The organism is Arthrobacter sp. TS-15 (assembly GCF_006964045.1).
Taxonomy (GTDB): Bacteria; Actinomycetota; Actinomycetes; order Actinomycetales; family Micrococcaceae; genus Arthrobacter.
In genome coordinates, this window is the sequence record NZ_SDXQ01000022.1 from 56,813 (window position 1) to 99,683 (window position 42,871).

Here is a 42,871-nt window from a genome sequence, read left to right on the forward strand (position 1 = left end):
AAGGTTGCCGAGCTCAAGGCCCAGCTGAAAGACGCTGACGCGCTCTACCTCGCAACCGATGGGGACCGCGAAGGCGAAGCCATCGCGTGGCACCTCCTGGAGGTCCTCAAGCCCAAGGTTCCCGTCTATCGCATGACGTTCGGTGAAATCACCAAGGAAGCCATCCACCGCGCCATGGACAACCTCCGTGACGTCGACACCGCTTTGGTGGATGCCCAGGAGACGCGTCGTATTCTTGACCGCCTCTACGGCTACGAGATCTCCCCCGTGTTGTGGCGCAAGGTGGCCCGCGGGCTCTCGGCTGGCCGTGTGCAGTCCGTGGTGACCCGCATGGTGGTGGACCGCGAACGTGAACGCATGGCCTTCCGCGCAGCGTCCTACTGGGATCTGACGGGCCAGTTCGGTTCGGACTCGGGTTCGTTCAAGGCAAAGCTTGCCGCCGTGGATGGTTCCAAGGTAGCCAGCGGCCGGGACTTCAATGACAACGGGCAGCTGACGTCCTCCAACGTGGTGCACCTCAACCAGGAACTTGCCACCTCTTTGGCTGCCGGACTGGAAAAAGCTGATTTCCGTGTCCGCTCCGTAGATACCAAGCCCTACACCCGCCGCCCTGCCGCGCCGTTCACCACCTCCACCCTGCAGCAGGAAGCCGGCCGTAAGCTCCGCTTCTCCTCCAAGAGCACCATGCAGGTTGCCCAGCGCCTGTATGAAAACGGCTACATCACCTATATGCGTACGGACTCATCCGCCTTGAGCGATGAAGCACTCACCGCAGCCCGCCGCCAGGCTTCCGAGCTGTATGGTCCTGAGTACGTTCCCCAGAGCCCCCGCGTTTACGCGAACAAGGCTGCCAACGCACAGGAAGCTCACGAGGCCATTCGTCCCGCGGGTGACTCGTTCCGTACGCCGGCGCAGGTTGCCAAGCAGCTGAGCGGTGACGAGTTCCGCCTGTACGAGCTCATCTGGAAGCGCACCGTGGCCTCCCAGATGGCTGATGCCAAGGGTTCCACTGCCACCATCCGCCTCGGCGCAGTGGCCGCTGACGGCCGCGACGCCGAATTCTCGGCTTCCGGTACGGTCATCACCTTCCCGGGCTTCCTTGCAGCCTATGAAGAGGGCAAGGACGAGAGCCGCGGGGACGATGATTCCGACGAAGCCCGTCGCCTGCCGAACGTTTCCAAGGATGATTCCCTTACGGCTTCGGAGATCGTGGCTGTCGGCCACGAAACGTCCCCGCCTCCGCGTTACACGGAAGCATCGCTAACCGCTGAGTTGGAAAAGCGTGGCATCGGCCGCCCGTCCACCTACGCGTCCACCATTTCCACCATCCAGGACCGTGGCTACGTCCGTAAGCAGGGCTCCGCTTTGGTTCCCAGCTGGATCGCGTTCTCTGTGATCCGCTTGCTGGAACAGCACTTCACGGATTATGTGGACTACGAGTTCACCGCAGACATGGAAGGGGATCTGGATAAGATCGCCAACGGCCAGGCTGTGGGCGCTGCCTGGCTCAAGCACTTCTACTACGGTGAAGATGCAGACCCCGGCCTGCTGAGCATCGTCAACAACCTTGGCGAAATCGATGCGCGCGAGATCAATTCCGTGCCGATCGCCGAGGGCATCACGCTGCGTGTGGGCAAATTCGGCCCGTACTTGGAAAGCTCCATCCCCACCCTTGATGCGAAGACCGGCGAAGTGGTTGAGTCCGCGCGGGCCAACGTCCCCGAAGAACTCGCTCCGGACGAACTCACGGCCGACAAAGCCAAAGAGCTCATGGAGACGGCGGCCCCCGAGGAACGGGTTCTGGGAACGGACCCGCACACCGGCCACACCATCGTTGCCAAGAACGGCCGCTATGGCGCGTACGTCACTGAGATCATCCCGGAGATGACCGAGGAACAACTAGCCAACCAACCGGTGGAGTATTACAAGAACGGCAAGCCCAAGCCTCCCAAGAAGCCGGTGAAAGCCAAGCCGCGTACGGGTTCCCTGTTCAAGTCCATGACCGTGGATACGGTCACCTTGGATGAAGCGCTTGCCCTGATGAGCCTGCCCCGGGTCCTCGGTGAGGACGCGGACGGCAACCCCATCACGGTGCAGAATGGCAGATTCGGTCCGTACCTGAAGAAGGGCACGGACTCCCGCTCCATAGGTTCGGAAGAGGAGATCTTCACGATCACCCTGGAACAGGCCCTGGAGATCTACTCGCAGCCCAAGCAGCGTGGCGCCCGCGCGGCCGTCCCGCCGCTGGCTGAGTTTGGTCCGGACCCCGTGTCCGAGAAGAACATTGTGGTGAAGGAAGGCCGTTTCGGCCCTTACATCACTGACGGCGTCACCAACATCACCGTCCCGCGCTCAACCTCACTTGAGGAGTTGACTCGGGAACAAGCCGTTGAGCTGTTGGCGGAAAAGCGTGCCAAGGGACCGGTCAAGCGGACCACCACCCGCAAGGCGCCGGCCAAGAGGGCAACAGCCAAAAAGTAGCTTGAATGACGGCCGGGGCAGCACTCACGAATTGCGTCCCGGCCGGCATCGTGGTCGAGTAGAACCATGACTGAACAGACCGTTTCACCGGATAGTGAACCCTTGAACGACCTCGAGGCCAAGCTGGCCTCGGCCGAACAGCCGGACGCTAACCCGGTGGACGTCATCCTCGCTTTCCTGAACAACGAGGTTTACCTCGTCAGCTCGGAAGCTGTGGACGGCCCGGACTCATCGGTGGAGCCCTTGGTGCTCTCGAACGCCGACGGCCAGCCTGTTTTGGCCGTCTTCAGCCACCCGAGCCGCGTCGATGACCGCTTCCTCGAGGCAGCCCCGCACGTTCTGGGCACCATGGGCTCTGCCATCCTGGGCAACATCGGGGACGAACTGGGCATGGTCATCAACCCCGGGAGCGAATTCGGCTTCGAAATCGATCCCGAGGGCATTGCCAACATTCGCCGCGACTTCAAGCGCGCCGACGAAGCCGGGGAGCCCGCCGAATAGGGCCCGCCCAAGCTGTCGGGAACCAATCGACCGGCGAAACGTCTTGGCTAAGTTGCTTCGCAGGCTTCGAATCGGTGAATAATGGCAGAATGCGTCTTGGCGTTCTCGACATCGGGTCCAACACCGTCCACCTACTGCTGGTGGACGCTCACCCTGGCGCGCGTCCGGTAGCTTTCGCTTCCCACAAGCGCCCGCTTTCTCTGGTGCAGTACCTCGACGGTGACGGCAACATCAACGACGCCGGACAGCACGAGCTCATTGAATTCGTCCTGGAGGCCTGGGAGTTCGCGGCCAGGCATAAGGCCGAGGACCTCCTTGCGTTCTGTACCTCGGCCATTCGGGAAGCAACCAATGGCCCCGAGGTTCTGGCCCGGGTCAAGCACGAAACCACGGTGACCCTCCAGGAACTTACGGGCAGCGAAGAAGCCTCCATGACGTTCTTCGCCGTACGCCGTTGGTACGGATGGGGCGCAGGTCCCATTCTTGACCTGGACATCGGGGGCGGCTCGTTCGAAATGGCGTATGGAACGGACGAACTTCCTGAGCACGCCACGTCAGTTCCCCTTGGTGCCAGCCGTTTGACGCGGGACTGGCTCCACGACGATCCGCCTACTGCCAAGAGCGTCAAGGAACTGCGCCGGTATATCCGGTCCACGTTGAAGCCCGTGGTCCGGGACTTCCACGAGCTGGGCCGGGCCAACTTGGTGGCTGGCACGTCCAAAACGTTCCGGTCGTTGGCGCGCATCGCCGGTGCAGCCCCCAGCGGGGCAGGACCGTACGTTAAGCGCGAACTCCACGCAGCAGATCTGGGACTGTGGGCGCAACGGATTTCGGCCATGACAGTGGAGGACCGGTTGTACCTTCCCGGCGTTTCCGACGCCCGTGCCCGCCAATTACTGGCGGGAGCCTTGGTGGCTGAAGCGGCGCTGGAACTCTTCGAATTCCCCAAGATGGAAATTTGCCCCTGGGCCCTCCGCGAGGGCCTGATCCTGCGCCGCCTGGACCAGTTGGTCTTTGAGGAAGCATTGGACCCGGCGCCGCACGTGGGGAAGCGTAAGAAGGATAAGTCAAAGAAGAAGGCAGCAAAGGAAGCCGGCAAGGCTCCTGAAAAAGATGAAGAACCCCACCCGGGGTTCAAAGAATTCCCGGTCCCTGTCAACACACCGTCCCCAACACCGGTCCCAGCCCCTGTGGCAGGCGGGCTGGCCTCCTGAGATGAGCAACGACGTCGAACCTGAAGTGAATGCCCGCCAAATCCCCGTGGCGCTGTCCAGCGCGTCCGTGTATCCCCTGAGCGTCCATGACGCCTTCGCCGTGGCGCAGGATCTGGGCTACGAGGGCGTTGAGGTGATGGTCACCAACAATGCGGTGAGCCAGAACCCCGATGCCCTGATCCAGCTGAGCCACCGGTACCACCAGGAGATCGTCTCCATCCACGCGCCTACTTTGCTGTTGACGCAGCAGGTTTGGGGCACGGCGTGGAACAAGATCGAAAAGTCCTGCCAAATGGCCGCGGATGTCGGCTGCGACACCGTGGTGGTTCACCCGCCGTTCCGGTGGCAGTCCAATTACGCGGAGAACTTCGTAGAAGGCGTGCGTGAAATCGCTGCGAGGTACCGCGTTCGGATCGCCGTGGAGAACATGTACCCGTGGCGGGTCCGTGGGCGTGAGGCGGTGGCCTACCTACCGCACTGGGACCCGTTGGGCCAGGATTACGACGACGTCACGTGGGACTTCTCGCACGCTGCCACTGCCGGGGCCAACAGTTTGGAAGCCATCAAAGCGCTCGGGAACAAGCTCCGGCACGTCCATCTCACCGATGGCTCGGGTTCGGGCAAGGACGAGCATCTGGTGCCTGGCACTGGAACGCAACAATGCGCCGATGCCTTGCAGCACCTGGCCGCCACCGGTTTTGACGGCGTAGTAGTAGCGGAGATTTCCACCCGCAAGGCCAAGGTTGCGGGGGAACGTGAGGAAATGCTGGCTGAAACGTTGCGTTTCGCCCGGCAGCACCTCAGCGTGCCGTCGCTGCGCAGCGTAGACAAGTAGCCGGCGTCGAAGCGCTTGTTCGCCTGTCCCGCCGTTAATTGGTGTGCCAGGCGAACAAGCGTGGGTTTTGTGCCGCCCGCGCTCGTTAAAGCCGCCCGCGCTCGTTAAAAGCGAAAGCACCGGCGGCCGAATCGGGAAATGGGGGAAAACCCGCCCGGCCACCGGTGCTGCTGGCGGACATCCCCATGCCCGCCTTCATCACTCGCACCCTCAATGAGGTAACTACTAAGTTACGGACCAAGCATGAGTGCTGCCTGCAATAACCTTGGGAGCAAGCTGGGAATCCGGCATTCGTTAGACCCCGTCCACGGCCAACTGCAATGATGGAGCCATGAGCAACCGAATCGCATTCCTTGGCTGTGGATCCATGAACGAGGCAATTCTGGGAGGCCTTGTCGCCGCCGGGACGGACCCTTCGGACATCGTCGCTACCGTGCGCCGTGCAGAACGCGCCGATGAATTGGCCCAGCGCCACGGGGTCATGGCCATTGCAGGCGAGGAAGAGCCGGACAACAACAAGCTGGCCACCAAGGGCTCGGGCATGGTCATCTTGGGCGTCAAGCCGGTGGGCATCCTTGACCTGGCCCGGGAGATCGGCCCCGCGCTGGCGAAGGACACGATCGTTGTCAGCGTCGCGGCTGCCGTCTCCATCGAACAGCTTGAAGCGGCATTGCCGGATGGGCAGCCGGTGATCCGCACCATGCCCAACACCCCCGCACGGCTGGGTCGTGGGGTCATCTCCGTCTCCCCAGGTACCCATTGCACATCTGAGCAGCTCGAAAGGGCCAAGACGGCGTTCGCCGGGGCGGGAACAGTGGTGGAGATTCCTGAAGAGCAAGTGGATGCGCTCTCTGCTATCAGCGGCTCCGGGCCGGCCTACGCTTTCTACCTGGCCGAGGCCATGGCTGCTGCCGGCGTGGAACTTGGCCTGGACCAGGAACTGTCCGTGATGCTCGCCCGTGAAACGGTGGCAGGCGCGGGTTTCATGTTGGCTGAGCCGGGAGCGGACCCCACACAGCTGAGGGTCGCCGTCACCAGCCCCAACGGCACCACCGAGCGCGCCATTGCGGCCTTCGACGACGGCGGCATCCCCAAGATCATCGCTGACGGTGCACGCGCGGCAGCGGCCCGTGCAGCTGAAATCACCAAGCAGCTCGGCTGATTTTTTGTACAGATAACGCCCCTAAAAGAGCGTCTAAAGGGCGTTAGCTGTACAAAAACTCCAGCTGGATTATGGCCGTGCTGCGAAGCGCTCCAGCAAGTCCACGTGTCCGGACACGATCAACATGTCGTGGCCGGACACCTTGGTTTCCGGGCGGGCGTAGGTGAAGTCCTCGCCCGGGGTTTTTACACCTACGATCGTCACGCCGTACTTCGAGCGGACTTTGGATTCTTCCAAGGTGAAGCCCACGGTCTCCTTGGGCGGGTACATCTTGACGATTGCGTAGTCGTCGTCAAACTCGATGAAGTCCAGCATGCGGCCGGACACCAGGTGTGCTGCACGGACACCGGCGTCGGCCTCCGGGTAGATCACGTGGTTGGCGCCGATCCGGGTGAGGATCTTGCCGTGCGAGGGCGTGATGGCCTTGACCCACAGGTGTTGAATGCCCAGGTCCACCAAGTTCACGGTGATGAGCACCGAGGACTCGATGGACGTACCAACACCCACCACCGCCGAACTGAATTCCTGGGCGCCCAACTGGCGCAGCGCATCGATGTTGGTGGCGTCGGCTTCCACCACGTGAGTGAGGACAGGGGCCCACTTCTGGACGAGGGTGCGGTCACGCTCAATAGCCAGGACTTCACGGCCCTGCTTGACCAGTTGCTCTGCGGTGGCGGAGCCGAAACGGCCGAGGCCAATGACCAGCACTGGTGAGTTGTGGGCGGGGCGGTTTGCTGCCCCTGTGCTACTAGCCAATGATTGGCCTCTCTTCCGGGTAGTGGTACAGCTGGCTGCGTTGGCGAAGGGCCAACCCGGCCGCCAGGGTTACGGTGCCTACGCGTCCTGCGAACATGAGGGCGGTCAGGACATAAACGCCCGACGGCGGCAGCTCGGCACTGAGGTTAGTGCTCAGTCCCACGGTGGCGAAGGCGGAAATGGATTCGAAGAGCACCCTGTCCAGGGAGGCGCCGCTGATGGAGAGCAACAGGAAAGCGGCAACTGAGACCAGGGTGGCTCCGGCCACGATTACGGAGATCGCGACGCGCATGGTTCCTTGGGGAATGGTGCGTCCGTAGACCTTGACGTCGGCGTCGCCGCGCGCTTCAGCCATGATGGCCAGGAACATCACCGCGATGGTTGTCACCTTGATGCCGCCTGCGGTGGACGCGGATCCGCCACCGGCAAACATGAGGGCATCGGTGAGGAGCATGGTGGTGGACTCCATGTGGTTTTGATCCACCAGGTTGAAGCCGCCGGAACGGGTCATCACGGAGGCGAACAAGGAATGGATCACTTTGTCGCCCATGCTCATATGGCCGATGGTCCGTACGTTGTCCCACTCCATCAACGCCCACAGGACCGTGCCTGCCGCGAGCAGGATGAAGGAGACCTGGATGGTGAGCTTGGTGTGGAGGTTCCACTTCTTCCAGTTGAGCCCGTTCTGCTGCAGCACCATCACCACAGGGAAGCCAAGGCTGCCGAGGAAGACGCCCAGCATCAGCGGAATGAGGATCCAGAGATCTGTCTCGTAAGGGACGATGCCATCGGAGTGCGGCGTGAATCCAGCGTTGTTGAACGCGGAAATCGAGTAAAAAACGCCGTGCCACACCGATTGCCAGAAGCTCTCGCCAAGCACCATGAAACGGGGGATCAGCACGATGGCCAGAACGGCCTCAATCACCACTGACGTTACGATGACGATCCGGAGCAGGGTACCCACCTCGCCGAGCCTGCCCGCGTTGTTCATGGCTTCCTGGGCGATGAGCTTGCCGCGCACGCCCAGCCGTTTGCTGACCATGAGGGCAAGCAGTGAGGCCAGCGTCAGGGTGCCGAGGCCACCGACGAAGATGCCGATCAGGATGACCAGCTGACCGAAGAAGGTCCAGTGAGTGGCGGTTGAAACTACAGTGAGCCCGGTGACGCAGACAGCGGAAACCGCCGTGAACATGGACTGGTGCAGAGGCGTGACCGTGCCGGCCGCTGAAGCGGCGGGCAAGGACAACAACCCGGTGAAAACCAGGATCACCACGGCAAAGACGGTCAACGCCAAACGCGCGGGCGAGGTGTTGGCAATGTTGTCGACGAAGTCGCGCACGCGCGTGAAGATCCAGAGACCTTCCCGCTCCTGCTGGTTGGGTTGCCAGTTGGTCGGGCTCGTGGACCGCGACTGGCTTTGAGACATGGCGCTCTTCCTCGGTTGAACAAGCTTTCCTGAGTAGTAAACCACTATTCCCGCGGCGTAACCGGGCGGAAGGGTACTCCGGGCTCAGGTAGCCTGTTCTGGATGAACTCAAGGCTTGGAACAACAGCTTCCAGCATTACGCGCTCCGCACTGCCAACGACGGTGGTGTGGGATGCAGCCATGACTGCCTACAACTTTGGTCCGGGTCATCCCATGGCGCCGCAGCGGCTTGAGCTGACAGCGCGGCTCGCCGAATCACTGGGCCTGTTCAACCACAACCATGTGGCCGTTCAGGCACCCAAGGTGGCCACCGACGTCGAACTTTTTTCTGTCCATAGCCGCGAATATGTGGAGGCTGTACGCCGGGTCAGTGCTGATCCCCTCGCTCCTGAGGAGGATCGCGGACTGGGAACGGAGGACGATCCCGCGTTCGCCGGCATGCACGAGGCCAGTGCCCGCCTCGCGGGCGGTTCACTGGTAGCGGCTGAGGCCATCCTTAGCGGCCAGGCCGTGCGCGCTGTGAACTTCAGCGGCGGAATGCACCACGCAGCGCGCGAGCGGGCCAGTGGCTTTTGTGTTTACAACGACGTCGCGCTGGCCATCCAACGGCTGCTCGACGGCGGCGTGCAGCGGGTGGTGAGCATCGACGTCGACGCCCACCACGGCGACGGCACGCAGAGCATTTTCTGGAACGACCCCCGCGTGATGACCATCAGCCTGCACGAAACCGGGCTCACCCTTTTCCCCGGGACCGGCTTTGCCAATGAAACCGGAGGCCCAAATGCCCCTGGGACAGCGGTCAACGTGGCACTTCCCGCCTTCACCGGCGACGCTGCCTGGCTCCGGGCTTTCCATGCGGTGGTGCCCCAGCTTGTTGGGGCGTTCCAACCAGAAGTCATCGTCAGCCAGCACGGCTGCGATTCCCACCGGGACGACCCCCTGACGCACCTCAACCTCAGCGTTGATGGGCAGCGTGAGGCGGCCTCCGCCGTCGCCGGACTTGCCGCCCGCTATTGCGACAACCGCTGGATCGCTACCGGCGGGGGCGGCTACGACGTCACCGGTGTTGTGCCCCGATCCTGGAGCCATCTGATCGGCATGGTGACCCAACGGCCGGTGCCGCTGAAAACACCCGTGCCGGAAGCGTGGCGGAATTACGTGAAGGAAACGTACGGCGTGTGGGCTCCGGAGTCGATGGGCGATGACGTGGACGTCTGGTGGCGCTCCTGGGAAGTTGGGTACGATCCCGCGGATGAGGTTGACCGGACCGTTATTGCCACGCGCAAGGAGATCTTCCCCCTCTACGGCCTGGATCCCTGGTTCGACTGAGCGGTGCCGGTCTGGCTAGGGCCTGTAGCGCCCCGAAACAGGGATGCCAATTGGCGTATATGTCGCTAGGGTGTAAGGCATGGTGACTGACGACGTATTTGCCGTCATAGCTGAGGCAACCAGGCGCGACATCCTGGTCTCCCTCCGCTCTGGGGATAAAGCTGTAGGCGAATTGGTGGAAGAACTGGCTGCGAGCCAGCCCACCATTTCCAAGCATTTGAAAGTGCTCCGTGAGGCAGATCTCGTCAGCATGCGCGCGCAGGGCCAGAAGCGTTTCTATGCCCTGAATCCCAAGCCGCTGGCCGGCGTCGCCAGCTGGCTGGAAACGTTCGACGTCGGCACCCCGGCGCCCGCCGTCGTCGCACCTTCGGAGGTGCCGGCCGCAGCTGTGCCGGCCGCAGCAGTGCCGGCCGTAGCGGTGCCGGCCTCTGAGCCTTCCGCCGAGCCGGCAGCCGCTGAGCCTTCAGCCGTTGGTGCCCCCGCTCCGGAGGTCCCGCCTACCCGAGCGGACGCCGTAGGCCAAGCTGTCAAGGTTCACGCGAGCGGAACGCCGGTCACGTTGGATCCGTCCTCGGACGATACTGTGCCCCAACAGATCGGCCGAACCGTTGGCCGCGCTGCCACTAAGGCCGCTGATCTTTTGGCGAATCTTCCGAACCTGCCCAACCTTCCCAAGTTCGGCCGTAAGCGATAGTTGAACCCGACTTAACGTGATACTTATCACATTGTGAGTTTTTGTTAATCTAATGTTTCCTTGAGTTTTCAACGATTTTCTACAGTTGTGTTAACTCCGCGATCCGGGTCACATTGCCTCCGGGTGGAGATCCCACCTCCCTCGGTGCAACCATGAGCGGGACTGATCGTCTCGCCGCTGGCCGGCCCACTGAGGATAGGAAGACGCATGGATTCAAGGCTCGAAGCTGTCCGCGACACTGTGTTGGCGCGGAACCCGGGGGAGAAGGAATTCCACCAGGCCGTCACTGAGGTCTTTGAAAGCCTCGGCCCTGTGCACGATCGTCACCCTGAGTTCCTTGAAGGTGCCGTTCTGGAACGCCTGTGCGAACCGGAGCGCCAGATCATCTTCCGTGTGCCCTGGACCGATGATGCCGGCCGCGTCCACGTAAACCGCGGGTTCCGTGTGGAGTTCAACTCCGCCCTCGGCCCGTACAAGGGTGGGCTCCGGTTCCATCCCTCGGTGTACCTGGGAATTGTGAAGTTCCTCGGCTTCGAGCAGATTTTCAAGAACGCGCTCACCGGCATGCCCATCGGCGGTGGCAAGGGTGGCTCGGACTTCGATCCCCGCGGGCGTTCCGACGCTGAGATCATGCGGTTCTGCCAGTCCTTCATGACCGAGCTGTACCGTCACATCGGCGAGTACACCGACGTCCCGGCCGGCGATATCGGTGTGGGTGGGCGCGAAATCGGCTACCTCTTCGGCCAGTACAAGCGCATCACCAACCGCTATGAATCCGGCGTCCTCACGGGCAAAGGCATCTCATGGGGCGGTTCCCTGGTGCGTCCCGAAGCCACCGGCTACGGTACGGTGATTTTCGCCCAGGAGATGCTCAAAACCCGTGGACAGTCCTTCGACGGACAGCGCGTTGTGGTGTCTGGCTCGGGCAATGTGGCCATCCATGCAATCGCCAAGGCGCAATCCCTTGGTGCCAATGTGGTGGCGTGTTCGGACTCCGCTGGCTACATCGTGGACGAAGCCGGGATCGACGTCGCGCTTCTAAGCCAGATCAAGGAAGTGGAGCGTGGTCGCCTCACGGACTACGCCGCACGCCGGCCGGGCGCCAGTCATGTTGCCGGTGGTTCTGTGTGGGACGTGAACGGCACCGTGGCCTTGCCCTGCGCAACGCAGAACGAACTCGACGGCGACGCTGCGGCCAAGTTGGTGAGCAACGGACTGATCGCCGTGGCTGAGGGTGCCAACATGCCGTCCACACGTTCTGCCGTCTCCGTGTTCCAGGACGCCGGGATCCTGTTCGGTCCGGGCAAGGCAGCCAATGCCGGTGGTGTGGCTACATCTGCCTTGGAAATGCAGCAGAATGCCAGCCGTGACTCCTGGTCCTTTGAGCACACGGAGCAGCGGCTCACGGAGATCATGGTGGGCATCCATGATCGCTGCGCCCAAACCGCGGACGAATACGGTGCGCCCGGAAACTATGTGGTGGGCGCCAACATCGGTGGCTTCGTCAAGGTAGCCGACGCGATGCTCGCCCAAGGTCTGATCTAACACTTTTACCCAACTGGGTAGCAGCAGAGCGCGTCTTGAGCCCCCCTCAAAACGCGCTCTGCTGCTACTTACATGGGTGACGGTCAGCGCTGGAGTAGCCGCACGTGGTCCGGGTTCAGGTCCGCCACCTTGCTGACGCCCAGCAGCGCCATGGTGCGGGTCATGTCCTTCTCCAGGATCTGGATGGTGCGGTCCACGCCCTCACGTCCACCGGCCATCAGGCCGTAGAGGTAGGCGCGGCCGATCAGTGCGAAGTCGGCGCCCAGTGCCAGGGCTGCCACAATGTCTGCTCCGCTCATGATGCCCGTATCCAGCATGACCGCGGCCTTGCTGTTGTCCGCCTTCAGGGCTGCGGTAACGTCCGGGAGCAGGTGGAACGGAATGGGGGCGCGGTCCAGTTGGCGTCCGCCGTGGTTGGACAGGATGATGCCGTCGGCACCGTGATCCACAACCTTGCGGGCGTCCTCCACGGTCTGAATGCCCTTGACCACCAGCTTGCCCTTCCACGTTTCGCGGAGCCAGTCCAGGTCCTCGTAGGTCAGGGTGGGGTCGAACATGGAGTTGATGAGGTCAGCAACGGTGCCCGTGTACCGGGAGAGCGAGGCGAATGTCAGTGGCTCGTGGGTGAGGAAGTTGAACCACCAGGCCGGGCGGTACGAGGCGTCCAGCACGGTCTTGATGGTCAGTGCCGGCGGGATGGTCATGCCGTTGCGGACATCGCGGAGACGGGCGCCGGCAACGGCGGTGTCCGCGGTGACCATGAGGGTGTCATTGCCGGCCTTGGCGGCGCGCTCGATCAGTTCCAGGGAACGGGCGCGGTCCGTCCACAGGTACAACTGGAACCAGTTCCGGCCGTTGGGGGCAGCGGTGGCCACGTCTTCAATGGACGCCGTGCCCATGGTGGACAGGGTGTATGGAATTCCGGCGGCTTCTGCTGCCTGGGAGCCTGCATATTCGCCTTCGGACTGCATCATGCGCGTGAACCCCGTGGGTGCGATGCCGAACGGAAGGCGTGATTCTTTGCCCAGGATGTCCGTACGGAGATCAATCTTCGAGACGTCGCGGAGGATGCCGGGCCGGAACTCTATGTCCTGGAACGCCTGGCGTGCACGGCGGAGAGTGATTTCTTCTTCGGCAGCACCGTCGGTGTAATCGAAAGGCGCTTGCGGTGTCCGGCGCTTGGCGATCTCGCGCAGTTCCCAGATGGTGCTGGCACGCTTCAGGCGGGCGGTCTTGCTGAACTCGGGCTTCTTGAACTGCATCAACGGCGCCAGATCGGAGACCTTGGGAACGCGGCGCTTCAGTGCCGGTGGAAGCGCGACGGCGGGTCGCGGCTGTGCGGGACGGGTCACGGTTTCGTCGCTACCGGCATTGGCTGGCGCAGCCGTGATCTTGGGGTCGAGGGTGTCGGTCATGCGGTTCTCCCTTGAATTCTGTGGTCCTACCACTGTGGTCTAACCACACTGTAATCCATGTGGTTGGACCACATCAACTAGTATTCCGGTATGCGTACCCACGAGTTGGTCCTGCAATGGATCGAGAAGCAGCTGTCTGACGGAGACCTCGCCCTGGGGGGACGGCTGCCGGGTGAGCGCGCCATGGCCGAACAACTGCAGGTTTCCCGGACCTCGGTGCGAGAAGCTGTCAGGATCCTTGAGGCAATGGGCGTGGTCCGTGCCGGTGTGGGGTCGGGTAAGGACGCCGGCACGGTGGTGATCGCCGAGCCGGGGTCGGCTCTGGGGTCCACGCTAAGGCTTCATGTTGCTACGCGCCATCTCCCGGTAGCGGACATTGTGGAGACCCGCGTCCTGCTTGAATCCTGGGCTGCGGAACGGGCTAAGGTGGGCGTGCCGGAGCTGGAGGAAGCTGCGGCGCTCCTGGATCAGATGGATACGGCGCCTGACATCGACACTTTTCTGGCCCTTGATGCCCGGTTCCATGTGGCCTTGGCTCAGGCCGCGGGAAACTCGGTGGTCAGTGCGATGATGGCCTCGCTCCGGGGTGCGATTGAGAACTATGCAAGTGAGCTCACGGGACACCTCCCGGACTGGGACACAACCTGCGCAAGGCTTCGCTCCGAACACCGTGCCATCCTCGCCGCCGTGAACATTCACGACGGCGGCAAGGCGGCTGAGCTTGTTGCGGCGCACATCCAGGGCTTCTACAAAGAGGCGGGAGTGGGCTCCAACCCATCGCCGAAGTAGAGTGCCCCGCGTTGTTTTAGGGGGCGGGCGTAAGGGCGGGGGCGGCCGTGCTCTTGCGGATCTCCACCCGGGGTGAGAACTCATCCTGCGCCTGGGTGGCAGTTTCGCCCGCCTGTTGTATCTGTTCGCGCATCCTTCGCCAGGCCAGGCTTCCGAGCTCGTTGATGGGCACAGCTGCCGTGGTCAACGGGGGTGTGGTGTATTTGGCGAACGGGATGTCATCGAAGCCGGTCACGGAAATGTCCTCCGGCACGCGCACTCCGCGCTCGTGCAGGCCACTGAGTAGCCCCATGGCCACCAGGTCGTTGAAGGCCAGGATTCCGGTGGCGCCGCTGGCGATGATGGCCTCGGTGGATTCGTGGCCGGAGTCGAAGTTGGAGCCACCATAGAGCATCTGCAGCTCGATTTCCGGGTGTTCTGTCCGGAATTGGTCCAGGCCAACAAGGCGTTGGCGGTTGGATGCGCTGTGCTCCGGGCCGGAGAGGAACACCAGGCGGCGGTGCCCGAGTGATACCAGGTGGTGGGCCAGTTCCTGGATGCCTTGCCCGTAGTCCACGCTCAGGCTCGGCGTGTTGGTGGCAATGGTGGTGCGGTTGATCAGCACCAGCGGGTGCAGGGTAGGCGCCAGCTCCTCCAGTTCGGCATCGCTCATGCGGGGAGCGCAGAGCACCACGCCATCGCAGCGGCGTCGGGCCTCGCCCGCAAGGATGGCTTCTTCGCTGGTAACTTCCGAGGAATCAGCAATGAGGACGCGGTACCCGTCCTGGGCCGCGGCGATGCTGAGTCCACGGAGGATTGCCTGGAACGTGGGGTTGGCCAGGTCCGGAACTACGATCCCAATGGTGTCTGTCTTTCCGAGGGCCAGGCTGCGCCCCACCGGATTGGGCTGGTACTTCAATTCAACAGCGGCGGCCCTAACCCGTGCGGCAATGCCGGGGTCCACGGCGGCGTTACCGTTCATGACGCGTGACACGGTGGCGTGCGAGACGCCCGCCTTCTCTGCGACATCGGCAATGCCAACGCGCCTGTTGGTGTTCCTGCGTGCCATGTGGCCCCTTCCCATTGGTCGCCTCCCGCATGCTCCGTCGTTGGAGCAGTGGTTGACGTGACCACCAGAGTCTTGATACAAAGCTTATAACGCTCTGAGAAAACGCTTTCTCATGATTCTTCCCATACGAAGCCGGGCCGTCAAGCGGTTCACTCCTGCCTTTTGAAAGGGGCATTCAATATGGTCAACGTCGACTCAGCCGAGACCCAGACCGCATCTGCCGCACCCGCAGCCCAGACTGAAGGCCCCCACCGAACCCGGATAGCGCTCATTGGGACCGGCGGCCGCTCAGAGATGTACATCCGGGCCATCTACGGACAGCACTCGGACGTCGCTGAACTTATTGCGCTTTCCGACGTCAACCAAGGCCGGGTGGACTTCTACCAGGACCTCATCAAGGAACTGGGCGGAACGGAGCCGGTGGCATCCTTCGAACCTGGCCAACTCACCAGCTTCATCCGGGCAAACGGCATTGAGCGGGTGATCGTCACTACGCCCGACTACACCCACGCGGACTACATCGTGGAGGCACTTGAGGCGGGTGCCGACGTCGTGGTGGAAAAGCCGCTCACCATCGACGTTGAGGGCTGCCGCCGGATCACCGACGCAGTGGCCAAGACGGGCCGCAACGTGGTGGTCACGTTCAACTACCGCTACTCGCCGCGCAACAGTGCGTTGAAGGAAGTTATCCAGAACGGCGTGATCGGTAAGGTTACGTCCGTCGACTTCAGCTGGGTGCTGGATACCGTTCACGGCGCTGACTACTTCCGCCGCTGGCACCGCGAGAAGAAGAACTCCGGCGGCCTGCTCATCCACAAGGCTTCGCACCACTTCGACCTGGTCAACTGGTGGATCAACGATGTTCCGGAGCGCGTCTTTGCCTCCGGTGGCCTGCGCTTCTACGGCGACAAGAATGCAGCCGAACGTGGCCTGGGAGCCCGTCCGGAGCGCGGCACCGTTGATGGCCTTGAGCACGATCCCTTCCGCCTGGACATGCGCGACGACGAGCGCCTGAAGGCCCTGTACTACGACAACGAAAAGTTTGACGGCTACATCCGTGACCAGGACGTCTTCACCGAGGGCATCACCATCGAGGACAACCTCGCCCTGGTGGTTGACTACCAGGGCGGCCCGACGCTGAGCTACTCCCTGAACGCCCACAGCCCGTGGGAAGGTTACCGCGTCACCGTCAACGGCACCGAAGGCCGGGCTGAGCTCGAAGTGGTGGAACGTGCCGCCGTCGAATCCAGCACCGATAAAAAGACCGTCGTGGACCCCAGCGCCACTCCCATCGAGGAAGAGGACGCCGTACGCCGCATCGGTGAACGCCTGGTAGTCCAGCGCCACTGGGAAGCAGCCTACGAAGTCCCCATTATCAACGGCGAAGGTGGCCATGGTGGCGGCGACAACCTGCTGCTCTCGGACCTCTTCAACGGTCCCGGCATTGACCCGCTGGGCCGCCCGTCCGGCTACATCGATGGGCTCCGGTCCGTGTCGGTGGGCATCGCCGGCAACAAGTCCCTGGACACCGACCTTCCCGTCCGCATCAGCGAACTTGGCCTCGGCGCCGACCTCAGCCGCGGCCAGGACTGACCAGCCAACAGAAACCAGGAAACGCACATGAGCAGGATTTTTGTCACCGGCGGTTCCGGCCGGTTGGGCCGCAGCGTGGTGGCCGGACTGGCCCAGGCCGGCCACACCGTGATTTCGGTTGACCGGGATGCCATTCCGGCAGAGCACTTGCCGCCCGGAGCCGAGCAATACACCGCAGATCTGCTGGCGCCGGGGGAGGCGGAGCGGCTCATCCGCGAAACAGCGCCCGACGCCGTCATCCACCTCGCTGCTATTGCGGTACCTTTCAGCGCGCCTGAGGATGTCATTTTCAGCACGAACACCCGGCTCGCCTTTGCGGTTGTCAGTGCGGCCACTGACGCCGGTGTCCCGAAGATCGTGACGGCGTCCAGCCCCACCGCCCTGGGCTACGGTTCACCGGCCGGGTGGCTGCCGCCGTCGTTCCCCTTGGACGAGCAGACGCCGCCCAAGCCGTGGAACGCCTATGCGCTGTCCAAACTGATCGCCGAGCAAACCGTGCAGATGTTCGCGGCCGCGCAGGGCGAGAAGATCCGTTATGCGGCATTCCGCCCGTGCTACGTCATCTCGCCGGAGGAATGGGAAGGTGCGCTGACGCAGCAGGGACACACTGTCCGCGAGCGCCTGGATGATCCTGCGCTGTCCGCTCCGGCCCAGTTCAACTATGTTGACGCCCGGGACGTAGCCGATTTCCTGGATGTGCTCCTGGACAAGATGGACTCGATCCCCAACGGCGAGGTGTTCTTCGTTGGCGCGAAGGATGCCTTGGCCACGGCTCCGCTGGCAGAGCTCTTCCCGCGGTTTTTGCCGGGTAGCGGTCCCATCACCGGGCATCTTTCCGGCACCAGTCCGGCGTTTTCCATTAGTAAGGCCCGGGAATTGCTGGGGTGGGAGCCCAAGCGCTCGTGGCGCAGCGAACTCACGCCTCCCTACCAAGGCGCCGACACCGCGTCTGACCAAGAGAACCAACAAGCAGCACTCAATGACGAGAATCCCGCGCGCCTGGTGGCAGCGGGAGCAACAAAGGAGACCCCATGAACTTCGACGGCGTACTGTTCTTCCCCGTCACCCCCTTCGCCGAGGACGGCAGCGTGGACGTTGCCCTGTTGAAGGAGCACATCACTTCCCGGCTTCCGTTCGGCCCGGGCGGCGTGTTCCCTGCTTGCGGCACCGGTGAATTCCATGCGCTCTCCCTGGATGAGATCCGCACGGTGGTGACCGCCGCCGTCGAGGCCGTTGCGGGAGCGGTGCCGGTGGTTTCCGGTGCGGGTGGTCCGCTGGGTCACGCGATCGCTGCAGCCAAGGTTGCTGAGGAAGCCGGTGCGGACGCCCTTCTGGTGCTCCCGCCGTATCTGGTGACCGGGCCTACCGATGGCGTGGTGGCTTACGTCGAAGCCATCGCGGCCGCGAGTAGCCTGCCGGTGATCGTGTACCACCGTGGGACTGCCAAGTTTACCGCCGAGGCCATCACCCGCCTGACGGCCAACCCCAAGGTTGTTGGATTTAAGGACGGGATCGGCGATGTGGGCCTGGCCCAGGAAATCGTGTCGGCCATCAACGCCAGCGGTCGCACCGACTTCGCACTCTTCAACGGCCTCCTCACGGCGGAACTGACCCAGGGCGCCTACCGCGGCCTCGGCATCCCGCTGTATTCCTCGGCTGCTTTCGCCATGGCCCCCGAAATCGCCAAGGCGTACTACGACGCCTATGTGTCCGGTGACGAGGAGCGCCGCCACGCGCTCCTTGAAGGTTTCTACGCGCCGCTGGTCCGGCTCCGCGACCAGACTCCGGGCTTCGGCGTCTCATTGATCAAGGCTGGCTTGCGCCTCGCCGGGCTTCCTGTTGGTTCGGTCCGCCCGCCGCTGGTGGATCCCAACGAGGAACAGCTCTTGGAGCTCAAGTCCATCCTGGCCAAGGGCCACGAGTTGGCCGGCCGCTGATGCCCGCCCGCATCACGGGCCTCTCCACCCGGCTGATCACGGTCCCGCTGCTGCGCAGCTGGGGCGTGGAGGCGCCGGAGAACCATGTGATTGTCACCGAGCTGACCACGGACGACGGCGGCGCGGGCCGCGGCTTCTCGTGGACACCCACCATTGGTCCCCATGCGGTGAAGGCCCTGCTGGATCACGACATCGCCCCGTTCATCCTGGGGTTGGAAGCGAATCCGGAGATCGTGTGGGACCAGCTCTGGAAGAGGCTTCACGAGGCTGGCGGGGGAGGACTGACCACCATCGCGATGGCCGGCGTGGACCTGGCGCTGTGGGACCTGAAGGCGCGGCAGGCCGGGACATCCGTCACGGGGCTTTTGGGCCAGCGCCAGGAATCCGTGGAGGTGTACGGCTCCGGAGTGAACCTGCATTACACCTTGGAGCAGCTGGTGGAGCAGGCGCAGCGCTGGGTTGCTGCGGGACACAACGCGGTGAAGATCAAAGTGGGCAAGCCCGAGCTTCGGGAAGACGCCGAGCGCGTTGCTGCCGTCCGCCAGGTGATCGGCCCGGACCGGCTGCTCATGATCGACGCCAACCAGCGCTGGGACCTGGCCCACACGTTCCGTGCATTGGATATCTTGGGGGAGTACGGACTGGAGTGGTTGGAGGAGCCGATCCGTGCCGATGACCTGTGGGCCTACCGCCGCCTGCGCAAGCACTCCCCGGTGCCCATTGCCCTGGGCGAGAACGTCCACACCATCTACCGCTTCCGCGACTTCATCGAGGCCGAAGCGGTGGACATCATCCAGCCCAACATCGTCCGGGTGGGTGGTATTACTCCCTTCCGGAGAATTGTTGAACTGGCACGGGCCAACAGCATCCGGGTTGCTCCGCACCTTCTTCCGGAACTCTCCGGACAGTTGGCCCTCACCCTGGCTGAGGCCGTGAGCGTTGAAGACGTGGAGGATGCCTCGTTCCAGCAGCTGGGCATCCTGGCAGGACCTTCTCCGATCCGGATCCACAACAGCCGGCTCACCTCGTCCGGCCTTCGCGGGCTTGGCTTCGACTTCAGCTCTACGCCGCACACAGCAGGGCCGCACGCACCTGAGGCGGCAGCCCCAGAGCATTCCGCCCCTGAGAGTAAAGGAAACCGCATTGAGTACAGCAACTCTTGACCTGACCGCCGTTACAGCGGCAGCTACCGAGGCGGCAAAGGTGACCGCAGCGGCCTCCGACGCCGAGCGCGCCGCTTGGCTGACCGCCGTCGCCGACGCTTTGGACGCCAACGTCACCGAACTGGTGGCCATTGCCGATTCCGAGACGAGCCTTGGCACAGTCCGGCTCACAGGTGAGGTGGCGAGGACCAGCGGGCAGCTGCGGTTGTTCGCCAACGTGATCACTGAGGGCTCGTACCTCGAAGCCGTCATCGATCACGCCGACCCGACGGCAACTCCGCCCAAGCCCGACCTTCGCCGCATCCTGCGTCCGATTGGCCCGGTGGCCGTGTTCTCGGCGTCGAACTTCCCGTTTGCGTTTTCCGTGGCCGGCGGCGACACCGCGTCCGCGTTGGCCGTTGGCTGCCCGGTGATCGTCAAGGCACACTCGGGTCACCTCCGCCTGTCCCAGCGGACCGCCGAGATCGTCACCGAAGCGCTGGCAAAGGCCGGAGCCCCGGACGGAATCTTTGCCCTGGTCAGTGGCCGGGAGGCCGGCACGGCACTGGTCCAGGATCCTGCCATCAAGGCCGTCGGCTTCACCGGCTCCATCCCGGGCGGGCGCGCGTTGTTCGATCTCGCGTCCTCCCGGCCGGAGCCCATTCCTTTCTACGGCGAGCTGGGCAGCCTCAACCCCGTAGTCATCACTGCGGACGCCCTCGCGGAACGAGGACAGCAACTCGCCGCCGGTCTGGCTGGGTCCTTCACCCAGGGCGCCGGCCAGTTCTGCACCAAGCCCGGGCTGGTCTTCATCCCCGAAGGCACGGACTTTGCTTCACACCTGGCCGAGGCCAGCAAGGACAAGCCCACCGCTGCCATGTTGACCGAGCGGATCGCAGAGGCCTACCCGGACGGGCTCCGTAACGTCGCAGACCAGCCGGGTGTCGCCGTCGTCAGTGGCACCGTCCAGCAGGACAGCCTGGCCGACGGCGCCGCGCCCGTAGTGTTCTCCACCAGCGCCGCCAACGTCCTGGAGCGCCCCGAGGAGCTGCTGGAGGAGTGCTTTGGCCCCACCACGCTGCTCATTGAGTACGCCAACCAGGAAGAACTCTCCGCGGCCCTCGCCAAGGTTCCAGGCAGCCTCACCGGAACGGTGCACGCACAGCCCGGCGAGGACGTTGCAGCACTGGTGGAGCAGCTCAGCGGTTTGGCTGGCAGGGTTCTGTTTGATGGCTGGCCCACCGGCGTGGCCGTGAACTGGGCCCAGCAGCACGGCGGCCCGTACCCGGCTACGACGTCCCTGTTCACCTCGGTGGGCGCTACTGCTGTGCGCCGCTTCCAGCGTCCGGTGGCTTACCAGGACGCCCCGGAAAGCGTGCTGCACCCTGCCTTGCATGACGCCAACCCGCTGGGCATCCCGCGGCGCGTGGACGGCGTACTGACGCTGGGCTAGCGCACCCGTAGGGCACACGAAAGGGGCGGGGTCACCAACACGGTGACCCCGCCCCTTTCGGGTTGCTTACGGGCGAAGCGTCAGCGGACGACGGCGGCCGTCAACTGGGGTGGTCGGCCACCGTTCGTCGACGGTCAGGACGCGCACGCCGGATTCAGTGAGCAGCACCGTGTCCTCGATCTTCACACCGGGGCCGGACGGGTTCCACGTGAAAGGCTGGTTGAGCACCACGGTATCTGTAACGTCTGCGGTGACCCGGGGATCGCGCCCCGCATAGCCGGCCGGGCCGCCCTGGTGGTGAAGCGTCCACTGGTCTTCGCCAAAGCCGTGCCGGAGGTATGCCAGTTTGATCTCGGCGAAGATCTCATTGAGGCGGGCGCCGGGAACCGTCGCCCGGAGAATGTCCGCCTCAACTGCGGCGATGCGGGCCTCGGCATCGAGCTCCTGGGGAGTGCCGGCGTCGAATGCTACCCAACGGGTGACGTTGGCAACCAGTCCGTTCCGACGGGCGCAGACCACAGCCATGGCGCGGCGTCCGATGGGGGAGTGCGTGGCCAAGGGGTGGCGGAAGTCGCTGCGGGACGCTCCGTTGCAAAGGAGGACCAGCGGCTCGGCTCCCACCGAAACAATCCGCGCGGCCAGCTCCGAGACGAGCTGGAATTCCGTGGTTTCCGGCGTCGCAGCAGCAAGGACATCGGTCATGGCGGCGGCTGCGTCGGCGGAAAGTTCGGCGTAGCGGGCCGTCTCGCCGGGAAGCAGTTGCTGCCGGGCCGCACGCAGTTCAGCGGTCACAGCCGCTTCCAGCAACGGGTCGCCGTCAAGGGCCAGCCCGGCCGCGAAGGCCTGCAACTGGCCATGCCAGGGAACCGTGTCAAGGCTGACGTCCTCGGGCAATTCTTCAGCTGCGATCCGGCCGGCCTCATTGTTGAACGTGACCAGGTGATCACCGGTGCGGTCCACCAAGAGGGCGGCAATGGGGTCGCCGGCCAGGCTGATGTGCACGCGACTGCCGTCCAGGTACCACGTAAGGGCTGTGTTGGATGTCAGCAGCAGCGAGTCGCGACCCGCTGCGTCCATGATGTCCAACACCCGCCGGCGCTTCACTGCACGGTCGGCGACGTTGCCGGGCGCAGTCAGAGGGCCGGGTGCAGTGGGCTGGCTTCGCGCAGAGACTGCCGTCAGAGCTGGCGTGAATTGAGTAGGCGTGGTCATGCCGGTTCCCCCAAAGTTGTGATGAGTTGTTCAATGTCTTGTGTGGCCAGGAAGCCGTCCGTGATGAGGACGGTGACGGTTCTGTGGACAGGTTTTCCCGGTTCGGCGGTCACCGGGGTGTCCCAGGCCAAGGACAGCCCAACCCCGGGGTACCCCGAGTGCCGCACGAACCACGGATCCGGTGCCTGCGGTGAGGCAAGGAACACGAGGGTTGCCGGGCGTCCCAGCCCGGGGACGCCGGTGACGGGCGTAGCGGTGGCTGTGCCGGCGTCGAACGTTCCGGACCAAGCCAGCCATGGCGCCACGGTGCCATGTACGGCGTCCTCGCCCCGCGCGTCCGGTGTCCAAATAGTCGCGTCGCCAACCTTGGGGAGCCGCCAGAAGAAGCCGCCGTAACCACCTTGCGGCCGCCCGTTGGAGCCCGGGCTGCCCAGCAGCACCGGACGTCCTGTGGCTGAGTCCAGTGTGAAGTCCAGCGTCAGTTTCCACGTTGAATGTCCGACGGCGGACCAGCGCCACTCGCGCTGTTCGCGGAGTACGGGTGTGCCGTCCGGGCCGATCCAGCTCAGCTGTTCGCGCCTGTGTCCTTCACTGTGCTCCGCGGACTCTGTGACGATCCTGCCGTGATCCTTACGCCAAACGTACGCTCCGGCGTCGCGGGTGTAGGTCCGGCCGCCCCAGAAGTTGATGCCGTCCACGTCCTGGAGGGCCACTCCCGCCCCGAGGTGCCACACATGGTCCTCTGGCACGTGGTCCGTGACCACGGTTCCCGCCAGCGTCCGCACCGGGTGGAGGTAGGGGCGGGGGGAGGACGTGGGACGGACCGCTGAACCGTCCTGGACTGTTGCCACCGGCACGCCGTCCACCGTGAAAGCGGGCTTGGGGGAAGCGGCCCACGGCGTTTCCAACTCCGCGAACGTGGCCTGCCCCAGGGCTGCCCGGCGGATCAGCGATTCGATGCCATGGACCACGGGGTGGGCGGCGTCGCCCTCACCTTCCCAGGTGATGAATTCCGGGTGGATCAGCCGGGGAGCATCTGCTGTGCGGATGGCCTCCAAGACAGAAACGTAGGCACCCGATCCGGACAGCGGGCTGAGCAGATCCTGTTCCGTGCGGGCGGCCAGCAGGTTTTCCAGCAGGTCGGTCCGCCCAAAGGTCTCCGTCCGGGTGCCTTGGGGGGTGGTAACCTCCACGCGGTCCTCCGTGTAGAAGAGGGTGAGCTGACCGAGAGTCCCGTCAATGGTGACCGACGGCGCGGACTGCACGGGCGCGCACAGGGTCAGGGCGCACGTCAGCACAGTACTTCCCGTAATCCGGACCCGCACCACGGACGTGTCGTCGCTTTCGGTGTGGTTGGCGCGGTACAAGTCCGTCTCCACGGAATCAACGTCCGCCACAGTCCGCGCACCAGCTAGCCGGAGACCGGTAGCCACAGCATGTGCCAAGGCATTGGTGGCCACTCCGTCCACCACGTCGGTCCCGTTGAGGCCCCGCTTGCCGGCCCATCGTGACCGCTTGAAGTACGCCTTGTTCCGCAGCCACAGTCCGGTAGCGCTGATGCCTCGGACATCGCCGATCTCGCCGGATGCCACCACGGCCTCGATTTCGGGCAAAGCCTCCGAGCCCAGGCTCTGAAAACCCACCTGCACCAGACGGCCGGCGCTCGCAGCCGCCTCCATGAGCTCCTCGAATTGGGCCATGGAAGCCACCGGCGGTTTTTCCAAGTACACGTTGGCACCTGCGTTGAGGGCGGCGAGGGCAAGAGGTGCGTGGGTTTGGATGGGGGTAGAGACGATGACCACGTCCGCTTTGGTACCTGCAGCCAGGAGCTCGTCAAGGGAAGCGAAGACCTTCACCTCCGGGCCCAGCGTTCCGTCCGCCGGGGGCAGGGGATCGGCGACGGCCACCAACTCCAAGACGCCGTTGGCACTCAGCCTGCCGAGGTTGTCCAAGTGCCGTTCGCCGAAACCGTGCACGCCCACCAGCGCGATGCGCGGGAGCCGGGCAATGCGCTCGGTGGTGGCGGTCAGGGGTTGTGTCATGAGGCTGTCCTAGCGGGGTCAGGTGCGTGGGTAGCGGTGGTGGGGCGGGGCTGCAATGCGGAGGTGAGGAACGCGGCGGCCTCGTCCTGCATGGCCCGGGTGAAGACGTGTGGTTCCTGCCAGAAACTTCCGGTGTAGCGGGCGGGCATGCCCTCCACTAGATGCTGGTGCGCGTCGCGCATACCCCGTTCCGGGAACAGGGGGTCATCCAGGGCGTATTGGACCAGCACTTTTTCGGCAGTGGAACGGATGGCCAGGTCCGGCCAGTCACCCAGCCCGGCCAGGCCCGGAGAGTGCAGTAACCAGGAATGCGCGTCCAAGTATGAGGGCAGGAGTGACTCGAAGGTGGTCATCATGCACGTGACCACGTAGCTGCGGATCAGCGGGCTCAGGGCACCGAGTACCATCGCCCGTCCGCCGCCGCCGGAGAATCCCAGGCAACCGAGCCGATCCCTATCCACGCCCGGCAGGGACGCGAGGACACCCAGGGCCGCGAGGTCGTCATGCGCAACGGTCCCGGCCACGGTGGTCCCGATCAGCGTTGCGGCTTTCGCCACGGTTTCCTCGTGGGAAGCCGCCGCGGCGTCGTAATGTTCCGCTACGGAAAGTTCGACGCCGGCCTCCCGCCATAGTGCCTTCCGGCCGTTGACGGCGTTGGCAGTCCGCCACGGAAGGGGATCGAGTTCGAAGCGTCGGCTGCCCCACATGAAGGCATCGTGCGCAAGGACGGCAAAGCCCTGCCGGGCCAACCACGTGGCGAGTGCCCGGCCGCCGTAGAGCTTTGCCCTGACGTCCAGGGGCGGCAACGCAAGCGACGAAAAACCGGAGCCGACCGCCGCGGAGGTGCCGCCGTCGTTGCCTTCCGGGTTGTGTTCGAACCGCACCAGCCGCTCAGCGCCGTATGCCTTGATTCCGGCGTGGCAGTGAAGGGCGAGCAGTCCGGGCAGCGGACCGGTTGCCCCGGCGGGTCGGACGAACCAGGCGGATGTGGCAGGGCCGAAACCCAACTGCCACTGCAGATGCGAGGTGATGACGCCGTCGTGCTCCGATTCGGCAAGCACTGTGTACTCAATGTCTGGTATTACGGCGGGCACGCCAAGGGTGTCGGCAAGTTGTCTGGCTTCTGGTGGGCCGGCGGTGAGCTCGGCAGCGAATCGGTGCTTGGCTGCATAGGCCGGCCAATCCTCGTAACCAGCAAGTGCACTGGGTCGGGTGGGGGATGCTGCCATGTCAACGGTGGTCATGGCAGGCGGAGTCGGTGGGGAACAATAGTGTCCTGCCTTATCGATGCGGAAGGTGTGCTCCAGCGCACGCCGGGCTTCGTCAGCGTGGAAAAACAAGTTTTGGCGGCTTCGCAAGAAAACGCTTTCTCAAAAATTAGCAAAAGGCTGTACAAGGGTCAAGAAAACGTTTACTTTGATACGGAGCCGCTGAAACCCGGGACCTCGATCCTGGCACCTCAGGAGGGAACGCCGGAAGGTCGGCGTCCCGGAAGGCAAGTACCAACCAGACTCGATGTCCGTGGATGGCCACGATGACCAAAGGAGACCACATGGCCGCTGTACTACGCATGGGGACGCCGCGAAGCGTCCGCGGGCCTGTGAGGGGGAAGCGATGAGCGCTATTGGCGAACTCTCCACGATGACCCGCCGTAAGGGCCCTGCTACCAAGGAAGAGAAGAAGGCGAACGGCCGGGATAACAAGGCTGCGTATATCTTCCTCTTGCCGTGGTTGGTGGGGTTGGTGGCTATTACCATCGGTCCGATGCTGATGTCGTTGTATCTGTCGTTCACGGATTACAACCTGTTGCAGCCCCCGGAATGGGTGGGCCTGGATAACTTCGTCCGGATGTTCGGTGATGCGCGCCTGCATAACTCGCTCGGCGTGACGTTCACGTATGTGCTGGTGGGTGTGCCGTTGCAGTTGGCGGTGGCGTTGTTGATCGCATTGGTCCTGGACAAGGGGCTGCGTGGCCTTCCGTTCTACCGTTCAGTGTTCTACTTGCCCTCACTGTTGGGCGGTTCAGTAGCGATCGCTATCTTGTGGAAGCAGATCTTCGGCACCACGGGCTTGGTGAACCAGGTCCTGGCGATGGTGGGCATCCAGGGGCCCGGCTGGATCTCCGATCCCGGGACCGCGCTGGGTTCGATCATCCTGCTGCACGTGTGGACGTTCGGTGCCCCGATGATCATCTTCCTTGCCGGTCTTCGGCAGATCCCGGTGATGTACTACGAGGCCGCCAAGGTGGATGGTGCCACCACGTTGCAGCAGTTCTGGCGGATCACGCTTCCGATGCTGAGCCCCATCATTTTCTTCAACCTGGTGTTGCAGATCATCGGTTCGTTCCAGTCGTTCACCCAGGCGTTCATCGTCTCCGGCGGTAACGGCGGCCCGTCCGACTCCACCATGTTCTTCACCCTGTACCTGTACCAAAAGGGCTTCGGCCAGTTCGATATGGGTTACGCCTCAGCGATGGCCTGGTTCCTGCTGGTCATCATCGGTGTCTTCACTGCCATCAACTTCATCGCTTCAAAGTATTGGGTGTTCTACGATGACTAAACTCCAGACCCTCCCCGCAGCTTCTTCCTCCGACGCCAAAGCCGGCAAGGCAGGCAAGAGCCCGCGCCGCCGCGAATCCCGGGGGAACCTGGCCTTCAGCCGCTCCGCCCGCACCAAGGGCCTCATCAAACACGCCATCCTGATCCTTGTAGGCGGCGTGATGATCTACCCGCTGCTGTGGATGGTGGTCTCCTCGCTGCGGCCCAACGACCTCATCTTCCGCGAACCCGGCCTGTGGCTGGAAAACCTGGAGATGAGTAACTACACCGATGGCTGGTCCGCGCTGACCCACCCGTTCGGGCACTATATGATTAACTCCGCGATCGTGGTCCTGGGCTCGATTGTTGGCAACCTGGTTTCCTGCTCCATGGCCGCCTACGCCTTCGCCCGCCTGCAGTTCAGCGGTAAGAAACTCTTCTTCGGCATCATGCTCCTGACCATCATGCTGCCCTTCCATGTAGTGATCGTGCCGCAGTACATCCTGTTCTCCCAGATCGGCTGGGTGAACACCTTCTGGCCGCTGATCGTGCCCAAGCTCCTGGCCACGGACGCGTTCTTCGTCTTCCTCATGGTCCAGTTCATCCGCGGCATCCCCAAGGACCTCGACGAAGCCGCCCGCATCGACGGCGCCGGCCACCCCAGGATCTTCCTGCGCGTGATTCTGCCTCTGATGGTCCCGGCCCTGGCTACCACCACCATCTTCACGTTCATCTGGACCTGGAATGACTTCTTCGGCGCGCTGATTTACCTCACGGACCCGGACATGTTCACTGTTCCCGTGGCCCTGCGCGCCTTCGTTGACTCGCAGTCGGCAACCAGCTGGGGCTCGCTCTTCGCAATGTCCATCGTGTCCCTGCTCCCCGTGTTCCTGGTGTTCCTCTTCGGCCAGCGGTTCCTCATCAAGGGCATCGCCACCACCGGCATCAAATAAGCCGCCGGCTTATCGGAAGGGGGCGGCGGGTGCCGCTCCCTTCTGCTGGGTACCGCTGTAGGGCGTGCCCGTCGACGCCGGTGCGTGCCGCCTGCATGGCTGCGTGCCGCCGTCGACAATCCAACAACTAAGACAAGTTGATAGCTTGTAATACAAGACTGTGACTTGTATCATAATATTCAGTAAGAAAACGCTTTCCCAATCGCATCAGGATCAATGAAGATCGGAGACAACAGTGCCGGTACATCCCAAGGGTGAAGCAGTCGCCCCCGCAGAAGAGTCGGGAACCGCAGCCCTCAAGGCCCGGGCCCCCAAAGCACGGCGTAGAGTTCGTGCCTCAGCCCTGGTGGCAGCAACAGCTGCTGCAGTTCTTGCCCTCACCGCTTGCGGCGGTGGGGGTTCCGAGGCCAAGAGTGCTGACGGCAAGGTGGAGTTGCGCTTCTCCTGGTGGGGCAGCGACAAGCGCGCCCAGGTGACCCAGGCTGCCATCGCCGCCTTCGAGGCCGAGAATCCAAACATCAAGATCAAGCCGGAGTATGGCGACTGGAGTGGCTACTGGGACAAACTGGCTACGCAGGTGGCAGCCAATGACGCTCCGGACATCATACAGATGGACGAGAAGTACATCACCGAATACTCCACCCGCGGTGCCTTGCTGGACCTCTCCAAATACCAGATCGATACCTCGAAGCTCGACAAGGCCGCGCTGGAAGCCGGACAGGGCGAGGACGGCCTGACCGGTATCGCTGCCGGCATCAACGCCGCCACCATCCTGGCCAACCCGGCAGTGTTCGAGGCTGCCGGAGTCGCTATCCCCGATGACAAGACCTGGACGTGGGAAGACTTCGAGCGCGTCGCCGCCGAGATCACGGCCAAGTCGCCCAAGGGCACCTACGGCGCAGCCGCTTATGGTACGGATGAAGCTTCCCTCGGGGTGTGGCTCCGCCAGAACGGCAAGTCCCTCTACACCGAGGACGGCAAGCTTGGCTTCGAGCCCTCGGACATCGCCCAGTGGTGGGGTTTCCTGAAGGAACTCAGCGAGAAGAAGGCTGTTCCCTCAGCGTCCGAGGTTGTTGAAGCCGAGGCAGCCCCGCTGGACCAGAGTGGCCTGGCTACGGGTAAGAACGGACTGGCCTTCTGGTGGTCCAACCAGCTTCCGGCCTTGGAGAAGGCGGCAGGCGGAGAACTGCAGATCATGCGCTTCCCGTCCAAGACGGGCAAGGCTGAGGACTCCAAGCTCTGGTACAAGGCTTCGCAGTTCTGGTCCGCATCATCACGCACCAAGCACCCTGAAGAGACGGCCAAGTTCATCAACTTCCTGGCCAACGACGTCAAGGCTGGCGAGGCACTTCTGGCCGACCGCGGCGTGTACCCCAACTCGGAGGTCCGCGAGGCCATCGCTCCCAAGCTGGCCAAAGCCGACGTCAAGGTTGTCAGCTTCATTGACGCGATCAAGGACGAACTTGGAGAGGCTCCGGCAGCACCGCCGAAGGGCGCAGGGGCCATCCAGGAAATCATCAAGCGCTACACCTCGGAGGTCCTGTTCAACAGGCTTTCCACCGAAGAAGCCGGCAAGAAGGCAGTGGATGAAATGAAGTCCGCCATCAGCTAGCTTTCGCGCCGTAAACCGCGCCCCGGGCGAATCATTCGTGATCCGTCCGGGGCGCGGTTTTTGCGTGTGCTGTCCCTTCTTGGGTCAGTCTTCCGCGATGACGGCCACGGCTCCGGCGGGTACCACCCCAGTGAAGCGTTCGCCGCTGAGCAGTTCGCCGCCGTCGGCCTTCACTGTGACGTCTTCCCGGCTGTGGTTGATGGCAAACAGGAAGGTGCGGCCGTTCGCGGCGCGCCGTCGGACAAGTTCGACGCCGGAAGAAACCTCAGCAACGGGTGTCACCCCTGCTTCGTCCATCAACCGGGCGGTAAGGGCGTCGATGCCTTCGGGGTCGGGGAGGGTTGCGAGGTACCAGGCTGAACCGGTGCCCACACTTCGCCGTGTCAGGGCCGGGACATCGGTGAGCGGGTAGTCGGCGAAGGCTGCCAGAACTTCCGTATCCCCGGCGGCACGCACGTTCTCGCTCCACACGGATCCCACTGTTCCGGAGGCAAATACCGTGCCGTCGCTCAACGTGACCGAGGTACCGGGGAAGAGCGGGTGGAATTCTTCACCCCGAACGCCCAAAAGTTCACGGAAAGCGCCCGGGTAGCCGCCCAATCGAACGTGGTCCCGTTCATCAACAATGCCGCTGAAGTAGCTGATCAGCACGGTGGCGCCACCCTCCGCGGCTGCCGCGATGGAGGCGGCCGCTGAATCCGTGACGGCGTACAACGTGCACACCAGGATGAGGTCATATCCGGAGATGTCCGATGACGGGTGCACGAAGTCCGCGGTGATCCCGCGCTTATAGAGGGAACGGTGGAACGCCCGCATGGTGTCCAAATACTTCAGTGAATTGCTCGGGTGTGAGTCCAGCTCGGAGGCCCACCAGGCTTCGTAGTCGAACACGATCGCGACCCGCGAGTCCACGCGGGAGCCTTTGACAGGTTCCAGCCTGGACAGCGCCTCGCCGAGGTCCACCACGTTACGCCACACCTGCGTGTCGCGGCCGCCGTGGGGGACCATGGCGGAGTGGAACTTCTCCGAGCCGGCCTTGCTTTGGCGCCACTGGAAGAACATGACGGCATCGGCGCCGCGGGCCACATGCGTCAGGGAATTCCGGAGCATTTCGCCGGGCATCTTGGGCTGGTTGTGCGGCTGCCAGTTAACCGCCGACGTCGAGTGTTCCATGAGGATCCACGGCTCACCGCCGGCTACACCGCGGGTCAGGTCCGCGCTGAACGCGAGTTCGATTTCCCGCTCCGGGTCAGCGGCCACGAGGTAGTGATCGTTGGCGATCACGTCCATGTCTTTGGACCAATCGAAGTAGTCCAGGGCCTTGGTGGCGCTGGAGACCATGAAGTTGGTGGTCGCCGGAACGTTGGGGGTGACGTCACGGATCACGGCCAGCAGCTCGCGGTAGTAGTCGATGAAGGCCCAGGAGTTGAAGCGCGCGAAGTCCAGCTGTTGCCCAGGGTTCAATGTAGTGGGAGCTGCGCCCGGCGGGATGATCTCGTCAAACGATGCGTAATGCTGGGACCAGAACGCCGTACCCCAGGCATCGTTGAGGGCCTCGATGGAACCGTAGCGCCGTTCCAGCCAAGCGCGGAAAGCGGTTGCGTCTTCCTCGCCATGGAACTCGCCAACGTGGCAGCCAAGCTCGTTGTCCACGTGCCAGAGTGCCAGGGCCGGGTGGTTTTTGTAGCGTTCGGCGATGACCCGCGTCATGGCGGTGGCGTACCTGCGGTACACGGATGACGACGGCGTGTAGTGGCGTCGCGAGCCCCGTTCCAGCCTGACTCCTTCCGCAGTGACGGGCAGGATCTCGGGATATTTGCGGGCCAGCCAGGCAGGGGGAGAGGCTGTGGCGGTTGCCAGGGCCACCTTAATTCCGGCTCCGTGGAGGTTGTCCATGACATCGTCCAACCAGCCGAAGTCGTAGTTCCCTTCAGTGGGCTCCAGGAGCCCCCAGGAGAAGATGCCGACGCTGAGGAAGTTGACCCCGGCTTCCTTCATGAGCTCAATGTCCTCAAGCCGGATGTCCTCCGGCCACTGCTCGGGGTTGTAGTCGCCGCCGTAAGCGAGTCCGTCGATGCTGTTCCAGACGGATGGACTGCGTGGGATTTCGGGGGAAGTCAAGGGGACTCCTTCGTCAGGTGGGCCGTGCTGGTACTGGAGGTACTGAAGGTATGAATGCAGCGTACCGGTCAAATTGCGATCTTTGGAAAACGCTTGCCCAGATCCGCCATTAGGGATATTGTATCGATTCAGAAGGAGTGTAAGCGAAGTCACTACCACGTTGTAGAGAACTCGGAAGCTTGCACCAACTGAGCAAGGAGGCTCTTATGTTCGATAGAAGGAAATTCCTCACCACGGTGGCTCTGGGCACCGCATCTGCCGCGTTCCTGTCCGCTTGTGGCCAATCCTCAACGGCAGGACAGACGGGTTCCGCGGAGAACCCCGTCACCATCACCTACACCTGGTGGGGCAACGATGACCGAGCTGAGCGCACCCGCAAAGCCATTGCGCTCTTCGAGTCCAAGAATCCGGACATCAAGGTCAACGGCAACTTCTCCGACTTCGCAGGCTACTGGCAGAAGCGTGCCACCGAAGCCGCCGGTGGTGGCCTGCCGGACGTGATGCAGTGGGACCTCTCCTACCTGCGTGACTACGGTCAGCGGAACCAGCTCCTGGACCTTGGCACCGTCAAGATCAACACGGACGCATTCGACAAGTCGCTCCTTCCCTCGGGCCAGATCCGCGGCAAGACCTACGGCATCCCCACCAGCACCAACGCCTTCGCGGTCTACTACGATCCCGCCAAACTCGCTTCCTTGGGAATCGCAGAGCCCGATGGCACCTGGAACTACAAAGAATTCAACACCTTCCTGGCCGAGGTTGGCGCCAAGGGCAACGGCACGTTGTTCGGTGGCACCGACTACACCGGCATTTGGTGGAACTTCAACATCTGGCTGCGTCAGAACAACATCCAGGCCTTCACCGAGGACGGCAAGCTTGGGTTCTCCAAGGACGATCTGAAGAAGTGGTGGAACCTTACCGCGGACCTGCGCGGTACCGGGGCAATTGTTGGCGAAGACAAGGCCACCCAGTTGCTGCCCAAGTCCCCGTTCGGATCCAATGTCACTGCCACGGAAGTTACGTGGGACAACTTCATGGCCGGCTACCTCGCTGACAGCGGTGCCAAGGAACTCAAGCTGGTTCCTGTCCCGTCGGATGACCCGGACAACCTGGGCCTGTTCCTCAAGCCGTCCATGCTCATGGTGGCCAGCGCCAAGACCAAGTACAAGGATGCTGCCGCCCGCTTCATTGACTTCATGGTCAACGATCCCGAGGTGGGCCAGATCTTCAAGACCTCCCGCGGTGTTCCTGCGTCCAAGACCCAACGCGACGGCACCACGTTCGAAGGCACGGACAAGCTCGTGGTGGATTACGAGAAGTCCATCGAGAAGTACCTCAAGGACGCCCCCGAGCCGCCCATCGTCGGTTTCGGCACCCTGGAGTCCACGTTCAAGCGCGTCACCCAGGACCTCAACTACGGCAAGCTCACCGTGGACGGCGCAGTTGATGCGTGGTTCAAGGAAGCCGAAGACCTTATCAAGCAGAACGCCTGATCCAGACACTCTGTGTCTGATCCGAGCTTCATAACTGACGGACTGATCCTGTGACTCAAAGCCCAACCCTGAGCAGGCGTTCCGCTTCCGCTCCCACGCCGCCGCGTAAATCGCGCCGGCGTGGGGCGGATGCCCGCGCCGGCTACACGTTCCTGTTGCCCTGGCTGCTGGGATTCATCGCCCTGACCGTAGGCCCGATGATTTCCTCGCTGTACCTTTCCTTCACCAACTACAACCTCTTCGATGCCCCCAAGTGGATCGGCTTCGACAACTACGTCAGCCTCTTCCAGGACGAACGGTTCCTGCAGTCGGTGGGCGTGACCATGCAGTACGTGGTCTTCGGTACTCCGCTGAAGCTCGCGGCGGCGTTGGCGATCGCGATGCTGCTCAACAGCAAACGCAAAGGCCAGGGCTTCTACCGGTCCTCGTTCTACGCCCCGTCCCTGATCGGCGCGTCGGTGTCCATCGCGATCGTCTGGAAAGCCATGTTCGGCGATTCCGGCCCCGTAGACCAAGGCCTGTCCTTCTTCGGGATCAACCTCGGCGGTTGGGTGGGCAACCCCAACATGACCATGGGCATGATGATCCTGTTGACCGTGTGGCAGTTCGGCGCCCCGATGGTGATCTTCCTGGCCGGCCTGAAGCAGATCCCGGCGGACCTGTACGAGGCTGCCTCGATGGACGGTGCCGGCCCGGTGCGGAAGTTCATGAACATCACCTGGCCCATGCTCTCCCCGGTGATCTTCTTCAACCTGCTGATGGAAACCATCCACGCCTTCCAGATCTTCGCCTCGGCCTACATCATCTCCAACGGTGAAGGCGGCCCGGCAGGATCCACCCTCTTCTACACCCTCTACCTGTACTTGCGCGGTTTCTCCGATTTCCGGATGGGCTACGCTTCGGCGATGGCCTGGCTCCTGGTGATCGTGGTCGGCATCATCACGCTGATCTTCTTCAAGACCTCCAAGTCCTGGGTCCACTACAGCGGTGATGCAAAGTGACAACCATGGCAACCCCCACCCAGCCCGCTCCCACCAAGACCTCAACGGCGCCGGTCTATAACCCGAAATCCGAATCCACCACGGTCAAACGGATCAAGAGCACCATCTTCCACATCGTGGCCCTGGGCTTGGTGGCGATGGTCCTCTACCCGGCCCTGTGGATGATCTCCGCGGCGTTCAAGCCGAACTCGGAGATCGGCGGCGCCAACAACGCGCTGTGGTCCAACAATTTCAGCTTCGATAACTTTGCAACGGCCATGGAAGGCATCGGCGGGGTCTCCACCCTGACGTTCTTTACCAACTCGCTGATCCTGGCCGTCGGAGCTGTCGTCGGTACTGTGCTCTCGGCGTCCATCTCGGCCTATGCGTTCGCCCGGATCAATTTCCCGGGCCGTGGACTGTTCTTCGGCATGATGATCGCCACATTGCTGTTGCCCTTCCACGTGGTGATCATCCCGCAGTACATCGTGTTTCAGCAGCTTGGCCTGGTGGACACCTACGTGCCGTTGCTGATCGGCAAGTTCCTGGCCGCGGATGCGTTCTTCGTGTTCCTCATGGTCCAGTTCATGCGCGGCCTCCCGGCCGAACTGGACGAAGCCGCCCGCATCGACGGCGCCGGGCACGTCCGGATCTTCGGATCGATCATGCTGCCCCTGATGAAACCGGCCCTGATCTCCACCTCCATCTTTTCCTTCATCTGGAGCTGGAACGACTTCCTGGGCCCGCTGCTCTACCTGAACACTCCGGACAAATACCCGCTACCCCTGGCGCTGCGGCTCTTCGTGGACCAGACCCAGAGCTCGGACTACGGAGCCATGATCGCCATGTCCGTCCTGGCGCTCCTGCCCGTGCTGGTCTTCTTCCTGGTCTTCCAGCGCTACATCGTCGAAGGCGTCTCAACCCAGGGTCTCAAGGGTTAAGGAGTAGCAGAGAATGAGCACTATGAACGCCACAGGAAAGTCCTCGGGGAACCCCGGGATTCCGGTCAACCGTTTTGCCCTCTTCGCCGAGACCATCCTGGCCGGAGTCATCGTGCTCCTCCTTTCCGTGCCGTTGGTGACGGCGCCGGCTGCCTACGCGGCCGGCGTCGCGCACCTGGAAAGGCACCTCAGCGGCAGGGACGATTCCCTGCGAAGCCTGTGGGGCAATTTCCGCCGTGCGCTGCCCGGCAGTTGGAAGATCGGCATCACGACGGCGGCAGCCGCCGTCGTGATTGTCCTGAACCTGTTGCTCGCCCTGGTGGGTCAACTGCCCGGCCGGGCAGCGATCCTGCCCGCCACGCTGATCCTCGCCGCTGCAGGTGCCGTGCTGTTCCTGCGTATCGCCGCCAACTGGAGCGGGAGCGTGACCTGGAGCGGCGACGCCGGCCAACAATCCGCCGACGTTCCCGGCCCGCAGCGCTGGGCTGCCGCGTATGCCAATGCCAAGGCCGACTCGCTGCGCGACTGGACCGGATCCCTGCTGCTGCTCGCGGCCGTGTTCATGACGGTGGTCTTCGTGTGGATGCTGCAGGCCCTGTTCGTCATCGTCCCCGGGACCCTGATCCTGGCCGCTGCCGCCATCAAAATCCGCGCCAATCGCTGAGTTTTTGTACAGCTAATGCCCTTTAGGAGCGCCCTTAAGGGCATCAGCTGTACAAAAACTCCACAAGAATCCGTCCCAGCCCGCTGAATCGAGCAGAACACTCCGTGTCGCCGCGCCCGTTCCCACTGCGCCCCAAATCCACCGCCCCGCGTGCCCGATCCACGGAAAGCTGGCATTACCCGCTGAGGCATCACAACTACCGGATCTTCGTCACTCTCTCCCTTGTAGGAAGTGGCGGGGTGTGGATGCAACGCCTCGCCCAGGACTGGCTGGTGCTGCAGCTCACGGGGAGTCCGGCCGCCGTAGGTGTCGCCGTTGCACTCCAGTTCCTGCCCATGCTGGTGGTGGGTCCAATCAGCGGAGTGCTGGTGGACCTGTTCCCTAAACGCCGCATCCTTCTGGTTTGCCAGTCCGTCGCCGCGTTGCTGGCCGCAGCTTTGGCTGTGTGGAACGCGACGGGCGGCACGGACGTCTGGGTGGTCTATGCGTCCTGCATAGCCCTGGGAATCACCAGTGCGATCGATGGACCGGCACGGCAGGTCTTTGTCAACGAGGTAGTGGGCGACGCCGGACTGCCCGCCGCAATCGGCCTCAACAGCGCAATAGGGCAGTTGGGGGCCATGGCAGGCCCCGCTCTGGCAGGGGTAGTCATTGCCCAGGCCGGTTCAGCAGCGGCTTTCGCGGCCAACGCTTTGATAGGGGTGTCGGTCCTGGTGATGATCGCCTCCATCAGGCCCGGCGAACTGCACCATTCTCACGAGTCCACTGAGCCGGGTGCCCGGCGCGGCCAGATCCTGGCCGGTTTCCGCTTCGTCATCGCTCGTCCGCCCCTGCTGCTGACCATGCTGCTTGCGGGCTTACTGGGTGCCTTTGGCATGAACGGGCCCGTAGTCCTCGCCGCGTTCGCTGACGGAGTGTGGCATAGCGGTCCCGCAGGCTTTGGGCTCTTCAATACCGTCAGCGCCTTGGGCGCACTGGCAGGTGCGCTGGTGGCCACGCGCATCAAACGCTTTGGACGAAAAGGGATTGTGGCCAGCGCCGGGCTTTTCGGCTTGACGCAAGCCCTCGCTGCCGTGATGCCCACCCAGGAGTGGTTTGTGGTGATGCTCATTGTGGTGGGTTTCATGACCCTGGTGTTCCTCACGAGCGCGGCAACGGCGGTGCAGCTCGAGGCCGGCGCCAGCGTGCGTGGCAGGGTTCTGGCCCTGTATTTCCCGCTCCTGCTGGGTGGCCATGCTTTGGGCGGTTTGCTGGCCGGCTGGCTTACAGAAGACTTTGGGGTCCGCACGGGACTGGTTGTCACGGGCGCACTGGGCATGGTGTCGGCGGCAGTGATTGGCTTGCTGCTGTGGCTCTACTCGGCTCGCCGGCGCGCCTAGCCACCCCCCACAAGCCGGCTTTTGTCCGTCCTCCCTGTTGATGAAAAGTGACGAGGACGGACAAACGCGCTACATCCTGACGCTGCCCACCAGGTCCTCGATCTCCGCTGCGTCCAACGTTCCGTCGCTGATCCACACCGTGTTGGTCCGGGTGATCGAGTCACCTGCAGCCAGTTCTACGGCGGTGTCCCACGCCAGCGCCGAACCCACTGCGGGGTAGCCGCTGCACCGAACGAACCACGGGTCCGCCGACTCCAAAGGTGCGCCGAACACCAAAGTGGCAGGGCCGCCGTCGAACTCTCCCGCCCAAGCGAGCCACGGCGCCACCGAGCCGTGCACGGACGGCTCACCCTCGGCTGTGGAGGAGAAGACGCGCGGGGCGGTACAGACTGGAAGCCGCCAGAAGAATCCGCCGTAGCCGCTGCCGGCAGCCCCATGCGAACCGGGACTGCCCAGCGAAACATCCACGACGGCGGTAAGGCGGGTCTGAATGTCGAGTCGCCATGTGCGGGCGTCCAGGGGCGTGCGGCTCAGGGAACGGCTTTCCTTCAGGACCAGTTCACCGTCTGCTGCGAGCCAGCTGAGGTCAAGCGTGGTGTGGTCTTTTTCCCGGGAGATGCTCGCCGTTTCGATCCTGCCGTGGTCCTTCAAGTCCACGTACCTGCCCGTTGTTCTGCGGTAGCTGCGACCGCCCCAGAAGTTGCTGCCGTTGACGTCCTGCAGGGCAAATCCTGCGCCGAGGTGCCATACGTGGTCTGAGGGCAAGTGATCCGTAACCACCACGCCGGCTTGTGTGGTCACCGGGTGCAAGTAGGGCCTCGGGGAGAGATCCGGCTCGAGGGTGCTTCCGGAGCGGAGGACGGCGGCGCGGTTGTTGGAGGCGTCAGCGTTAGCGTCAGGGGAGAAGAGTACCTCGGCACCAGCGGTGACCGGCCGAGCCCAAGGAAGTCCCAACTCGGAGAAGGTAGCGTGGGCGCGGGTGGCGCGTTCCAGGATGTCCTCAATGTTCGGAATCACTGCGTGGGCTTGCTCGCCCGTACCCACCCATTTCACGCATTCCGTGGGAATCAGCGCAGGTGCCTCTGCTGTTCGGATGGCTTCCACTACCTTCATGAAGGCGCCGCTGTGATCGAGTGGGCTGAGCAGTGGCGTGCCGTGGGACAGGTGTTGGAGGAGGTTCTCGGTGAGATCGTCTCGACCGAACGTGTGAGCGGTTTCGCCCGCTTCGGTGCGGACCGTCACCCGGTCCTCCGTGTAGTGGAATACTGCCGTGCCTTCAGTGCCGTGGAGCGTGACGTACGGTTCCACGGATTCGGTGGCGCACAGCGTGAGGGCGCAGGTGATGGGCAAACCGTTGATGGTCCGCATGCGGATCACTGAGGTGTCGTCCGCTTCGATGTCATTGGCGCGGTAGAGATCGGTGTCCACGGATACCAGATCCGCTGCTTCCCTGGCTCCGGCAATGCGGAGTGCGGTGGCAATCGCATGAGCCAGCGGATTGGTCGCCACGCCATCCACCACATCCACGCCGTCGAGGCTGCGTTTGCCTGCCCAGCGGGACCGCTTGTAATAGGCCCGATCCCGGACCCAGCGTCCCGTGGCGGAAATCCCCTTCAAAGTGCCGATACCCGGCAGCTCTTCCGCCGCATCCCCGCCGGCCAGCTTCTCCAACGCTGCCAGGGCATGGGATCCGAGGCTCTGAAAACCAATCTGAACGCTGCGGCCAGCCTTTGCCGCCGCTTCCTGGAGGCGGAGGAAGTCGCTCATCGAGGCAACCGGGGGCTTCTCCAAGTAGAGATCAGCCTCGGAAGCGAGTACGGACAGCGCCAACGGGGCGTGGGTCTGGATAGGAGTTGCCACGATGATGACGTCCGGTCCGTGCTCGCCGGCCAGCAGTTCGTCCAGATTGGCATGCACTGCCGTGGTGGCCGGCAAAGCTCCGGGTGCCGGCGGATTCGGGTCGGCCACGGCAACAAGGTCCACCAGGCCCTGGCTGCTCAGCCGCTCCAGGTTGCGGAGATGGTGCGTGCCGAAGCCGTGCACGCCCACCAGGGCGATTCGGGCGGGGGGAGTGGCGGGCCCAGTGGCACGTCCAGTGGCGCCGGCAGGCCCGGTTGACGCTGCAGTCCCGTTCGAAGGGGCAGGCCTGTTGGGTGTTGGGCTGCTGACGGACTTGGTGTCCATGGGCTCTCCTCGGCTGGCGCGGCAGCGATGGCGCGTGACGCCGTCGTTTGGGTCTTCACAAAAGTGTTCGGGCGGGTTTAGGCTACACCTCAGCAAGCGCTTTCCCGTGGTTGGCTGTGTTTAGTTTAGCCTGATCCGCCTCGAAATGTAACGATTCAAATTGAGCAACCATTAGAGCCTCTCATGACGTAGGATGTCCTCAATCAGCCTTCGACTCCAGCAGCTCAGCCAGCACAGTCAGACCCACCTGAACCGGAATGGACCATGCCCCTCTTCGACCTCCCCCTTGACCAGCTCCGCACCTACTCCTCCACGGCCGTAGCACCAGCCGATCTCAGTGACTTCTGGGATCGCACCATCGCTGAGGCCCGGGCGCTCCCGCTCAATGCCGTGTTCGAACCCGTGGACAACTACCTCAGCGTGATCAACACCTTCGATGTCACGTTCTCCGGCTTCGGGGGAGACCGCATCAAGGGCTGGCTGCACGTGCCGTCACAGCTTGAGCCGGGGGAGCAGCTTCCCGTGGTGGTGGAGTACATCGGCTACTCAGGCGGGCGCGGCCTGGTCAACCAGAACACCCGCTGGGCCCAGGCCGGTTACGCGCACTTCATCATGGACACCCGCGGCCAAGGCTATGGCGGCGTCTCCGGAGACACCCCGGATCCACACCCCTCGGCGGGCGAGGTCAATTACGCCGGGCTCATGACCCGTGGGTCCGGGCACCAGGACGATTACTACTTCCGCCGGGTCTACGTGGACGCCTTCCGTGCGGTAGAAGCGGCACAGAACCATCCCGCCGTCGACCCTTCACAGGTAATCCTTACCGGCGTGAGCCAAGGTGGCGGCATTACTGTTGCCGCTGCCGGGCTGACCGCTGGAAGGCTCGACGGCGTTATTGCGGCGCTGCCCGACGTCCCGTTCCTGCAGGACTTCCCCCGCGCGATCGACATCACCCCGCGTGGCCCGTACCCCGAGATTGCCGGATTCCTGGGCCGGCACCGCGAAAAGTATGAGCCCATACTGTCAGTGCTGAACTACTTCGACGGCGTGCACTTGGGCCGTGCCGCCACAGTTCCCGCTCTATTCTCCGCTGCGCAAATGGATGACATCTGCCCTCCGTCAACGGTGTTCGCGAGCTACAACAGCTACGGCACAGGCTTCGGCGGGGTTGAGAAGGACATCGAGGTTTACCGCTTCAACAACCACGAAGGCGGGCAGGAACACCACTGGATCAAGCAGCTGCAGTTCCTTCGCAAACTACTGTCATCTTGATGGAAGCGATTTGCCCGCGGTGAAGAACCGCGGTTATGGTGTGGCTATGACAAACCGTTGGTATGCGTATTTTTCGTTGGCTCTGGAGGGGCCCGCGTCTAACTGACACGCATCCAACTTTCCTTCAGAGCCAACAGGGCAGAGATTACTCTCTGCCCTTCGCCATATCCGGCGGGTTCTGAAAAGGGGCCCGCTCCGCATCCCGGAACAGGACCCAGACATGACCAGCATCGCTGCAGAACCCACACCGCTCCACCCGGCTGATTCCGCCCAGCCCGCCACCTCCAACCTGCGGGTGGCCCGTTTCGAACCGCTTCCGGCGCCCCAGGACCTCATCGCCGAGTTGCCGCTGGACGCCCGCTCAGCTGCCGTCGTCGACCGCGGCCGTGACCAGGTCCGCGCCATCATGGACGGCGTGGACGATCGCCTGTTGGTGATTGTGGGCCCGTGCTCCATCCACGATCCCAAGGCCGGGCTCGAATACGCCCGCCGGTTGGTCAGCCAGGCCGAGAAGCACAAGGAAGACTTGCTGATCGTGATGCGGACCTACTTCGAGAAGCCCCGCACCACCGTCGGCTGGAAGGGCCTCATCAACGATCCCCACCTGGACGGCAGCCACGATATCGCCGCAGGCCTGCGCGCCGCCCGCGGCTTCCTCAAGCAGGTCACCGCCCTGGGCCTGCCCACGGCCACGGAGTTCCTGGAACCCATCAGCCCGCAGTACATGGCGGACCTCGTCTCCTGGGGCGCCATCGGTGCGCGCACCACCGAAAGCCAGATCCACCGCCAGCTCGCCTCCGGTCTGTCCATGCCGATCGGCTTCAAGAACGGCACCGACGGCGACCTCCAGGTGGCCATCGACGCGTGCGGCGCCTCCGCCGCTGAGCAAGCCTTCCTGGGAATCGACGACGACGGCCGGGCAGCTCTCGTAGCGACCTCCGGAAACCCCGACACCCACGTGATCCTCCGGGGCGGACGCAAGGGTCCCAACTACTCTGCCGACGACGTCGCAGCGGCCTCGGGCAAGCTTGCTGCCAAGGGCCTCAACCCTCGCCTGATCGTGGACGCCAGCCACGCCAACAGTGGCAAGAGCCATCACCGCCAGGCCGAGGTTGCACTGGAAATCGGTGCGCAGCTGGAAGCAGGGGAGACCTCGCCGATTGCCGGTGTGATGCTGGAAAGCTTCCTTGTGGGAGGGGCGCAGAACCTGGATACCGCCCAGCAGCTTTCCGGGGAGCAGGAGCTGGTGTACGGCCAGAGCGTTACGGATGCCTGCATGGAGTGGGACGTCACGGCCTCGGTTTTGGATCAGCTCGCGGCGTCGGCACGCAAGCGTCGCACGGTGGTCGCGGCGTAGACCCGGTAACGCCGGGCAGATCTGTGTCGCTGGCTCTTTCACATTGGCCCCATCAGCCTCTAGAGTATCTAGCACATGGTTGTTTGATGGCTCAGCATCGGCACACCGTTCCACTGGGGGTGTCCTATCGTCTGAGAGCAAAGGAATATGGGAAATGTCCGCGGAGACTAACTTCTCGAATGCGCGTTTCATGACGGTGGCCGAGGTGGCCGACGTCCTGCGCGTTTCCAAAATGACCGTGTACCGCCTGGTTCACTCCGGAGAGATGCCCGCTGTAAGGTTCGGCCGTTCCTTCCGGGTTCCCGAAGAGGCTGTTGCCCAGTACCTCAAGGGTGCTGTGGTGGACGGACAATCCGAGACCGCCTGAGACTTGCCGCAGTCCGTCCTCCGGACCGTGGTCACAGGGTGCCTCTTTGAAGCGGTACTCTGTTAAGGAACGTTTTACGTCAATGTAAGAATCTGTCAGTTGTACTGTCTGCTTCCGCGGATCGGTTCCAACAGACAGGAACTTCTAGTTTGTAAGGAACTTTCGTGGGTTCAGTTATTAAGAAGCGCCGCAAGCGTATGGCCAAGAAGAAGCACCGCAAGCTGCTTCGTAAGACTCGCCACCAGCGCCGCAATAAGAAGTAGAGATACTTCATCAAGCGTGAATGCCCGTTGCCTCTCGAGGTGGCGGGCATTTTTGCACCCCCGTCGCTCTCTCACGTCCCGCGGGGTTTTTCCGTTCGCTCTCTCACGTCCCGCGGGGTTTTTCCGGTCGCTCTCTCACGTCCCGCGGGTAAAGCCTGCGGTCGTCAAGTTTTT

General features: G+C 63.4%; 35 protein-coding genes (1 of these 35 only partly in view). 26 read left to right on the top strand and 9 right to left on the bottom strand.

Features of this window, described 5'->3' with window-relative positions; genetic code table 11:
- From topA to proC, 5 genes are all read left to right on the top strand, one after another.
- Positions 1-2,481, top strand: the 3' portion of a protein-coding gene (gene topA / locus EU811_RS08555) for a type I DNA topoisomerase (RefSeq protein ID WP_142938053.1). 243 nt of this gene lie to the left of the window's left edge; only the last 2,481 of its 2,724 coding nucleotides appear in the window; the start codon falls outside the window, past its left edge; the stop codon is at positions 2,479-2,481.
- Positions 2,482-2,547: 66 nt separating this feature from the next.
- Positions 2,548-2,982 (top strand): SseB family protein, encoded by a 435-nt coding sequence (locus EU811_RS08560; protein ID WP_142938054.1) that lies wholly within the window; start codon positions 2,548-2,550, stop codon positions 2,980-2,982.
- A gap of 89 nt (positions 2,983-3,071) precedes the next feature.
- Entirely contained in the window at positions 3,072-4,196 is a 1,125-nt protein-coding gene (locus EU811_RS08565) for a Ppx/GppA phosphatase family protein (protein WP_142938055.1), read from the top strand.
- Position 4,197: 1 nt separating this feature from the next.
- Positions 4,198-5,031 (top strand): sugar phosphate isomerase/epimerase family protein, encoded by an 834-nt coding sequence (locus tag EU811_RS08570; protein ID WP_142938056.1) that lies wholly within the window; start codon positions 4,198-4,200, stop codon positions 5,029-5,031.
- Positions 5,032-5,362: 331 nt separating this feature from the next.
- On the top strand, positions 5,363-6,193 hold the full coding sequence (gene proC / locus EU811_RS08575) for a pyrroline-5-carboxylate reductase (RefSeq protein ID WP_142938057.1): 831 nt from the start codon (positions 5,363-5,365) through the stop codon (positions 6,191-6,193).
- A gap of 69 nt (positions 6,194-6,262) precedes the next feature.
- Here the strand turns inward: proC and EU811_RS08580 are convergent, their stop codons facing one another.
- Positions 6,263-6,901 carry a potassium channel family protein gene (locus EU811_RS08580; RefSeq protein ID WP_011775951.1) on the bottom strand — a complete coding sequence of 213 codons (639 nt, stop codon included), beginning with the start codon at positions 6,899-6,901 and terminating at the stop codon, positions 6,263-6,265.
- Positions 6,902-6,941: 40 nt separating this feature from the next.
- Positions 6,942-8,375, bottom strand: coding sequence for a TrkH family potassium uptake protein (locus EU811_RS08585; RefSeq protein ID WP_142938058.1), 1,434 nt, complete (start codon positions 8,373-8,375; stop codon positions 6,942-6,944).
- Between the two features lie 102 nt (positions 8,376-8,477).
- Here EU811_RS08585 and EU811_RS08590 point away from each other — a divergent pair, with 102 nt between their 5' ends.
- The 3 genes from EU811_RS08590 (at position 8,478) to gdhA (ending at position 11,943) form a co-directional block, all read left to right on the top strand.
- Positions 8,478-9,704: an acetoin utilization protein AcuC gene (locus EU811_RS08590; protein ID WP_142938059.1), complete on the top strand. Its 1,227-nt coding sequence runs from the start codon at positions 8,478-8,480 to the stop codon at positions 9,702-9,704.
- Between the two features lie 79 nt (positions 9,705-9,783).
- Positions 9,784-10,398 carry an ArsR/SmtB family transcription factor gene (locus EU811_RS08595; protein ID WP_142938060.1) on the top strand — a complete coding sequence of 205 codons (615 nt, stop codon included), beginning with the start codon at positions 9,784-9,786 and terminating at the stop codon, positions 10,396-10,398.
- A gap of 207 nt (positions 10,399-10,605) precedes the next feature.
- Entirely contained in the window at positions 10,606-11,943 is a 1,338-nt protein-coding gene (gene gdhA / locus EU811_RS08600; protein ID WP_142938061.1) for an NADP-specific glutamate dehydrogenase, read from the top strand.
- An 83-nt stretch (positions 11,944-12,026) separates the two neighbouring features.
- Here the strand turns inward: gdhA and EU811_RS08605 are convergent, their stop codons facing one another.
- Complete coding sequence (locus EU811_RS08605; protein ID WP_142938062.1) at positions 12,027-13,358, bottom strand: alpha-hydroxy acid oxidase; 1,332 nt, start codon at positions 13,356-13,358, stop codon at positions 12,027-12,029.
- Positions 13,359-13,448: 90 nt separating this feature from the next.
- On the opposite strand from EU811_RS08605, the gene EU811_RS08610 reads away from it, so the two are divergent.
- Positions 13,449-14,147, top strand: coding sequence for a FadR/GntR family transcriptional regulator (locus EU811_RS08610; RefSeq protein WP_142938063.1), 699 nt, complete (start codon positions 13,449-13,451; stop codon positions 14,145-14,147).
- A gap of 16 nt (positions 14,148-14,163) precedes the next feature.
- Here the strand turns inward: EU811_RS08610 and EU811_RS08615 are convergent, their stop codons facing one another.
- On the bottom strand, positions 14,164-15,195 hold the full coding sequence (locus tag EU811_RS08615) for a LacI family DNA-binding transcriptional regulator (RefSeq protein ID WP_142938064.1): 1,032 nt from the start codon (positions 15,193-15,195) through the stop codon (positions 14,164-14,166).
- Positions 15,196-15,375: 180 nt separating this feature from the next.
- Between EU811_RS08615 and EU811_RS08620 the strand changes: the two genes are divergently transcribed.
- From EU811_RS08620 to EU811_RS08640, 5 genes are read left to right on the top strand one after another with little or no spacing between them, the layout of a single operon-like run.
- The gene (locus tag EU811_RS08620; RefSeq protein ID WP_142938065.1) at positions 15,376-16,788 is read left to right on the top strand and encodes a Gfo/Idh/MocA family protein; all 1,413 of its coding nucleotides are present in this window, start codon (positions 15,376-15,378) and stop codon (positions 16,786-16,788) included.
- 27 nt (positions 16,789-16,815) lie between these two features.
- Positions 16,816-17,823, top strand: a complete 1,008-nt coding sequence (locus EU811_RS08625; protein WP_142938066.1) for an NAD-dependent epimerase/dehydratase family protein — start codon at positions 16,816-16,818, stop codon at positions 17,821-17,823.
- Positions 17,820-18,725 (top strand): 5-dehydro-4-deoxyglucarate dehydratase, encoded by a 906-nt coding sequence (locus tag EU811_RS08630; protein WP_142938067.1) that lies wholly within the window; start codon positions 17,820-17,822, stop codon positions 18,723-18,725. The genes EU811_RS08625 and EU811_RS08630 overlap by 4 nt, the downstream gene beginning before the upstream one ends.
- Positions 18,725-19,888, top strand: a complete 1,164-nt coding sequence (locus EU811_RS08635) for a mandelate racemase/muconate lactonizing enzyme family protein (RefSeq protein WP_142938068.1) — start codon at positions 18,725-18,727, stop codon at positions 19,886-19,888. The genes EU811_RS08630 and EU811_RS08635 overlap by 1 nt, the downstream gene beginning before the upstream one ends.
- A complete protein-coding gene (locus tag EU811_RS08640) occupies positions 19,869-21,320 on the top strand; it encodes an aldehyde dehydrogenase (NADP(+)) (protein WP_142938069.1) in 1,452 nt (483 codons plus the stop codon). Before EU811_RS08635 ends, EU811_RS08640 begins: the two co-directional genes overlap by 20 nt.
- 66 nt (positions 21,321-21,386) lie before the next feature.
- On the opposite strand, the gene EU811_RS08645 is transcribed toward EU811_RS08640, so the two are convergent.
- From EU811_RS08645 to EU811_RS08655, 3 genes are read right to left on the bottom strand one after another with little or no spacing between them, the layout of a single operon-like run.
- Positions 21,387-22,532, bottom strand: a complete 1,146-nt coding sequence (locus EU811_RS08645; RefSeq protein WP_446698046.1) for a M24 family metallopeptidase — start codon at positions 22,530-22,532, stop codon at positions 21,387-21,389.
- Positions 22,529-24,574 (bottom strand): DUF6807 family protein, encoded by a 2,046-nt coding sequence (locus EU811_RS08650; protein ID WP_142938070.1) that lies wholly within the window; start codon positions 24,572-24,574, stop codon positions 22,529-22,531. The genes EU811_RS08645 and EU811_RS08650 overlap by 4 nt, the downstream gene beginning before the upstream one ends.
- A complete protein-coding gene (locus EU811_RS08655) occupies positions 24,571-25,818 on the bottom strand; it encodes an acetylxylan esterase (protein WP_165450175.1) in 1,248 nt (415 codons plus the stop codon). Before EU811_RS08655 ends, EU811_RS08650 begins: the two co-directional genes overlap by 4 nt.
- Positions 25,819-26,188: 370 nt before the next feature.
- On the opposite strand from EU811_RS08655, the gene EU811_RS08660 reads away from it, so the two are divergent.
- From EU811_RS08660 to EU811_RS08670, 3 genes are all read left to right on the top strand, one after another.
- Positions 26,189-27,133 carry a carbohydrate ABC transporter permease gene (locus EU811_RS08660; RefSeq protein WP_142938071.1) on the top strand — a complete coding sequence of 315 codons (945 nt, stop codon included), beginning with the start codon at positions 26,189-26,191 and terminating at the stop codon, positions 27,131-27,133.
- Entirely contained in the window at positions 27,126-28,064 is a 939-nt protein-coding gene (locus EU811_RS08665) for a carbohydrate ABC transporter permease (RefSeq protein ID WP_142938072.1), read from the top strand. The genes EU811_RS08660 and EU811_RS08665 overlap by 8 nt, the downstream gene beginning before the upstream one ends.
- Positions 28,065-28,299: 235 nt before the next feature.
- Positions 28,300-29,676 (top strand): ABC transporter substrate-binding protein, encoded by a 1,377-nt coding sequence (locus EU811_RS08670; protein ID WP_142938073.1) that lies wholly within the window; start codon positions 28,300-28,302, stop codon positions 29,674-29,676.
- 84 nt (positions 29,677-29,760) lie between these two features.
- On the opposite strand, the gene EU811_RS08675 is transcribed toward EU811_RS08670, so the two are convergent.
- Positions 29,761-31,797 carry a beta-galactosidase gene (locus EU811_RS08675; protein ID WP_142938074.1) on the bottom strand — a complete coding sequence of 679 codons (2,037 nt, stop codon included), beginning with the start codon at positions 31,795-31,797 and terminating at the stop codon, positions 29,761-29,763.
- A gap of 206 nt (positions 31,798-32,003) precedes the next feature.
- Between EU811_RS08675 and EU811_RS08680 the strand changes: the two genes are divergently transcribed.
- From EU811_RS08680 to EU811_RS08700, 5 genes are all read left to right on the top strand, one after another.
- Complete coding sequence (locus EU811_RS08680; RefSeq protein WP_142938075.1) at positions 32,004-33,290, top strand: ABC transporter substrate-binding protein; 1,287 nt, start codon at positions 32,004-32,006, stop codon at positions 33,288-33,290.
- Positions 33,291-33,340: 50 nt separating this feature from the next.
- Positions 33,341-34,291: a carbohydrate ABC transporter permease gene (locus EU811_RS08685; protein WP_142938076.1), complete on the top strand. Its 951-nt coding sequence runs from the start codon at positions 33,341-33,343 to the stop codon at positions 34,289-34,291.
- A complete protein-coding gene (locus EU811_RS08690) occupies positions 34,288-35,211 on the top strand; it encodes a carbohydrate ABC transporter permease (RefSeq protein ID WP_142938077.1) in 924 nt (307 codons plus the stop codon). Before EU811_RS08685 ends, EU811_RS08690 begins: the two co-directional genes overlap by 4 nt.
- Positions 35,212-35,233: 22 nt before the next feature.
- Positions 35,234-35,875 carry a Poxvirus protein I5 gene (locus tag EU811_RS08695; protein WP_142938090.1) on the top strand — a complete coding sequence of 214 codons (642 nt, stop codon included), beginning with the start codon at positions 35,234-35,236 and terminating at the stop codon, positions 35,873-35,875.
- 104 nt (positions 35,876-35,979) lie between these two features.
- Entirely contained in the window at positions 35,980-37,254 is a 1,275-nt protein-coding gene (locus EU811_RS08700) for an MFS transporter (protein WP_142938078.1), read from the top strand.
- A 69-nt stretch (positions 37,255-37,323) separates the two neighbouring features.
- On the opposite strand, the gene EU811_RS08705 is transcribed toward EU811_RS08700, so the two are convergent.
- On the bottom strand, positions 37,324-39,438 hold the full coding sequence (locus EU811_RS08705) for a DUF6807 family protein (RefSeq protein ID WP_142938079.1): 2,115 nt from the start codon (positions 39,436-39,438) through the stop codon (positions 37,324-37,326).
- A gap of 264 nt (positions 39,439-39,702) precedes the next feature.
- Between EU811_RS08705 and EU811_RS08710 the strand changes: the two genes are divergently transcribed.
- The 4 genes from EU811_RS08710 (at position 39,703) to EU811_RS08725 (ending at position 42,697) form a co-directional block, all read left to right on the top strand.
- Entirely contained in the window at positions 39,703-40,710 is a 1,008-nt protein-coding gene (locus EU811_RS08710; RefSeq protein WP_142938080.1) for an acetylxylan esterase, read from the top strand.
- A gap of 220 nt (positions 40,711-40,930) precedes the next feature.
- Positions 40,931-42,067 carry a 3-deoxy-7-phosphoheptulonate synthase gene (locus tag EU811_RS08715; protein WP_142938081.1) on the top strand — a complete coding sequence of 379 codons (1,137 nt, stop codon included), beginning with the start codon at positions 40,931-40,933 and terminating at the stop codon, positions 42,065-42,067.
- 154 nt (positions 42,068-42,221) lie between these two features.
- Complete coding sequence (locus EU811_RS08720; RefSeq protein ID WP_017199160.1) at positions 42,222-42,434, top strand: helix-turn-helix domain-containing protein; 213 nt, start codon at positions 42,222-42,224, stop codon at positions 42,432-42,434.
- 164 nt (positions 42,435-42,598) lie between these two features.
- Positions 42,599-42,697 (top strand): 30S ribosomal protein bS22, encoded by a 99-nt coding sequence (locus EU811_RS08725; protein ID WP_003792170.1) that lies wholly within the window; start codon positions 42,599-42,601, stop codon positions 42,695-42,697.
- Positions 42,698-42,871 lie beyond the last annotated feature (174 nt).

Bases quoted from the DNA above. Each gene is read 5' to 3' on its own strand.
- EU811_RS08560 (WP_142938054.1), top strand. From the start codon at position 2,548: ATGACTGAACAGACCGTTTCACCGGATAGTGAACCCTTGAACGACCTC.
- EU811_RS08565 (WP_142938055.1), top strand. From the start codon at position 3,072: ATGCGTCTTGGCGTTCTCGACATCGGGTCCAACACCGTCCACCTACTG.
- EU811_RS08570 (WP_142938056.1), top strand. From the start codon at position 4,198: ATGAGCAACGACGTCGAACCTGAAGTGAATGCCCGCCAAATCCCCGTG.
- proC (WP_142938057.1), top strand. From the start codon at position 5,363: ATGAGCAACCGAATCGCATTCCTTGGCTGTGGATCCATGAACGAGGCA.
- EU811_RS08585 (WP_142938058.1), bottom strand. From the start codon at position 8,375: ATGTCTCAAAGCCAGTCGCGGTCCACGAGCCCGACCAACTGGCAACCC.
- EU811_RS08590 (WP_142938059.1), top strand. From the start codon at position 8,478: ATGAACTCAAGGCTTGGAACAACAGCTTCCAGCATTACGCGCTCCGCA.
- EU811_RS08595 (WP_142938060.1), top strand. From the start codon at position 9,784: ATGGTGACTGACGACGTATTTGCCGTCATAGCTGAGGCAACCAGGCGC.
- gdhA (WP_142938061.1), top strand. From the start codon at position 10,606: ATGGATTCAAGGCTCGAAGCTGTCCGCGACACTGTGTTGGCGCGGAAC.
- EU811_RS08605 (WP_142938062.1), bottom strand. From the start codon at position 13,358: ATGACCGACACCCTCGACCCCAAGATCACGGCTGCGCCAGCCAATGCC.
- EU811_RS08610 (WP_142938063.1), top strand. From the start codon at position 13,449: ATGCGTACCCACGAGTTGGTCCTGCAATGGATCGAGAAGCAGCTGTCT.
- EU811_RS08615 (WP_142938064.1), bottom strand. From the start codon at position 15,195: ATGGCACGCAGGAACACCAACAGGCGCGTTGGCATTGCCGATGTCGCA.
- EU811_RS08620 (WP_142938065.1), top strand. From the start codon at position 15,376: ATGGTCAACGTCGACTCAGCCGAGACCCAGACCGCATCTGCCGCACCC.
- EU811_RS08625 (WP_142938066.1), top strand. From the start codon at position 16,816: ATGAGCAGGATTTTTGTCACCGGCGGTTCCGGCCGGTTGGGCCGCAGC.
- EU811_RS08630 (WP_142938067.1), top strand. From the start codon at position 17,820: ATGAACTTCGACGGCGTACTGTTCTTCCCCGTCACCCCCTTCGCCGAG.
- EU811_RS08635 (WP_142938068.1), top strand. From the start codon at position 18,725: ATGCCCGCCCGCATCACGGGCCTCTCCACCCGGCTGATCACGGTCCCG.
- EU811_RS08645 (WP_446698046.1), bottom strand. From the start codon at position 22,532: ATGACCACGCCTACTCAATTCACGCCAGCTCTGACGGCAGTCTCTGCG.
- EU811_RS08650 (WP_142938070.1), bottom strand. From the start codon at position 24,574: ATGACACAACCCCTGACCGCCACCACCGAGCGCATTGCCCGGCTCCCG.
- EU811_RS08655 (WP_165450175.1), bottom strand. From the start codon at position 25,818: ATGACCACCGTTGACATGGCAGCATCCCCCACCCGACCCAGTGCACTT.
- EU811_RS08660 (WP_142938071.1), top strand. From the start codon at position 26,189: ATGAGCGCTATTGGCGAACTCTCCACGATGACCCGCCGTAAGGGCCCT.
- EU811_RS08665 (WP_142938072.1), top strand. From the start codon at position 27,126: ATGACTAAACTCCAGACCCTCCCCGCAGCTTCTTCCTCCGACGCCAAA.
- EU811_RS08680 (WP_142938075.1), top strand. From the start codon at position 32,004: ATGTTCGATAGAAGGAAATTCCTCACCACGGTGGCTCTGGGCACCGCA.
- EU811_RS08695 (WP_142938090.1), top strand. From the start codon at position 35,234: ATGAACGCCACAGGAAAGTCCTCGGGGAACCCCGGGATTCCGGTCAAC.
- EU811_RS08705 (WP_142938079.1), bottom strand. From the start codon at position 39,438: ATGGACACCAAGTCCGTCAGCAGCCCAACACCCAACAGGCCTGCCCCT.
- EU811_RS08710 (WP_142938080.1), top strand. From the start codon at position 39,703: ATGCCCCTCTTCGACCTCCCCCTTGACCAGCTCCGCACCTACTCCTCC.
- EU811_RS08715 (WP_142938081.1), top strand. From the start codon at position 40,931: ATGACCAGCATCGCTGCAGAACCCACACCGCTCCACCCGGCTGATTCC.
- EU811_RS08720 (WP_017199160.1), top strand. From the start codon at position 42,222: ATGTCCGCGGAGACTAACTTCTCGAATGCGCGTTTCATGACGGTGGCC.